General features: G+C 64.8%; 54 protein-coding genes (1 of these 54 cut by a window edge). 19 read left to right on the top strand and 35 right to left on the bottom strand.

Annotation, left to right across the window (positions count from 1 at the left end; all coding sequences use genetic code 11):
* Positions 1-660: 660 nt before the first annotated feature.
* The 9 genes from ACFPTO_RS22545 to ACFPTO_RS22505 form a co-directional block, all read right to left on the bottom strand.
* Positions 661-2,388: a YfjI family protein gene (locus tag ACFPTO_RS22545; RefSeq protein ID WP_377714886.1), complete on the bottom strand. Its 1,728-nt coding sequence runs from the start codon at positions 2,386-2,388 to the stop codon at positions 661-663.
* Positions 2,385-2,765 carry a hypothetical protein gene (locus ACFPTO_RS22540; RefSeq protein ID WP_377714884.1) on the bottom strand — a complete coding sequence of 127 codons (381 nt, stop codon included), beginning with the start codon at positions 2,763-2,765 and terminating at the stop codon, positions 2,385-2,387. The genes ACFPTO_RS22545 and ACFPTO_RS22540 overlap by 4 nt, the downstream gene beginning before the upstream one ends.
* Positions 2,755-3,060, bottom strand: coding sequence for a helix-turn-helix transcriptional regulator (locus ACFPTO_RS22535; RefSeq protein ID WP_377714882.1), 306 nt, complete (start codon positions 3,058-3,060; stop codon positions 2,755-2,757). The genes ACFPTO_RS22540 and ACFPTO_RS22535 overlap by 11 nt, the downstream gene beginning before the upstream one ends.
* Positions 3,061-3,206: 146 nt before the next feature.
* The gene (locus ACFPTO_RS22530) at positions 3,207-3,896 is read right to left on the bottom strand and encodes a hypothetical protein (protein WP_377714880.1); all 690 of its coding nucleotides are present in this window, start codon (positions 3,894-3,896) and stop codon (positions 3,207-3,209) included.
* A gap of 125 nt (positions 3,897-4,021) precedes the next feature.
* The gene (locus ACFPTO_RS22525; protein WP_377714878.1) at positions 4,022-4,786 is read right to left on the bottom strand and encodes a hypothetical protein; all 765 of its coding nucleotides are present in this window, start codon (positions 4,784-4,786) and stop codon (positions 4,022-4,024) included.
* A 98-nt stretch (positions 4,787-4,884) separates the two neighbouring features.
* Complete coding sequence (locus ACFPTO_RS22520) at positions 4,885-6,231, bottom strand: tyrosine-type recombinase/integrase (RefSeq protein ID WP_377714876.1); 1,347 nt, start codon at positions 6,229-6,231, stop codon at positions 4,885-4,887.
* 371 nt (positions 6,232-6,602) lie between these two features.
* Positions 6,603-7,001 carry a PIN domain-containing protein gene (locus ACFPTO_RS22515; RefSeq protein WP_377714874.1) on the bottom strand — a complete coding sequence of 133 codons (399 nt, stop codon included), beginning with the start codon at positions 6,999-7,001 and terminating at the stop codon, positions 6,603-6,605.
* A 17-nt stretch (positions 7,002-7,018) separates the two neighbouring features.
* On the bottom strand, positions 7,019-7,243 hold the full coding sequence (locus ACFPTO_RS22510; RefSeq protein WP_377714872.1) for an AbrB/MazE/SpoVT family DNA-binding domain-containing protein: 225 nt from the start codon (positions 7,241-7,243) through the stop codon (positions 7,019-7,021).
* Between the two features lie 181 nt (positions 7,244-7,424).
* Positions 7,425-8,369 carry a LysR substrate-binding domain-containing protein gene (locus tag ACFPTO_RS22505; protein ID WP_377714870.1) on the bottom strand — a complete coding sequence of 315 codons (945 nt, stop codon included), beginning with the start codon at positions 8,367-8,369 and terminating at the stop codon, positions 7,425-7,427.
* A gap of 161 nt (positions 8,370-8,530) precedes the next feature.
* On the opposite strand from ACFPTO_RS22505, the gene ACFPTO_RS22500 reads away from it, so the two are divergent.
* The 6 genes from ACFPTO_RS22500 to ACFPTO_RS22475 all read left to right on the top strand — a co-directional run bounded on the left by ACFPTO_RS22500 (position 8,531) and on the right by ACFPTO_RS22475 (position 14,311).
* Entirely contained in the window at positions 8,531-9,370 is an 840-nt protein-coding gene (locus ACFPTO_RS22500) for an ABC transporter permease (protein WP_377714867.1), read from the top strand.
* Positions 9,371-9,374: 4 nt separating this feature from the next.
* On the top strand, positions 9,375-10,451 hold the full coding sequence (locus ACFPTO_RS22495; protein WP_377714865.1) for an ABC transporter ATP-binding protein: 1,077 nt from the start codon (positions 9,375-9,377) through the stop codon (positions 10,449-10,451).
* 96 nt (positions 10,452-10,547) lie between these two features.
* Positions 10,548-11,636, top strand: a complete 1,089-nt coding sequence (locus ACFPTO_RS22490) for an extracellular solute-binding protein (RefSeq protein ID WP_377714863.1) — start codon at positions 10,548-10,550, stop codon at positions 11,634-11,636.
* 61 nt (positions 11,637-11,697) lie between these two features.
* Entirely contained in the window at positions 11,698-12,525 is an 828-nt protein-coding gene (locus ACFPTO_RS22485) for an ABC transporter permease (protein WP_377714910.1), read from the top strand.
* A 70-nt stretch (positions 12,526-12,595) separates the two neighbouring features.
* On the top strand, positions 12,596-13,051 hold the full coding sequence (locus ACFPTO_RS22480) for a TIGR00725 family protein (RefSeq protein WP_293033731.1): 456 nt from the start codon (positions 12,596-12,598) through the stop codon (positions 13,049-13,051).
* Positions 13,052-13,111: 60 nt separating this feature from the next.
* A complete protein-coding gene (locus tag ACFPTO_RS22475; RefSeq protein WP_377714861.1) occupies positions 13,112-14,311 on the top strand; it encodes a porin in 1,200 nt (399 codons plus the stop codon).
* Positions 14,312-14,551: 240 nt separating this feature from the next.
* On the opposite strand, the gene ACFPTO_RS22470 is transcribed toward ACFPTO_RS22475, so the two are convergent.
* The 4 genes from ACFPTO_RS22470 to ACFPTO_RS22455 form a co-directional block, all read right to left on the bottom strand.
* Positions 14,552-14,938, bottom strand: coding sequence for a hemerythrin domain-containing protein (locus tag ACFPTO_RS22470; protein ID WP_377714859.1), 387 nt, complete (start codon positions 14,936-14,938; stop codon positions 14,552-14,554).
* A 332-nt stretch (positions 14,939-15,270) separates the two neighbouring features.
* Positions 15,271-15,852 carry a YceI family protein gene (locus ACFPTO_RS22465; RefSeq protein ID WP_377714857.1) on the bottom strand — a complete coding sequence of 194 codons (582 nt, stop codon included), beginning with the start codon at positions 15,850-15,852 and terminating at the stop codon, positions 15,271-15,273.
* An 81-nt stretch (positions 15,853-15,933) separates the two neighbouring features.
* Positions 15,934-16,503, bottom strand: coding sequence for a YceI family protein (locus ACFPTO_RS22460; RefSeq protein WP_377714855.1), 570 nt, complete (start codon positions 16,501-16,503; stop codon positions 15,934-15,936).
* 42 nt (positions 16,504-16,545) lie between these two features.
* Complete coding sequence (locus tag ACFPTO_RS22455) at positions 16,546-17,118, bottom strand: cytochrome b (protein ID WP_377714908.1); 573 nt, start codon at positions 17,116-17,118, stop codon at positions 16,546-16,548.
* A 107-nt stretch (positions 17,119-17,225) separates the two neighbouring features.
* Between ACFPTO_RS22455 and ACFPTO_RS22450 the strand changes: the two genes are divergently transcribed.
* Positions 17,226-18,143, top strand: a complete 918-nt coding sequence (locus ACFPTO_RS22450) for a LysR family transcriptional regulator (protein WP_377714853.1) — start codon at positions 17,226-17,228, stop codon at positions 18,141-18,143.
* 120 nt (positions 18,144-18,263) lie between these two features.
* Here the strand turns inward: ACFPTO_RS22450 and ACFPTO_RS22445 are convergent, their stop codons facing one another.
* Positions 18,264-18,953, bottom strand: coding sequence for a ParB-like protein (locus ACFPTO_RS22445; protein ID WP_377714851.1), 690 nt, complete (start codon positions 18,951-18,953; stop codon positions 18,264-18,266).
* Positions 18,954-19,249: 296 nt separating this feature from the next.
* Here ACFPTO_RS22445 and ACFPTO_RS22440 point away from each other — a divergent pair, with 296 nt between their 5' ends.
* Complete coding sequence (locus ACFPTO_RS22440) at positions 19,250-20,062, top strand: mechanosensitive ion channel family protein (RefSeq protein WP_377714849.1); 813 nt, start codon at positions 19,250-19,252, stop codon at positions 20,060-20,062.
* Between the two features lie 159 nt (positions 20,063-20,221).
* Here ACFPTO_RS22440 and ACFPTO_RS22435 read toward each other — a convergent pair whose 3' ends face one another.
* A complete protein-coding gene (locus ACFPTO_RS22435) occupies positions 20,222-20,911 on the bottom strand; it encodes a VTT domain-containing protein (RefSeq protein WP_377714847.1) in 690 nt (229 codons plus the stop codon).
* A 145-nt stretch (positions 20,912-21,056) separates the two neighbouring features.
* Between ACFPTO_RS22435 and mutL the strand changes: the two genes are divergently transcribed.
* The 6 genes from mutL (at position 21,057) to ACFPTO_RS22405 (ending at position 29,414) form a co-directional block, all read left to right on the top strand.
* Positions 21,057-23,255: a DNA mismatch repair endonuclease MutL gene (gene mutL, locus ACFPTO_RS22430; protein ID WP_377714845.1), complete on the top strand. Its 2,199-nt coding sequence runs from the start codon at positions 21,057-21,059 to the stop codon at positions 23,253-23,255.
* Positions 23,255-24,232, top strand: coding sequence for a tRNA (adenosine(37)-N6)-dimethylallyltransferase MiaA (miaA, locus tag ACFPTO_RS22425; protein ID WP_377714906.1), 978 nt, complete (start codon positions 23,255-23,257; stop codon positions 24,230-24,232). The genes mutL and miaA overlap by 1 nt, the downstream gene beginning before the upstream one ends.
* Before the next feature lie 250 nt (positions 24,233-24,482).
* Entirely contained in the window at positions 24,483-25,892 is a 1,410-nt protein-coding gene (dalD, locus tag ACFPTO_RS22420; RefSeq protein WP_377714843.1) for a D-arabinitol 4-dehydrogenase, read from the top strand.
* A gap of 139 nt (positions 25,893-26,031) precedes the next feature.
* Positions 26,032-27,513, top strand: a complete 1,482-nt coding sequence (gene xylB / locus ACFPTO_RS22415) for a xylulokinase (RefSeq protein WP_377714841.1) — start codon at positions 26,032-26,034, stop codon at positions 27,511-27,513.
* 50 nt (positions 27,514-27,563) lie between these two features.
* Positions 27,564-28,511, top strand: a complete 948-nt coding sequence (locus ACFPTO_RS22410) for a sugar-binding transcriptional regulator (RefSeq protein WP_377714904.1) — start codon at positions 27,564-27,566, stop codon at positions 28,509-28,511.
* Positions 28,512-28,568: 57 nt separating this feature from the next.
* The gene (locus tag ACFPTO_RS22405; RefSeq protein WP_377714839.1) at positions 28,569-29,414 is read left to right on the top strand and encodes a helix-turn-helix domain-containing protein; all 846 of its coding nucleotides are present in this window, start codon (positions 28,569-28,571) and stop codon (positions 29,412-29,414) included.
* A gap of 19 nt (positions 29,415-29,433) precedes the next feature.
* Here the strand turns inward: ACFPTO_RS22405 and ACFPTO_RS22400 are convergent, their stop codons facing one another.
* The 6 genes from ACFPTO_RS22400 to ACFPTO_RS22375 form a co-directional block, all read right to left on the bottom strand.
* Positions 29,434-30,543, bottom strand: a complete 1,110-nt coding sequence (locus ACFPTO_RS22400) for an ABC transporter ATP-binding protein (protein ID WP_377714837.1) — start codon at positions 30,541-30,543, stop codon at positions 29,434-29,436.
* A 94-nt stretch (positions 30,544-30,637) separates the two neighbouring features.
* On the bottom strand, positions 30,638-31,333 hold the full coding sequence (locus ACFPTO_RS22395; RefSeq protein WP_377714836.1) for an HAD family hydrolase: 696 nt from the start codon (positions 31,331-31,333) through the stop codon (positions 30,638-30,640).
* Positions 31,330-32,220, bottom strand: a complete 891-nt coding sequence (locus ACFPTO_RS22390) for a carbohydrate ABC transporter permease (protein ID WP_377714834.1) — start codon at positions 32,218-32,220, stop codon at positions 31,330-31,332. Before ACFPTO_RS22390 ends, ACFPTO_RS22395 begins: the two co-directional genes overlap by 4 nt.
* Entirely contained in the window at positions 32,217-33,137 is a 921-nt protein-coding gene (locus ACFPTO_RS22385; RefSeq protein WP_377714902.1) for a carbohydrate ABC transporter permease, read from the bottom strand. The genes ACFPTO_RS22390 and ACFPTO_RS22385 overlap by 4 nt, the downstream gene beginning before the upstream one ends.
* A 172-nt stretch (positions 33,138-33,309) precedes the next feature.
* Positions 33,310-34,632 (bottom strand): ABC transporter substrate-binding protein, encoded by a 1,323-nt coding sequence (locus ACFPTO_RS22380; protein ID WP_377714833.1) that lies wholly within the window; start codon positions 34,630-34,632, stop codon positions 33,310-33,312.
* A 65-nt stretch (positions 34,633-34,697) separates the two neighbouring features.
* Complete coding sequence (locus ACFPTO_RS22375) at positions 34,698-35,501, bottom strand: L-iditol 2-dehydrogenase (RefSeq protein ID WP_377714831.1); 804 nt, start codon at positions 35,499-35,501, stop codon at positions 34,698-34,700.
* 343 nt (positions 35,502-35,844) lie between these two features.
* On the opposite strand from ACFPTO_RS22375, the gene ACFPTO_RS22370 reads away from it, so the two are divergent.
* From ACFPTO_RS22370 to ACFPTO_RS22360, 3 genes are read left to right on the top strand one after another with little or no spacing between them, the layout of a single operon-like run.
* On the top strand, positions 35,845-36,786 hold the full coding sequence (locus ACFPTO_RS22370; RefSeq protein ID WP_377714829.1) for a metal ABC transporter solute-binding protein: 942 nt from the start codon (positions 35,845-35,847) through the stop codon (positions 36,784-36,786).
* A gap of 52 nt (positions 36,787-36,838) precedes the next feature.
* A complete protein-coding gene (locus tag ACFPTO_RS22365; RefSeq protein ID WP_377714827.1) occupies positions 36,839-37,822 on the top strand; it encodes a metal ABC transporter ATP-binding protein in 984 nt (327 codons plus the stop codon).
* Positions 37,815-38,597, top strand: coding sequence for a metal ABC transporter permease (locus ACFPTO_RS22360; protein ID WP_377714825.1), 783 nt, complete (start codon positions 37,815-37,817; stop codon positions 38,595-38,597). Before ACFPTO_RS22365 ends, ACFPTO_RS22360 begins: the two co-directional genes overlap by 8 nt.
* A gap of 81 nt (positions 38,598-38,678) precedes the next feature.
* Here ACFPTO_RS22360 and fghA read toward each other — a convergent pair whose 3' ends face one another.
* The 8 genes from fghA to pqqA all read right to left on the bottom strand — a co-directional run bounded on the left by fghA (position 38,679) and on the right by pqqA (position 45,712).
* Positions 38,679-39,527 carry an S-formylglutathione hydrolase gene (fghA, locus tag ACFPTO_RS22355; protein ID WP_377714823.1) on the bottom strand — a complete coding sequence of 283 codons (849 nt, stop codon included), beginning with the start codon at positions 39,525-39,527 and terminating at the stop codon, positions 38,679-38,681.
* Between the two features lie 13 nt (positions 39,528-39,540).
* A complete protein-coding gene (locus ACFPTO_RS22350) occupies positions 39,541-40,647 on the bottom strand; it encodes an S-(hydroxymethyl)glutathione dehydrogenase/class III alcohol dehydrogenase (RefSeq protein WP_377714821.1) in 1,107 nt (368 codons plus the stop codon).
* A 59-nt stretch (positions 40,648-40,706) separates the two neighbouring features.
* On the bottom strand, positions 40,707-42,128 hold the full coding sequence (locus ACFPTO_RS22345; RefSeq protein WP_377714900.1) for a xylulokinase: 1,422 nt from the start codon (positions 42,126-42,128) through the stop codon (positions 40,707-40,709).
* Positions 42,129-42,363: 235 nt separating this feature from the next.
* On the bottom strand, positions 42,364-43,563 hold the full coding sequence (pqqE, locus tag ACFPTO_RS22340) for a pyrroloquinoline quinone biosynthesis protein PqqE (protein WP_377714820.1): 1,200 nt from the start codon (positions 43,561-43,563) through the stop codon (positions 42,364-42,366).
* The gene (gene pqqD / locus ACFPTO_RS22335) at positions 43,556-43,867 is read right to left on the bottom strand and encodes a pyrroloquinoline quinone biosynthesis peptide chaperone PqqD (RefSeq protein WP_377714818.1); all 312 of its coding nucleotides are present in this window, start codon (positions 43,865-43,867) and stop codon (positions 43,556-43,558) included. Before pqqD ends, pqqE begins: the two co-directional genes overlap by 8 nt.
* A complete protein-coding gene (pqqC, locus tag ACFPTO_RS22330; RefSeq protein ID WP_377714816.1) occupies positions 43,864-44,571 on the bottom strand; it encodes a pyrroloquinoline-quinone synthase PqqC in 708 nt (235 codons plus the stop codon). The genes pqqD and pqqC overlap by 4 nt, the downstream gene beginning before the upstream one ends.
* Positions 44,568-45,497 (bottom strand): pyrroloquinoline quinone biosynthesis protein PqqB, encoded by a 930-nt coding sequence (pqqB, locus tag ACFPTO_RS22325; protein WP_377714814.1) that lies wholly within the window; start codon positions 45,495-45,497, stop codon positions 44,568-44,570. Before pqqB ends, pqqC begins: the two co-directional genes overlap by 4 nt.
* Before the next feature lie 140 nt (positions 45,498-45,637).
* A complete protein-coding gene (pqqA, locus tag ACFPTO_RS22320; protein WP_087124130.1) occupies positions 45,638-45,712 on the bottom strand; it encodes a pyrroloquinoline quinone precursor peptide PqqA in 75 nt (24 codons plus the stop codon).
* Positions 45,713-46,058: 346 nt separating this feature from the next.
* Here pqqA and ACFPTO_RS22315 point away from each other — a divergent pair, with 346 nt between their 5' ends.
* Positions 46,059-46,457, top strand: coding sequence for an FKBP-type peptidyl-prolyl cis-trans isomerase (locus tag ACFPTO_RS22315; protein ID WP_296658655.1), 399 nt, complete (start codon positions 46,059-46,061; stop codon positions 46,455-46,457).
* A gap of 178 nt (positions 46,458-46,635) precedes the next feature.
* Here ACFPTO_RS22315 and ACFPTO_RS22310 read toward each other — a convergent pair whose 3' ends face one another.
* The 3 genes from ACFPTO_RS22310 to ACFPTO_RS22300 are packed head-to-tail and all read right to left on the bottom strand — an operon-like array spanning position 46,636 to position 52,684.
* A complete protein-coding gene (locus tag ACFPTO_RS22310; protein ID WP_377714811.1) occupies positions 46,636-48,171 on the bottom strand; it encodes an efflux transporter outer membrane subunit in 1,536 nt (511 codons plus the stop codon).
* A 1-nt stretch (position 48,172) separates the two neighbouring features.
* Positions 48,173-51,403, bottom strand: a complete 3,231-nt coding sequence (locus ACFPTO_RS22305; protein WP_377714809.1) for an efflux RND transporter permease subunit — start codon at positions 51,401-51,403, stop codon at positions 48,173-48,175.
* A 15-nt stretch (positions 51,404-51,418) separates the two neighbouring features.
* Positions 51,419-52,684 (bottom strand): efflux RND transporter periplasmic adaptor subunit, encoded by a 1,266-nt coding sequence (locus ACFPTO_RS22300; RefSeq protein ID WP_377714807.1) that lies wholly within the window; start codon positions 52,682-52,684, stop codon positions 51,419-51,421.
* Positions 52,685-53,144: 460 nt separating this feature from the next.
* Here ACFPTO_RS22300 and ACFPTO_RS22295 point away from each other — a divergent pair, with 460 nt between their 5' ends.
* Entirely contained in the window at positions 53,145-53,804 is a 660-nt protein-coding gene (locus ACFPTO_RS22295; protein ID WP_377714805.1) for a TetR family transcriptional regulator, read from the top strand.
* 66 nt (positions 53,805-53,870) lie between these two features.
* Here ACFPTO_RS22295 and ACFPTO_RS22290 read toward each other — a convergent pair whose 3' ends face one another.
* The 3 genes from ACFPTO_RS22290 to ACFPTO_RS22280 all read right to left on the bottom strand — a co-directional run.
* On the bottom strand, positions 53,871-54,614 hold the full coding sequence (locus ACFPTO_RS22290; protein WP_377714804.1) for a CoxG family protein: 744 nt from the start codon (positions 54,612-54,614) through the stop codon (positions 53,871-53,873).
* Positions 54,615-54,651: 37 nt separating this feature from the next.
* The gene (locus tag ACFPTO_RS22285) at positions 54,652-55,017 is read right to left on the bottom strand and encodes a DUF427 domain-containing protein (RefSeq protein WP_293039847.1); all 366 of its coding nucleotides are present in this window, start codon (positions 55,015-55,017) and stop codon (positions 54,652-54,654) included.
* Positions 55,018-55,283: 266 nt separating this feature from the next.
* A protein-coding gene (locus tag ACFPTO_RS22280) for a carboxypeptidase-like regulatory domain-containing protein (protein ID WP_377714803.1) crosses the window boundary here: on the bottom strand, positions 55,284-55,683 show its 3' portion. The gene runs 101 nt beyond the window's last position; the window shows 400 of its 501 coding nt (coding positions 102-501); the start codon falls outside the window, past its right edge; the stop codon is at positions 55,284-55,286.

Below are 55,683 nucleotides of genomic sequence, written 5' to 3'. Positions count from 1 at the left end.
CGACATGCCATTATGGCATGTCGATTTAACAAATATTTTATTTATTGAAAATTTACTAACATGGGATATTGGAATGTTGACATCACAAAACCATTCTTTCAAATTCAACACATAAGCCTACTTCCCCATGATCTATTTCACAAGCCTGTCTCTATGAAAGTTATCTAAGAAACATTATTCTCTAAAACCTATTACATAGGGGCTGCAATTTACACCAATCCACATGTGAACGAAAGACCGACAATTGAGCGATTGAACATCGAGGAATTATTGCCTTTTTGAAAATTATTTCTTCCTCCGAATATGCAACATTTCAAGAACGATAAAGCAGGAAAATTTGCGCCATGCCTTGCCGCCGGGTATTACCTCGTACACCAACCTCCCCACTGAAAAGATTTGTTCCGGACAGCAACGACAAAGGGATTTTCTGAGCAAGCTTTGAGGTAAATCTTGACCTTTCGAGGAGGAACGCCGGCGGGCATCCAACCGTTCCGCGCTCATGTTGATGCCCGTTAGACAGTCGAACTGTGAACGGCACGTAGGGCTCTTTTTAAAGAAATCACGCGCAAGCCACATAAAAAGAGCGCCCTTTCCGCCTCCGGAAGGCGAAAAAGGCGACTTTTCATTGCGCTTGTTTCGGAAATTTGTTGTCCAACCCAACTATCTGAGATTCGGCCGCAGCCACTTGTTATCGAGATCGAAAAAGAACTCGTACCTATCTCCAGCCACGCGGTACTTGATTTCGACTGACTCCGGCTTCCTCTTCGGCGGATTGGGCACCCGACTTGTCGTGCGGGATTCTGCCTCCCGAATTTGCACATTTCCCCTGGCACGCAACCAATCCAGAACGGGCCTGAAATTCTCGATCTTCTTCAATCCATAGCGTGAACAGTTGGCGCGTAGATCTTGCACGGGCACGTCACAAACCGCTCTGACGTCGTTAGGTAGATCCCCCAGAGGGCCACCATTGACGCTCTCCAGCATGTCCCTGAACTTCGTCAGCACATATCCGGCCATCTCACGCATCCTGGTTTCCTGATTGAACACCCGCCTGAATTCATTGAGATACCATTCCGCAACCGTGAAGGCTGCCTCAACCGTTGACTTCGGAATTGCCAGGCCCGTACTGGCCGGCTTGCTCATATCGCCGCATTCAAAAAAGTGAAAGAGCGCCGATAGTCGTGCGGCATGCTCAGCAACACGATTGGCAAATTCCCGCTCGTTTTCAAATTTCCCCTTCGTTGCCATTCCACGTTCAATCTCGTTGTATTTACCCTCCCAGAATTGCTGGGCATCAGGCTCGAAGTACAATGTCTTCCGGTTTTCCGCCCGATCTTCGATACTCGTATGCGAGTGAGAAAGTAGCTCTTGAACTCGCTTGTTGCAGCGGTCGAGCCATACGGTCGAGCGATCCTCCGGCCTGACGAACAGACGGCTCCCATACGCGGTCTCCGGTCTGGACAAAAGCAATCTGGACATTAACCCGATGCCCTTCGCCAGTTCCCCCTTCCGCTCCAGGAAGCGATCGAATGCGACAGGCTGCACCATCAGCGATAAGGTCAATCTCGGATCGCGGACGGAAAAGCTTTCCTGTTTCGTGCCGCCAACCACATCAACCGGGGCACCATCCCACAAGTGATCCAGACTCGCCATGTCGGATTCGCCTCTGGAATTGAGAATCCCTGCAGCTTCGTCTGAAAAAAGACCGGCAGCGGGCCAATCCTGCGCCATACATTGCTCAAGCTGGGGTATCGGGATTTTCGAGTACAAAACCCGTTGCAATCGGGGCGCACGGAGTTCAATGAATTGCCGGTTGAGTTCCGCAAGCTTTTGCTCCACCGTCCGCGCCATTTCACCAGCCTTCTGTGCAAGCTTCTCCGCATTGGCATCGCCGCCAACGGGTAGCGTTATGAATTTGCGAAGCAACTGCCCTGCAGCCTTCTCCAGTTCACGAATCTGCCGTCGCAACGTGGCTTGGCCCAGTTCATGGGCAACCATGTCTTCTTCGAACGCGGCACGCCTGGCAGCGTCGTACTCCTCAATCGGTTTGACAACCAGTTGGTCTGCCCGCGACTTGCGCGAACCCGTATCAGCTACGACCAGAAAGAAAAGCGAACACACCGATTTATAACCAGCGTCTATGCCGCGATCTATCAAGATCAGGTCCTGGCAAGCCAGGGAAACGGCAGACAACACCGCCTGCGCCGCAATGGGCACAGACAGGTTGTCGTTCTTACACATTTCGATAACTGCGCCCCTGATGGTCTGCGGCAAGGCTTCCCAAGGGTAGGTTTCGTCTTCGGAGTGAAAGTCGGGAAACGCGGGTTTGTCACTGTGCCAGGCAATTGGTTCTGCCAGCAGTGCAACGGATTTGTCGTCATCGGTCATGCACGAGCCCCCTGCGGTTTCGGCTGCGCCGGCGGGGAAAATGGTGCCAAGGCTGCTTTCAATGCGCTGTCCGGCTTGCGTTTTGTTGCCTTACGTGCCGCACGCGCGGAAGGGTCTGCGCGCCCATTTTCCTGAAAAAACTTGCCGACCTCGATACCTGTGAGCTTTGGGCCACCATGCTCGAAAATTGCGTCGGCGATCTTGTCCCATGAAAGATCCTTCTCACGAGCCATCTGGACAAACTTGACGCAGACCTGGAACTGTTCACGCTTCACGTCCTCGGCGCTTTTCACATGAGCCAGCGCAGCCAATGCTGCCTGCTCATTGAACATGGTCGGTACGGCGAGATTCCTGATGTCACGATTCTTAGCAGCCACGGCCGTCCTCCTTGCGGACGACTACGCGGGCGCGAGGGCGGTTGGCAATCCACGCATCGACCTCATGCGCGATCCAGCGGTTGCTCACGCAGCCACCCTTGGCAGAGACATTGACGGGCAAAGGAAAGCTGCTGTCATACGCGGGCTCAGAGGGGTTCATGCGGGCATACACCGAACTGCGCGACAACCCCGTACGCTGCTGGACGTCTACGCAACGCAGCAAAACCGCGAACAGCTGACTGACCGGCGCGACCGGCTTTTCCTGCTGAGCTTCTTGTGATTGATGATCTTGCATGTCCAACTCCGTTCAAACTGGGGGATTCCAGTGCGGAGCGATCATTACAAAATCAAGTCGGTAAAAATACGCGATCTACCAGCAAACAGGGGATGGTTTGCCGGCAAATGGGGGACTTTTTGTGCGCCCCGATCAATCAAGACGCGCTATTTGCCTTTGGGGAAAAGTTGCGTCGCATCTGGCATGCTCGACAACCAACCATGAATCGTCTTATCTATGTTCTCTGCGCTTAGCTCAATGCCCAAAGTTCTAGCCTGATCCTGCACCCTGGATTTAACCGACTGCACAGCATGATTTCTGGAGCGCCAGCCGTTTGGCGGCGCATTGTTCCGGGAGAAATCAAAAGCCAGATCACGAAGAGGCTGATATTTCCCCGAGCGCCCTTTCGCGCCCGCGGCAGCCATCTCGCGTTTCAAGCCGCCAGCGGCCTGCTGCAAAGCTGTTTCGAGCCCTTTTCCCGCCATCGCGATCCCGCACCAGTACCGCGCCTCTGCCAGGTATGACCAGGCCGCGTCGGGCTGTTTATTGTCCCGTGCGTGCGCCGCGCGGAAGTAATAGGTTGCCGACAGCAGAATGGGGCTAACTCGCGCGCGGGCGATCGCGTCGTTGCCCTTCGCCTTTGCCTCATCCGTTGCGTATTGCAACAAGATTTCCAGGGGCCGGTCGGTCTCCCCGCTGTCCAGTCTCGGCAGGGGCGTCAAAACCTTCTCAATGAACACCTCGCCGGGAATATCCTCCACGGCCACTGTGTAGGCGACATACAGATGCTGGACGGTCAGCACCATCAGTTCGTTCAGGCTGTACGGGTGCAGTTTCTGCGCAGTCAGGTCGCGCATGCTTACTTTCTCTTTGAATGGCGGAAGCACAATGGTAACGGGGGGTGCCCAAAACTTGGCCAGCCGCCGTTGGCTAATTCGGCCTACGCCGCGTCCTTCTTTAATTTCAGCACCATTGCAGGGTACTACTCCTTGCCGACAATACTGCCATTGCGCAACTGCCTCACCGCATCAACCGGCCAGAGCACCCGGCGGTTCGCCAGCTTGACCGGCCGAACGCCGTGGTAGCTTCCCTCACTGGAGTACCGCTTGCGAATGGATTGGGGATCAACGGCCATCACTGCTGCGAACTCGTCTGTAGAGAGGAGGTCCCGATTCTCGGGAATCGGCATCGGTACGCGCGCTGCCGACTTCCGGAGACTGGCCGGAACTTCAGATGCAGGTGTGGGCACGGCGACTGGCGTTGCCCCGGCTAACACCTCCCGCATCGAATCGACGATCGCCATCGACTGTGCGGCGTGTTCAACAATCTGTAACGGAATAAAGTCGACCTGTCCCGGCGTAGGCTTGCCGACGATGATATCAATGAAGAGCGGCAGCCAATCCGTGTCGATCTCTTCGCCTTCGAACCAGTCGATGAACTGGTGCGGCGTCATCTTCGCTGGCGTGGTTACGCCGTTTTCCTCGTCGTCACAGCACCGCTCGTCCCAGCCGCGCATGATGCGGCGCGCGCAGTGGAAACGGGAATGACCGGCGTTGGGAAGCGGTAGACCGTCAAGTCCTGTCCCACCTTGCGGCATCTCCTCGCACCCTTCAGACGCGAGAATGCCCGACATGATGAGCGCCCCTTCGAGCGGCGTCCAGGTCGCCCGGGCGAGACAGGTTTTCAGCACAGCATAAAGCTGCCTTGCGGCAGCGATGCGCTCCTGTGGTGATTGATGATCCGCCATGGCCCCGTTATTTCGTTCGATTGGTTAATGGCGACCATTTTAGCCGACGGCCTCGGCGGACTCGCAGCTCCGGGGGCTATCGGTCAGTTACTTGCTGATCACGCCGCGTCGCCCTCAAACGGAATACCTGCCTGTTCCAGCATCCAAGCCTCGATCTTGTCATGCCACACGCGCAGCAGGTCGATGGGGCGACGCCGATAGTGCTTCTCAGCGATGGCTGAAGGTTTATGCCCCTGGATCTGGGCGACGACGCCGACCGGAACTTCAATCCATTCCGATAACGTTCCGAACGAGCGCCGCAGTCCATGCAGCGTGACATGAGGAAGCTCGGCAGCCGCGAGCGCCTTGTTGTGCGCGATGCGCGGCTCTGCAATCTTGCCGTCTTCCGACGTTTTGCTGGAGAAGACCCATTCCGATGGCGACCACTCCTCACCCCGTTCCTTGAGGCGTGCAAGCTGCCGCCGGTCCGGTGGTGTCTCGTTCAGCCGTTTCAGGTTCGTCAGCAAGGTGGCGAGATACGGGGTTAGTGGAATCACCCGCCCTCCTGTTCCCTCCACCTTGTCGTCCAGAACCAGACTTCGCCAACGGAAATCAAGGTCGTCCCAACGCAGCCCCGCCCACTCTTCCCGGCGCGCCCCGGTGATCAACAATCCTTGCAGATAGGCGCTGTGAACTGGGTTGGCAACCTGGCGAACCTCGCGAAACCACACCGTCAATTGCTCGCGCTGCAACGAGTCACCCTCCTTGGCCTTCACGCGTGGGACAACATCGCGAACATCCCGGGCCTTATAAGCCTCCGTTGGGACAATATTCTTGTAGGCTGGCGTATCGTCCACCCAGCGGATGAAACCTCGAAGCAAACGAAACGAAAGCGCCGACATCGTGGGCCGCTCCCGCGATTCGGCCGCAAGCCAACTGGCAATCCGCTCGCTGGTCAGCTCCGACAGCTTCAGGGAGCGAACTGCCGCCAAAGGACCGGGTTGCGTTACCCCCTTGCCGCGTTTCTTTGGCTGGCCCCCTACATCCGCATGCTGCACGTGATCGCGATAGTGGCGCTCCCCCCAGAACGGCTTGCGACTCTCCAGGTATTCGTCCCACACTGCGCCAAATGTCGCGTCCTGCCGTTGGGCTTCCGCACGACGGGCCTCATGTGCGGCTTGCTGCTCCGCTCGCACCTCGCGCGGATCCTTGCCGTCGTCGATCACCGTTTTCAGACGGGCAGCTTCAGTGCGCGCCCGCCCAAGATCCCAAGCCCGGGCATTGCCAATCGTCATTCGGATTGTCTTGCCGAACAGGCGAGACTCGAAGATGTACGCCCGCGCGCCTGCGGCGGTCACGCGCAGCCCGAAGCCCGGCGTCTTCGCATCCCAGTAGATTGTTTGTAGCTTGCCGGGCTCGCACTCGAAGCTATCGACCCGAGCTGCCGTGAAGTTCTGTTTGCTCATTCATTTCCCGTGTAGGCACCGTGTAGGCAAATACTAGGGAAATCAGTCTGCATGAGTCAACAAGAAAATCCGTAGAATACGGCCAAGACCCTTACCCACAAAGGATTCAGAGCACATACACGGATATCAATCCACATGAGGGAATGAGATGTCGCTCGGACTTTTAATCCGTTGGTCACAGGTTCGAATCCCGTACGGCCTACCAAAAGATTCAAGGGCTTAGCTTCGGCTAGGCCCTTTTCTTTTGCTCCGCAAAAGCACACTTGCTGCGCAGATACCCTTCCTGCCTCCCCGCTTTCCGTTTCATTTTCTTCCATTGCTCCGAACTGGACCGCCGCCCGCAGCCACAGGAGCCTCTGCAATTTTCCCGTTTATTTAATCAACTGCATCCCTGCCGCCTTCGACACATTCACGTCGAAAGTCGCCGTGTACTCGCACTCGGCTGCGTACCCCGAACGCGCTATCGGGCAGTCCGCGAAATCCGCCTTCGTGGATGCCGCGAAAACGCAAAGCGCCTTTCTCACCGTGTCAACACCTTCAACGACCAGTTCCTTCGTGCCGATCATCGAGTCGATGATGTCTTTCAGCTGTTCGCGCCCGATGTCGTAGCAACGCCCGAGCACCCACACGGTCTCAACCAGTGCGATCTGCGAAACGTACCCCGGATGCTCCGCCGAAAGGGACTCCATTAGCGCGGTCGCCTTCTTCGACTGCACGGCATCGTCCTGGGCGAAGAAGCGGACCGAAACGTTCGTATCCAGTCCGATCAACGTGCAGACGCCCCTTGCTAGGCGATAGCGTGGTTCATGTTCTCGATCGACACCGGTTTCGCAGGCTTCTTTACGATGCCCTTGAGCGATGCGAGCGAGCGCGTGACGGGATAAACCTCATACCGGCCCGTCGCCTCGTTGAAGCTGAATTCGATCCGGTCGCCGGACTCCAGGCCAAGGTGGGTTCGCACATCCAAGGGGATTGTGACCTGGCCCTTCGAAGTGATGGTTGCTGCGGTCATAATGACACCTCCAATGTTTCTTACCTTATGTAAGGAACATGAAAAAGCGAGGACACGTCACTGGCGCAACGCATTGCCAATCACTCACCAGGATCAATATCGGCCACGGCCTCACGCTGCTCGCGCTCTGACACGTCAAGATATGGGGCAACGTGGTCTAACCACTGAGCCAACCGCTGCCCTAACAAACCGCCCCTTCAGCGGGCACACTCGCGTCCGCCACAGCCCCACCGTACACCGGGCACTCCTCAAGCAACCACGCACGCAGCTGGCGTAGCGCCGTACTCGTATCGAAGCGCTCGGGCGTGTAGCAGAGGAAGTGCGCGTGGCTATCCACATCGACTGGCGCATTGACAGGCTGGACAAGCGTGCCCGCCTCGAGCGGCGCAGTTATGAGGAATTCCGGCATGAGCGCCACGCCGAGTCCGGCCTGCGCGGCCTGGATCAACACTGCATACTGCTCGAATCGCGGTCCCAGGAATGCGTTCATGGGCGTGACGTCATAGGTCTGCGACCATTCGAACCAGACGGCTGCGGCCTGTTCATGCACGAGCCGCGGCGCGGCCGCGAGGTCGTCCGGCGTGCGCAGTGCATGGTGCGCCGCGAATCCGGGTGAACAGACCGGCACGAAGGTGCGTCCGGCCAGATAATCGCTGCGCACGCCTTCCCAGAGGCCATCGCCGTAGCGGATCGCCGCATCGAGTCCAACCGGGAAAAGATCGCCGTGCGCGAGATGGCGCCGGAAACTCAGCGTGACGTTCGGCACCGCCGCAAGGAATGACGGCAATCGCGGCACCAGCCACTTGCTCGTGAAGGTCGGCACGCTCGCAAGGGTAAGCAGGTCGTTGTCCTCGCGCACGCTCAGGAGCGCGAGCGAGGCATTACCGATCTCGCGGAACGGCCCCGCCACACTCGCTTGATAGACCTCCCCGGCGCGCGTCAACGACAGGTTGCGCCCCTCGCGCACGAAGAGCTTCGCGCCGAACCGCGCCTCCAGGCTGGCGATCTGGCGGCTGACCGCGCTCGGCGTGAGTCCCAGCTCGCGCGCCGCATACGAGAAATTCAAATATTTAGCGGAACTGATAAATGCACTCAGTTCCGCCAGATTCGGATACACATGCTTCATTACGTAGTATTCCTGATTCGCAAAGGTCGATGCGCCCTTTGTATGTTTTTTTCATGACGACGCCATGTCGCAACAGCACACTGGCGCCCGTCATCACGAAACCCGTTGACCGAGTCATCCGGGTTTCACGCCGTCTTACCCGCTCGTTCAGGGAATTTTCAATGCATTCCACGGCCGGCGCCATCGATATTCCCTTTCGCCGCCGCTATCGCGCGCCAGCGCCGGGCCGCGCGCTGTTGCGGGCGGTCGTCGTCCTGTTCGCGCTCTACCTCCTGCTGCCGATCGCGCTGCTCCTGATCGGCTCGACCGGCCAGAGCTGGATCAACACGCTGCTGCCAACCGGTTTCACCGGGCACTGGTACGCCGATCTCGCCACCGATACGAGCTTTCGCCGCGCGTTCGGCGTCAGCCTCACTGTCGCGCTGGCCTGCTGCGCACTCAACGCCGTGTTAGGTGTGCCGCTCGCCTACGCGCTTCATCACCGTGCCCGTGACGGGCGCGGGCTCGCCGCGCGGCTCGTCATGCTGCTGCCGATCGCCGTGCCGGCGCTCACGCTCGGTTTCGGCTATATCGCCGTGTTCGGCGGCAACGCACTGCCGTGGCTCGGCACGCTGTGGCTGATGATCGCCGCCCATGCGGTGCTGACGCTGCCCTACCTGCTCCAGACGCTTCTCGCCGACCTGCGCCATCTCGATCTCGCGAGGCTCGAAGCCTGCGCGGCCACGCTCGGCGCAACGCCGCTGCGCCAGTTCTTCACCATCGCGCTGCCGAATCTGCGCCACAGCCTGTTCGCGGGCCTCGTGATGGTCGCCGCGCTGTCGATTGGCGAGTTCCAGATTTCGAACCTGATCGCGAGCTTCCGCTACCGCAACTATCCCGTCGTGCTGCTGCAGGCGTTCTACGGCGCCTCGGGCTTCGCCTGCGCGGCGAGCGTCGTGCTGCTCGTGCTCGCCGTCGTCGCGACGCTCGTCTCGATCACCACCGTCCAACGACTGAAGTGACATCATGAGTCTCGAATTCGACACCGTCAGCTACACGTATCCGGGTACATCGCACGGCGTCGCTGACATTTCGCTCAAGGCCGCCCCCGGCGAACTGCTGGCCGTAATCGGTCAGAGCGGTTCGGGCAAATCCACGCTGCTGCGCCTCACGGCAGGATTGCTGACGGGCCACACCGGCCGCATCGTGATCGGCGGGCGGGACGTGGTCGACCAGCCGGTCTGGCAGCGCGGCGTCGGCGTGGTTTTTCAGCAGTACGCGCTGTTTCCGCACCTGAGCGTGGCCGACAACGTCGCCTACGGCCTGAAGATGCGCGGCATGGACAGCGTCAAGCGGCGCCGCCAGGCGCTCGCGATGCTCGACCGCGTGGGCCTGGCGAGCCATGCCGACCGGCGCCCGGCGCACCTGTCGGGCGGCCAGCAGCAGCGCGTCGCACTGGCCCGCGCGCTCGTGATCGAGCCGCGCGTCCTGCTGCTCGACGAGCCGCTCGCGGCGCTCGACGCCGGTATCCGCCATCAACTGCGCGACGAAATTCGCACGCTGCAGCGCGCTTGCGGCGCCACCACGCTGTTCGTCACGCACGATCAGGACGAGGCGTTGAGCATGGCCGACCGCGTCGCGATCGTCGACGGCGGACGCGTGCTGCAGGTCGGCACACCGCGCGAGCTGTACGAGGCTCCGGCTTCGGTGCGCGTCGCGCGCTTCATCGGCCATTCGACGGTCCTGAGCGGACGCGTGGTCGCCACCGACCGCATCGACGTCGGCTTCACGACGCTTTGCGCCGCGACAGGCGAGCATCGTCCGGGCGACGCCGTCGACCTGCTGCTGCGCCCCGAGCACGTGCAAGCCGATCCGCAGGACGGCTGTGCAAACCGGATCCGAGGCACGCACGGCACCGTTCGCTACTTCGGTTCGACGCATCGCTACGACTTCCTTGTGAGCGGCACGAGCGGGACGAATGGTACAAGCGGCACAGGCGGCACGGCCACGCCGCTGCTCGGCGAAGGCCCGGTCGTGGCGACGCACAGCATCGCGATCGAGCCGCGCCATCTGCGCGTGCTGCCCGCCGCGCCGCGCGAATGAACGCGCGCCCGGCCAAACCCGGTTCCGCCCGACTCGACTAACCCCCTGCGCTCGCTCGCTTCGGCAAACATCCGCCACACATTCAGGACTACTACGATGCTAGTGAAACCCACCCTGATCAGACGCATACAGACCGTCGCGCTTGCACTCGGCGCGCTGCTCGCGTGCTCGGCCCATGCTGCGCAGTCAGCGCCGCTCTATCCCGGCGAGGAAGCGCTCTACAAGAAGGCCGCCGACGAAGGCCTGGTCGTTTCGTTCGATACGGGCCCCGAGTGGGCCAACTGGAAATCACTGTTCGCCGATTTCCGCAAGCGCTATCCGTTGGTCGAGATCACCTACAACGACATCGGTTCCGCCGCGACGGTCGTCGCACTCGACAAGTCGCGCCGCCGTCCGCAGGCCGACACGGCCTATTACTTCGCCGCTTCCGCGCTCGATGCGAAATCCAGGGACGTGGTCGCGCCGTTCAAGCCGGTGAACTTCGACAAGCTGCCGCCGGTGTTCCGCGATCCGGAGGGCCGCTGGTTCACCGTGCATTCGCTGAACATCGCGTTCCTCGTCAACCGGAAGCTCGTGAAGGAGGTGCCGCAACGCTGGTCCGATCTGCTCAAGCCCGAGTACCGCAATGCCGTCGTCTACCTCGATCCGCGCTCGGCCGGACAGGGCCAGGTGGCCGTGTTCGCGGCGGCCTACGCGATGGGCGGCAGCGTCGACGATCCGAAGCCGGGTGCCGATTTCTTCGGCAAGCTGAAGACGGCGGGCAACGTGTTGCGCGTCGAGGGCACAACGCCCTACGCGAAGTTCGTGAAGGGGGAGATTCCCGTCCTGATCGGCTACGAGAATGACGGCCTGAAGGCCAGGTACAAAGATGGCATGGGCGACGCGGTCGAGGTCGTGATTCCGCAGGACGGCAGCGTGTCCGCGCCGTACGCGATGAGCCTCGTGAAGAACGCGCCGAATCCGGCTGCCGGACAGCTCTGGCTGAACTACGTGATGAGCGACGCCGGGCAAGCGCTGTTCGCACAGGGCTACGTGCGGCCGTCCGTGCCCAGCGTCACGCTCGCGCCGGAGGTCGCCGCGAAGATGCCGAACGCGCCGCAGGTGCGTCCGCTCGACGTTGCGAAGGCGGCGGCAAAAAAGGCGCAGGTCGACCAGCTCTGGTCGCAGGCGACGCTCGGCCACTGAGCGGCATGACAGTCCACAACGACCGCCACCGCCGCCGATGATGCGACGCCCAATGTCCACCATGCTCGATATCCGCGATGCCGGCCCGTTGCGCCGCTTCGGTGCGGCGCCCGCCGCCGCCCTGTTCGCGGTCGCGTTTGCGCTGCCGCTCGCGGCGCTGGTCGTCGCCGCGTTCGACGACGGCGGCGAGGCGTTCGGCGCCGTGTTCGGCGATCCGCTGGTGACCGACGCAATCGTCCGCTCGATCGCACTCGCGGCGGCTGCCAGCACGCTATCGACGGCGGTCGGCATCGCACTGGCCATCGCGCTGGCCGGTCAGTCGCCGGCGCAGCGGCGGCTCTCGCTCGCGGCGCTCGGCGTGCCGCTCGCGTTCTCGGGGCTGGTGATCGCCTACGGCTTCATCCTGGCGTTCGGCCGCGCCGGCTTCGTGACGATGCTGCTCGCGAAGCTCGGTGCCGATCCGGCGCGCGTCGGCGGCGTGATCTACACCCTCTTCGGGCTGGTGATCGCGTACGCGTACTACCTGATCCCGCGCGTCGCACTGATGCTCTATCCGGCTTTCGCGAATTTCGACCGGCTGCCGCTCGACGCGGCGGTGACGCTCGGTGCACGGCCGTGGCGCGCCTGGTTCGACGTGGCCTGGCGCGAGCTGTGGCCGTCGGTGGCGGCAGCCTGGAGCCTCGTCGCGGCAATTGCACTCGGCACCTACGGCACCGCCGTCGCACTGGCCGGTACGCAGATCAATATCCTGCCGCTCCTCGTCTACCTGAAGTTATCCGACGGACAAACCGATTTCTCGCAGGCCGCCATCCTGTCGATCGTACTGACGGCGCTCTGCACCTGTGTTCTAGCAATGGGGGAATGGATTGTCAGACCTCGGCACGACTGAACGCGCAACGCTCGTAGAGGGCGCACTCGCGGATCTCGCCGCGCGTCAACGCAGTGCGAACCGGCACGTGATGCCGGTCGGCGTGATTGGCCCGCGCGTGGCAACCGAAGAACAAACGCGCGTCGCCGAAACCATCGCGCATGCCCTCGCGCGAGCCGGGATCGCGATCGTCGGCGGCGGCAAGGGCGGCGTGATGGAAGCGGCCGCGCGCGGCGCGCATCGGGCGGGCGGCGTCGCAATCGGCTTGCTGCCGGAGGACGACGCGCAACGCGCGAATCGCTACCTCAGCGTCGCCCTGCCCACCGGGCTCGGCATCACACGCAACTCACTCATCGCACGCTCGTCGCTTTGCCTCGTGGCAGTGGGCGGCGGGCTCGGCACGCTGTCCGAAATCGCGCTCGGCCTGCAATGGGGCAAGCCGGTGTTCGCGGCCTGCGACGCTCCGCTGGTCGCGGGCGTCGAGACTTTTGCTTCGGCGGACGTGCTGCTCGTCCGCGCGGCGCGCTGGCTGACCATGCTCGCCTGATACGGGGAATCCGGCTTAACCGCAGCAAAAACCCTTGTTAATTACAAAGGACTACTTGACATGAAGAAAACCATAATTGCATCGTGCGTCCTCGGCGGCGCGGCCTTTTGCGCGCATGCGCAGAGCAGCGTCACGCTGTACGGGGTCGTCGACAACAGCCTCGTCTGGCAGAACAGCTCGACCTCTCGCGGCTCGACCTCGGGCGGACGTTCTGTGGTCCAAATGAAATCGGGCGTGTGGTCGGGCAGCCGCTTCGGCCTGAAGGGCAGCGAGGATCTCGGTGGCGGCACCAAGGCGATTTTCACGCTCGAGGCCGGTGCGAACAGCAACAACGGCACCTCGCAATGGGCGGGCGGGATGTTCACGCGGCAGGCGTGGGTGGGTCTGTCCAACGCGACCTACGGTACGCTGACGGCTGGCCGCCAGTACACCAGCTATTACACGCTTCTGTCTCCGTGGAATGGTGTCGCCCACCGGACCGGCCACTTCGGCGCGCATCCGGGGGACATCGATGGGCTCGACACCACCTATCGCACCAACAACTCGCTCGTTTATATTTCGCCCACGGTGGCCGGCCTCAAGCTCGGCGCGTCGTACGCGCTCGGCGGCGCGCCGGGCCGCTTCAACGCGGGCTCGACCTGGAGCGTGGGCCTCCAATACAAGAACGGGCCAGTCGGGCTCGCCGCGGCCTTTCAACGCATAAACAACTCGACGCTGGGCGGCGGCGAGTGGGGCAAAGAGTCCGCGACCTCGAACAACGGCTCGCAGCTGGGCGTTTCGGCACTGAACGATGGCTACAAGACCGCCCAGGGGCAGCAGCGCATCGCCGTGACCGGCGGTTATCGCTTCTCGGACGCATGGGATGTGTCGGCACAGTACTCGAACGTGCAGTACATCCCGGGCACTGGCTCGAAGTTCCGCGATACCGCCATCTTCAACACGGTGGGCACGGTATTGCATTACCGTCCGATCAAGTCCCTGGACCTGGGGGGCGGCTACAGCTATACGCGCGCCACGCGTGCGAACGGCGTATTGAGCGCCGCGCAGTATCAACAGGTGACGCTGGCGCAGTACTACTCGCTGTCGAAGCGTACCGGCGTCTACGCGGTCGAGGCGTACCAGCGTGCGAACGGTAAGACCTTGTCGTCCAAGGGCGAGAGCATTATCGCGACGGCAACGATCGGCGATGGCTTCAATAGCTCGCCGTCGTCGTCACCGAGCCAGACGGCTGTCGGCGTGGGTATCGTCCACCGCTTCTGAGGAGCGGCCGGCGACGCGGTAGGAGGGGCCGCGTCGCCGGCCATGTGACGTGCAGTTCGGGGGCGTCATCCGTCGGGAAGCCGGTGTCGCGAACCCGCGCGCGGAACATCATCGCGTAATCACGTACAGCACGCCATTTACCGCCCACCTAATCAGGATGACGAATAATTACTGAATAATTTCCGCCGCAATAAACACCTGATTCCCGTCCGCGCTTTTTCCTCGAATCTTCCTCGCCGATCAGGCGGTGCAATGCCGCTCGAAAGCCGTATACAGGCGCACCTCTTCGCGCGTCATGCGTTGGCGCAGATGCGCAATCGTGCTGCCCATCTTGCGAGCGAAGTCCATCCCGGATTCGCCCTTTTCGAGCGCATCGAAAAACGACAGTGTTTCTTTCGAAATGTCCTTCATCTCCGATGCGTACGAAACCGCCAGATCCTTCGTTTCCGTGTGAGCCTGCATTTGCGGGTACAACTTGCTGTCTTCGCGAGCCAGATGCGACACAACCAGGTTACGCGCCTGCCTCAGATTCTTTCTCCCCTCATCGGTCATACCCAGCCTTTGGCACTTTTCAAGCAGTGCGAAAATTTCCTGGTGCTCGTCTTTCAAGTGTGCAATGAGTGACATGGTCTTTTATTTAATCTAAGTTGGGTTGACAATTGTCCGCCAACGGGGAATGGGTTATCACTCACCGGAGTCGGAAGGCGTTAAACATGTAAACTTCATATATGTATGTTACGCCCGCCTTTTGATATTCCCCTGTATTCCCGCAAATATTTCGGGGTTTTCCCGACCCACATCCCGCTTTACATCCCGACCCGTCGACTACGCCCGCCTGCCCCGCTTCGCCGCTGAATGAAAAAAAAGCCCGCGCATAGCATCTGCGCGGGCTCGCTTCACAACAGGACAAAGCGCCGTCTCACGACAGCGCAACGCCCGGTCGCCGGATATCAGCCGGTTTAGTCGGCCTTGACGCCTTCCACCTGGATCTGCAGCATCGTCGCCATCTTGAAGCCGTACGAGTCACCCCAGTTCACGCCGTAGTCGGCACGGTTGAACTCGGCCTTCGCGTCTGCGCCGCACACTTCGCGCTTGAGCATCGGGTTGATGAAGCACTTGAACGAATCGATCTTCAGATTCAGCGGCTTCGTCACACCGTGCAGCGTGAACGAGCCGATCACTTCCACCGGCTTGTCGCCTACGAAGCGGATCGAGGTGCCCTTGTACGTTGCGGTCGGATACTTGTCCGTGTTGAGGAACTCGGCCCCGCGCACATGCGTGTCGAGCTTTGCGTCGCCCGTGTCGATCGACGTCGCGTCGATCGTCACGTCCACCGTGCCGGTCTTCGCCGTGCGGTCGAGCACAACCGTGCCGGAGGACTTCGTGAACTTGCCGCGCCACACCGAGACGCCGCCGAAGTGATCCGCCTCGAAGCTCGGGTAGGTATGCGAGGGGTCGAGGTTGTAGGTGGTCGGCGCCGCGAACGCGGGCGTTGCGATGGCTGCGGCGAGTGCGGCGGCTGCAAAAAGCGTGGTCTTCATGACGTGATTCCTGTTGGGGATTAACGGATATACGCGGGTATAAGCGGATATAAGCGGGATGAAACGACGCGCCGGTACGCGTCAGTGCGCGGCGGTCACGATATGAAACTTGATCTGCACGTCGTCGGCGACGATGGACGTGTCCTTCCACTCGCCCGCACCGATGCCGTACGTGAGGCGCTTGATCGGCAGCGTGCCGTCGAACACCTGGTTCGCGCCGTCCTTGCGGTACTTCACGGGAACGACGACGTCGGTGGTCTTGCCTTTGATCGTGAGCTTGCCCGCCACCGAGTACGCGCCATTCGTGGACGGGGAGATCCGCGTGGAGACGAAGGTCGCGCGCGGGAAGCGCGCGGCGTCGAACCACGACTCACCCGCGACTTCCTTGTTGTATTCGGGCGCGCCGAGGTCGAAGCTCGCAACCTCGATGTCCATCTTCGCGCTCGCCGCGGCGACGTTGGCCGGATCGAAGCGCACGTCGGCGTTGAAGCGGTTGAAGCGGCCTTCCACGGGCACGTTCATCTGTTTGAAAACCGCGGAAACGGTGGTCTTTGAAGCTTGTTCCGCAGCGCTGGCGTTCACGATGAAGCTCATGCTGAAAGCCGCCGCAAGCGCGGCTACGGAAGCGGTAAGGACGAGACGTTTGGTCATGGCAGTCGATTCGCTGGTGAAGGGCTTTGCAGGGATGGTGGGTTAGTCGCGCACGCCGCCGAACGGCAGCATGCGGGCGAGGATGTTCTGGCGGTCGAGGTGCTGGTGCTTGACGACCGCCAGCACGTGCAGCACCACAACGGCGAGCAGCGCGTAATCGAGCAGGACATGGACCGTGCGCAGCACCTCCTTCAGCGCGTTGTCGGCGCCGATCAGCGTGGGCAGCGGCCAGATGCCGAAATACACGACCTGAATGCCCGCCGCCGAGCTGTACAGATAGCCGGTCACGGGAATCGCGAGCATCAGTACATAGAGCGCCCCGTGCCCCGCATGCGCGGCGAGGCGCTCCCACGCGGGCGTGGCCGATGGCAATGCGGGCGCGGTGTGCGTCGCACGCCACAGGATGCGCACGAGCACGAGCGCGAGCACGGTCACGCCGATCCACTTGTGCCAGGAGAAGTAGCGCAGCTTGGTGGGCGTGATGCCGGGGATGTCGGTCATCACCCAGCCGAGCGCAAAACCCCAGACGATCAGCGCAGCAATCAGCCAGTGCAACAGAATCGCGACGCCACTGTAGCGGCGGGCGGGCAAAGCAGGCGAAAGAGGTTGATTCATCATGCAATAGGCTCCAGGTACGGCGAACGCGCACTGTACCAGGGGATATCTATTCAAACAATCAGATAGAATCGATCATTACCATCCACTTTTTGGATAGATTCCCGATGGATCGCTCGCCAGGCATCGAACAACTCCGGGCGCTGATCGCCGTCGCCGAAACCGGCAGCTTCTCGGCGGCGGCGCGGCGGCTCGATCGCGCGCAGTCGGTAGTGAGCTATACGATTGCGAATCTGGAGGCGCTGCTCGGCGTGCCGCTCTTCGAGCGCGGCAGGCGCAAGCCCGAGCTGACCGGAGCAGGCCGCACGATTCTTGCCGACGCGCGCCGCCTCGATCTGCTGATGCGTCAGCTCAACGCGCGGGCGGCCGGGCTGCAACGCGGGCTGGAGGGCGAAGTCTCGGTGGCGGTCGACGTGATGTTTCCGTCACAGCGGCTCGTCGAAGCGCTCCAGGCCTTCGTGGATGCGTTTCCCACGGTCGCGCTGAACCTCACGATGGAAGCGCTTGGCGGCGTGCTCAAGCTCGTGCTCGACGGCGACTGCGCGTTCGGGATCAGCGGACAGAACAACAACTGGCCGTACGTGATCGAGGCGAAGTCGATCGCCACGGTCGAACTCGTGTTCGTGGCGGCGCCCTGCCACCCGCTAGCCCGGGCGGACCAGCCGGTGCGCATCTCCGATGCGCGCGAGCACACGCAACTCGTGATCACGGACCGCAGCCGCCTCACCGAAGGACAGAGCTTCGGCGTGTACAGCAATCGCGCATGGAAGCTCGGCGATCTAAGCGCGAAGCATCGGCTGCTGCTGGCCGGGCTGGGCTGGGGATCGATGCCGGTGCATCTCGTACGTGACGACATCGAAGCCGGACGCCTCGTGCGCATCGAACTCGCCGACCAGCGCTCGGTGAGCTACGACATCTCGCTGATTCATCGCGTCGACGACGCCCCCGGGCCGGCAGGCCGATGGCTCAGCCACTATCTGTCGAGTGGTGCGCCGCCCGCAGGACAGACGCCCGACGCGATCTGATCGTCCATCGGCGCCGCGCAGCGGTGCTGTGAAGCGGCGATGCGCTGCAATGCACTGCACTGCGCTGCGCTACACACCGCGGCGCCGCGCAGCCGTCGCATGCGCGGCGCGCCTGAAGCATCACGCATTCTTTCGCTTGCCCGATCCCTTCGTCGATCCCTTCGCCGATGCCTTCACCGGCGCCGCAGCCGGAGGCACGACGCCCGACCAGCCCGGCAGATAGCGCGCATCGGGTTCGTGGGCGTGCGCGAGCGCATCGGCGAGCGCCTTGTCGAAGTCCTTGCGCACGTGCGCCTCGGGCACCTTCACGCGCAGATAGTCGGCCCACAGGAACTCGCTGAACGGCGTCGTATCCTTCGCGAATCCGCCCGCCGTCCGCAGTTCGCCCGCGAGGCTCCGATAAGGATCGTCGGCGAGTCCCGACAACTGCTTCGGCAGATCGTCGAAATCGCGGCGATTGCCCGTCGAGTCGAACGGATGCACCCACTGGTTGTGTTCCATCATGCGCCAGAAGAGGAGCGGTTCGAGCCACGACAGATCCTTGAGCACGGTGACGCGCGCGGTCTGCACGCCCTCCTTGAGCCACGCGAGGCCGAGGTGGTGATGGTCGACGACGTAGTAGCGCTCTTTCGGCCCGAGCACGGCGGGAAACCAGTGCGAATCGATGGCCGACGCACGGCCCTTCTTGTCGAGCGACGTCCAGTGCGCACGCTTGACTTCCACTTCGCGGTAACCGACGGTGATCTGCGTCGGCCTCAGATCCTCCAGTTGCACAGTGATCAGATGCAGATCGGTGTTCGGCAGTATCATGTTCGGGCCTCGTTGTCATGTGAGTGTTGCAGGCGAAACAATACCGTCGAAAGGCCACGCGCGGCGCATCGCGTGTCCGGCTTTTTTCGTACGGCGCCGACGGCAGTGCGCCCCGGGGTGGCGTCCGCCCGGCCATGCCGCAACGCCCGCGACCCGCCAGAAATGACAGAAACACGAGGAAGGACTGCGACGGCTGTGAGGACAGCCATCCCGCATCCGCCAGCTTCGCCCCCCGGTCGTATCGGCAGAATCCATCGAATCAAACCGACTCAACCACCGACTCAAGCGAGGGCATCTTGGATCTCGACACCATCCGCACGTTCATCATGACCCGGGGCATCGACTTCGGGACCAAGGTCCTTGCAGCGATCGTGCTGTGGATCGTCGGACGCTGGGCCATCAATATCGTCGCGGGCCTCCTGCGCAAGGTGCTCGCGCGCAACGAGCGCGTCGACTCGACGCTCGCGCACTACCTCAGCTCCATCCTCGCCGCACTGTTGAACCTGTTGTTGATTCTCGCCATCCTTCAGGTGTTCGGAGTGCAGACGACCTCGTTCGCAGCGCTGCTCGCCGGCCTTGGCCTCGCGATCGGCACGGCCTGGGGCGGCCTGCTCGCGCACTTCGCGGCCGGCGTGTTCATGCAGGTGCTGCGACCGTTCAAGGTGGGCGATTTCGTCACTGCGGGCGGCGTGACGGGCACGGTGAAGGAACTCGGCATCTTCGGCACGACAATCGTCTCGCCCGACAATGTCGTGAACATCGTCGGCAACAACAAGATTTTCTCGGACACGATCTCGAACTTCAGCGCCACCTCCGTGCGGCGCGTCGAACTGACCGCGAAGATCGCCAACGGCGTCGACCCGGTCGACGCGATGAAGCGCCTGCGCGCCGCAATCGAAAGGATTCCGAATGTGGTGAAGGATCCCGCGCCCGACATCGAGGTGCTGTCGTTCACGCCCGAAGGGCCGCTGCTGTGCGTGCGGCCTTACACGAGCAACGACAGTTACTGGCAGGTTTATTTCGACACGAACCGCGCCATCGTCGAGACGTTCCGCGACGCCGGGTACCCCACGCCCGAGACGCCCTCGATCATTCGCCGCGTGAATTGAAAGTGCGCTGAAACTGCGTTGAAGGCGAGCAGTCTCGAGTCACCGCAAGTCGCCTGATGTACGCATCAAAGCAAAACGGCATCGTCAGCCTGGCTGACGATGCCGTTTCCGTTGGCGCGGAGCCTGCGCCTTGCCGACCTTGCCGACCTGCCCGACGTATCAGCGGTTGCCGTTGGTGCGGCGAACGTTGTCGCCGTGCGGGTTCTTGCGCAGCTTCTTCCACACGCCGCCCACGACCACCGGCACGACCGCGGCGGCAATGCCGACCAGCACGATCACATTCAGGTACTGCTGAATGAACGGCAGATTGCCGAAGAAGTAGCCGAGCAGCACGAGCAGCAGCACCCACAGCAGCGCGCCCGCGAAATTGAAGAACTGGAAGCGCCGCATGCCCATCTGCGAGACGCCCGCAACGAACGGCGCAAACGTGCGCACGACCGGGATGAAGCGCGCGAGCACGATGGTCTTGCCGCCATGGCGCGCGTAGAAGTCGTGCGTTTTCTGCAGCGCGGCGCGGTCGAGGAAGCGCTCGATTACGGGTAGATGCGTGTTGAACACTTTGGGCCCGATGGCGCGGCCGATCAGGTAGTTGACGGTGTTGCCCACGACGGAGGCGGTGATGAGCAGCGCGATCAGGACGCTCAGATCGAGCTTGCCGGTCGCCGCAAACGCGCCGCCGATGAAGAGCAGTGAATCGCCCGGCAGGAACGGCAGAATGACCAGGCCTGTTTCGCTGAACACGATCACGAACAGCACCGCGTAGACCCACGTGCCGTAATCTCTGATGAAGGTGTCGAGAAACTTGTCGATGTGCAGGACAAGGGTGACGAAGTGCAGCAGCGTATCCAAAGGTGTCCCTCTTTGTGCGGGCGGTGCCGGAAGTAAAATTGACCGCGCAATCATACCGAAAGTGCCCGGCCATCACGAAGAATTCGCGAGAAAACCGCCGTGCGGGCCGCAGGGCGGCGAGCGCCGACTCGTTATAATTGCGCGCATGTCTTCGTATTCCGATCCCTCCGACGCCGCCAATCCGGCCCGCGACGACAGCGCCGCGCCCGCACCGTCGCACGACGCCGATGCACCAGCCAGCGCACAAGCCACCGCGCACGCAGGCACGGCGCGCGGCGCACAGCCCGCGCGCGCGATCCAGGCGCTTCCCGACCAGTTGATCAGCCAGATCGCCGCGGGCGAAGTGGTCGAGCGGCCTGCGTCGGTCGTCAAGGAACTGCTTGAGAACGCACTCGACGCGGGCGCGTCGACGTTGCGCATCCTGCTCGACGAGGGCGGCGTGAAGCGCATTTCCATCACCGACGACGGCTGCGGCATCCCCGAGCGCGAACTGCCGCTCGCGCTGATGCGCCACGCCACGAGCAAGATCCGCTCGCTCGCCGAACTCGAAAGCGTCGCGACGCTCGGGTTCCGCGGCGAGGCGCTGGCGTCGATCGCGTCGGTGGCGGAAATGTCGATCACGAGCCGCGCCGCCGACGCGCCGCACGCCGTCAAGATCGACGCCGATACGGGCACGCTCGCACCGGCAGCGGGCGGGCGCGGCACGACCATCGAGGTGCGCGAGCTGTACTTCAACACGCCCGCGCGCCGCAAGTTCCTGAAGAGCGAGCAGACCGAACTCGGCCATTGCCTCGAAATGATCCGCCGTTCGGCGCTCGCGCGGCCCGATGTGGCCATCTCCGTGCTACACAACGGCCGTGCCGTCGAGCACTGGAACACGAGCGATCCGGCCACGCGCGTCTCGAAGATCCTCGGCGAGGCGTTCGCCACCGCGCATCTGCCGCTCGACGAGCGCGCCGGGCCGCTCGCCGTCTACGGCTGCGCCGGGCTGCCGACCGCGAGCCGCAACCGCGCCGACCAGCAATATTTCTTCGTCAACGGCCGCTTCGTGCGCGACAAGCTGCTCACGCACGCGGTGCGCGCCGCCTATGAGGACGTGCTGCACGGCGATCGTTATCCGTCGTATGTGCTGTTCCTCGACCTGCCGCCCGAGGCCGTCGACGTCAATGTGCATCCGTCAAAGATCGAAGTGCGGTTCCGCGACTCGCGCTCGATCCACCAGTTCGTCTTTCATGCCGTGCAGCGCGCGCTCGCCCGGCACGCGGGCGCGTCGCCCGACACGACGTTGGGCGGCCATGCCGCGCTCGTCGAGCCACGGCCCGCGTCCGGCGCGGGTGGCGCGGCAGCGGATTCGCCGGGCCTGGGCAACGTGGCGGGCAGTTTCGGCGGATCGGGTGGATTTGGCGGATCGGGCAGATCGAGCGGATTCGGCACCGCGCGGGTAGCGAGCAGCTTCGGCGGATCGGCGTCGAGCACCGGCTTCGGCAGCGGCGCAGGCGCCAGCGCGCGCTCGTCCGGCTTCGGCTCCGGCTCCGGCTCAGGCGGACCCGGCGGTGCAGGCAGCGGCAACACCTGGCTGCGCCAGTCGCGCATGACGCAAGGCGCACTGCCGGTCGCGCAGCCGCTCGCGCTCTACGACGCGCTGTTCGGGCGCAAGGACACCGGCGCGGGCACGCCGCAGGGCTCGACCGTGCTCCAGAGCGGCGATGCCGTGTCCGACGCCGCACCGCGCGAACCGCACGCGTTCGACGCCCGCGACGATCAACCGCTCGGCTTCGCGCTCGGCCAGATCCACGGCATCTACGTGCTCGCGCAAAACGCGCGCGGCCTCGTGATCGTCGACATGCATGCCGCGCACGAACGCATCCTCTATGAGCAGTTCAAGGCCGCGCTCGCGCAACGCTCGCTCGCCGTGCAGCCGCTTTTGATTCCGCTGTCGATGAGTGCCGACCCGGTCGAAACGGGCACCGTCGAAGAGGAAAAGGCCACGCTCGAAGCGCTCGGTTTCGATCTGGCCGTGCTCTCGCCCACTTCGATCGCGATCCGCGCCGTACCCGCCCTGCTCAAGGACGCCGACCTGCCCGCACTCGCGCGCGCCGTGCTTGCGGATCTGCACGCGTTTGGCGGCTCGCGCGTGCTGACGGAGCGGCAGCACGAAATGCTCGGCACGCTCGCGTGCCATCACGCAGTGCGTGCGAACCGGCGTCTGACGCTCGACGAGATGAACGCGCTCCTGCGCCAGATGGAAGCCACCGAGCGCGCCGACCAGTGCAATCATGGCCGCCCGACGTGGTACCAGTTGACGCTCGCCGACCTCGACCGCCTCTTCATGCGCGGTCAATGATGCCCCACGTTCCATCCGACGACCGCGTGCTGCCCGTCGCCTGCCTGCTCGGCCCGACCGCGTCGGGCAAGACGGCGGCGGCGCTCGCGTACGCCGCGCAGTCGGCGGCGCGCGGGCGCGAGGTCGAGATCGTCAGCGTCGATTCGGCGCTCGTCTATCGCGGCATGGACATCGGCACTGCCAAGCCGTCCGCCGCCGAACGCGCCGCCGCGGTCCATCACCTGATCGATATCGTCGATCCCGCCGATGCGTACTCCGCCGCCAACTTCCGCGCCGACGCGCTACGCGTGACGGGCGAGATCGTCGCGCGCAATCACGTGCCGCTGCTCGTGGGCGGCACGATGCTCTACTACCGCGCGCTCACACAGGGCCTGAACGACCTGCCCGCCGCCGACCCGGAAGTCCGCGCAGCACTCGACGCCGACGCCGCCCGCGAGGGCTGGCCCGCCCTCCACGCGCGCCTCGCGGCCGTCGATCGCGCAACGGCTGCGCGCCTCGCGCCCAACGATTCGCAGCGGATCCAGCGCGCGCTCGAAGTATTCATGCTGACGGGGCAGCCGATGTCGGCGCTGCTCGCCGCCCCAGCCATGCGCATCGACGCGGCCGCGCATTACCGCTTCGTCCCGGTCGCGCTCGAACCGTCCGACCGCAGCGTGCTGCACGCGCGCATCGCACAGCGCTTCGACGCCATGCTGGCGGCGGGCTTCATCGACGAGGTGAAGGCGCTGCGCGCGCGCGGCGACCTGCACCCGGGCCTCGCCTCGATGCGCTGCGTGGGCTACCGCCAGGCGTGGGAATACCTCGACGGCGCAACGGATTACGACACCATGCGCGACAAGGGCGTATTCGCGACGCGCCAGCTCTGCAAGCGCCAGCTCACGTGGCTGCGCGCAATGCCGGAGCGGATCGTCGTGGATTGCTGCGCGGCGGATGCAACGGCGCAGGCCGTTGCGGCCGTGACCAGCGTCGCGGACTGAATGCGCCGAAGCGCGCCGCGCCCTTGTGCGCCACAACAACCGCCCGATGTGCTGCGACACGCCCGCTCGCACGCCCCGCCTTCATCGCCTCGCCGCACCGCGCCACGGAAACCCGCCGCAGCCGTCTTGACTTTCGCCTGACCGAATACGATCATTCGTTCATTGCATGAGCAATTGCTCCACGAGGAGCAGCAGCCCCAATCACAGACGCGCACGCAAGGCGCGCACTCCCGCCTCTCAGGAGACAAACATGGACAGCGAACGCAGCGGCGCCAACGTGATCCTGCACATCGGTGCCGGTTCGTTTCACCGCGCGCATCAGGCGTGGTATCTGCACAGAGTCAACCTCTCACGCGCGCCCGCCGAGCCGGCCTGGTCGCTCGTCGTCGGCAACATCCGCGCCGACATGAACGCGGTGCTCGACGCCCTTTCGGCCCAGCACGGCGTCTACACGCTCGAAACGGTCACGCCGCAGGGCGAGCGCCACTACGAGACGATCCGTTCGATCATGCGCGTCCTGCCGTGGTCGGCCGATCTCGCGGGCCTGATCGAGACGGGCGCCGATCCGGCCTGCAAGATCATCGCGTTCACGGTCACCGAAGGCGGCTACTACCTCGACGAGCACGACCGCCTCGACACCGCGAACCCCGATCTCGCCGCCGATCTGAACGGCGCGCGCACGACGATCTACGGCGCGCTCGCCGCGATTCTCGAAGCGCGCAAGGCGCGCAACGGCGGCCCGGTCACGCTGCAGTCGTGCGACAACCTGCGCAGCAACGGCAAGCGTTTTCAGGCGGGCATGCGCGAATTTCTCGAGCGGCGCGGCGCGGCAGATCTGCGCGCGTGGTTCGACGCGAACACGGCCTGCCCCGACTCGATGGTCGACCGCATCACGCCGCGCCCCACGCCCGACGTGCGCGAGCGCGTGAAAGCCGCGACGGGCATCGACGACGCCTGCCCGGTCATGGGCGAAGCGTTCATCCAGTGGGTGATCGAGGATCACTTCTGCGCGGGCCGCCCGGCATGGGAGCGCGCGGGCGCGGAACTGGTCGAATCGGTGATGCCGTACGAGGAAGCGAAGATCCGCATTCTCAACGCCACGCATAGCTGCGTCGCATGGGCGGGCACGCTGATCGGCCTCGACTACATCCACCAGGGCACGCAAGACGCCGACATCCGCGCCTTCGCACACGCATACGTGAGCGAGGACGTGATCCCATGTCTCACGCCGAGTCCGCTCGATCTCGCGAAGTACCGCGACATCGTGCTCGAACGCTTCAGCAATCCGTATATCCAGGACACGAATCAGCGCGTCGCCGCCGACGGCTTCTCGAAGATCCCCGGCTTCATCGCGCCGACGCTCGCACAGCGCATCGCGGCCGGCGCCACGCCCGCCGCGACGGCGGTGTTGCCAGCACTCTTCCTGCGCTTTCTCGAACGCTGGCACAAGGGCGCGCTGCCCTACCGCTACCAGGACGGTGTGATGGACGAAGCCGCCGCGCACCGCATGTTCGAAGCCGACGATCCGCTCGCCGTCTTCTGCGCCGACAAGCTCCTGTGGGGCCGCCTGGCGGGCAACGCGGCGCTCGAAGGCGCGCTGCGCGCCGCGCTCGTGCGCATCGATGGCTGGCTCGCAGCACGCGGCCAGTCCGCAGCCTGAGTAGCCCGAGCGAGGCGTCGATTTCGCGCCATTCGCCTCTTTAAGTACCCTGCACGGCGGCCCCCGGGTCGCCGCGCATGGCGCCGCGCGCCCGGCGCGGCTAAAGTAGCGCATCCCTTCGACGACATTGCATTCCCCCATGTACCTGGGCATCGACCTCGGCACCTCGGAAGTAAAAGTCCTGCTGCTCGCCCCGGATGGCCGCGTGATCGGCACAGCCGGTTCGCCGTTCGTGGTCACGCGGGCGCACCCGCGCTGGTCCGAGCAGAATCCCGCCGACTGGTGGAACGGCACGCGCCTGGCGCTCGCCGCGTTACGCGAGAAGCATCCCGCTGAATTCGCGCAGGTGCGCGGCATCGGCCTTTCAGGACAGATGCATGGCGCAGTGCTGCTCGACGCGCACGACAACGTGCTGCGCCCCGCGATCCTCTGGAACGACATGCGCGCCGTCGACGAGTGCGCCGAACTCACCGCGCGCGCACCGCAACTGCATCGCATCGCGGGCAATCTGGCGATGCCGGGCTTCACGGCGCCCAAGCTGCTCTGGGTCGCGCGCCACGAGCCGCGGATCTTCCACGCGACGGCATGCGTGCTGCTGCCGAAGGACTATCTGCGTCTGCGCCTGACGGGCGGCAAGGTGTCCGATCCCTCGGATGCAGCGGGCACGCTTTGGCTCGACGTCGCGAAGCGCGACTGGTCCGATGCGCTGCTCGACGCCTGCAACATGACGCGCGCGCAGATGCCCGCGCTCGCCGAAGGCAGCGCAAGCTCCGGCACGCTGTTGCCCGGCGTGGCGCGCGAATTCGGCCTGCGCGACGACGTGGTCGTCGCGGCGGGCGGCGGCGACAACGCGACGAGCGCCATCGGCATCGGCGCCACGCAGCCCGGCGACGGCTTCGTCTCGCTCGGCACCTCGGGCGTGCTGTGCGTCGTGGGCGACCGCTTCCGGCCCAATCCGGCATCGGCGGTCCATGCGTTCTGCCATGCGATTCCCGACCGCTGGCATCAGATGAGCGTCGTGCTTTCCGCGGCCAGTTGCCTGCGCTGGGCCTGCAAGCTCACCGGCACCGACGAGCCCACGCTGCTCGCCGAAGTCGCAGCGCTCGCGCCCGCGGCGCGCGACGAGGCCCCGCTCTTCCTGCCGTATCTTTCGGGCGAGCGCACGCCGCACAACGATCCGTATGCGCAAGGCGTGTTCTTCGGCATGACGCACGCGACCGACCGCGCGCTGCTCGGCTACGCGGTGCTCGAAGGCGTGACGCTCGCGCTCACCGACGGCCTCGACGCGCTCGCCGCGGCGGGCACCGAAGTGGGACCGCTCTCGATGATCGGCGGCGGCGCGCGCAGCGCGTACTGGGCGCAACTCGTGGCCGATGCCTTCAACACGCCCACGCGTCAGCACGGCGGCGGCGAGACCGGCGCGGCGCTCGGCGCGGCCCGGCTCGGCTGGCTCGCCGCGGGCGGCGACGCGCGCGACGTGCTCACGAAGCCGCCGGTGCTCGCCGAATACACGCCGGACGCCGCGCGTCACGCCGCGCTGCGCGAGCGGCTCGATGCGTACCGTGCGCTTTACCGCCACGTGCGCCCGCTCTTCGAGCGCTCGCGCAAGCGGCTCGCCTGATGTCCCGTACACTGCGGGCTAGCGCGCCCGCGTCGACGTCCACACACATCGTGCCTAAATCCACCGAAAAACTCGATCTCGCCACCCGCGCCGCATGGCTCTACTACGTGGCGGGCAATACCCAGAACGAAATCGCGGAGAAGCTGCAGGTTTCGCGGCCCGTCGCGCAGCGGCTCGTCGCGTTCGCCGTCGAGAAGAATCTGATCCGCGTGCGCGTCGATCATCAACTGGCCGACTGCCTCGCGCTCGCCGACCGGCTATCGAAGCGCTACGGCCTTTCGGTCTGCGAAGTGGTGCCGCTCGACAACGACACGCCCGACGAAATCGACCGCAAGCTCGCCGTCGCGGGCGCCCAGGTGATGGAGCGCTACCTGAACGAAGACCGGCCGATGGTCGTCGCCGTGAGCAGCGGCCGCACGCTCAAGGCCGCCGTCGATCAGATCGCGCAACTGGAGCGGCCGCAGCACCGGCTCGTGTCGATGGTCGGCGCCATCGCGCAGGACGGCTCGTCGAACCGCTACGACGTCGCGCTGCACATCTCCGAGAAGACCGGCGGCAAGCATTTTCTGCTGCCCGCGCCGCTGATTGCCGACAGCGAAGCCGAGCGCGCGCAATGGTGCAATCACCGGCTCTATCGCATCGTCGAGTCGCTGTCGGGCGAAGCGGATGTCGCGTTCGTCGGCATCGGCAACATCGGCGAGCATTGTCCGCTGCACGAGGACGGCTTCATTACCGCCGACGAAGTGCGCGAGCTGATGCAGCTCGGCGCCGTGGCGGAGATGCTCGGGCGGCCGATCGACGCGTCGGGCCGGCGCGTCGATTCGCCGACGGGCCGGCGCGTGACGAGCATCCGCCTCGACTCGCCGCCGAAGCGGCCGACCATCGGCTTCGCGGGCGGCGCACGCAAGCGCGCGGCGGTGATCGCCGCGCTCAATGGCGGCTGGCTGTCGGGCCTCGTCACCGATGAGGCATGCGCGCGCGCGGCGCTCGACGCGTGATGCACACGGGCGCAGCCTGGGTCCGTTCGATTCGTCCACCTTGAACAGGGGAACCCGATGAACGCCACCCGTCCCGATCCGAATGCGCCGCCAGGCGAACTCGGCGACTTGCTGCGCTATTGGCGCGACGTGCGTGGCATGAGTCAACTCGATCTGTCGCTCGAGGCCGGCGTCTCGCAGCGGCAGATCAGCTTCATCGAAAGCGGGCGCAGCGTGCCGGGCCGCGAGACGCTGCTGACGCTCGCACAGACGCTCGATGTGCCGCTGCGCGAGCGCAATGCGCTGCTGCTCGCCGCGGGCTACGCGCCCGTGTATTCGGAGGCGCCGTGGAACGCAGCGGAAATGCGTAGCGTGATTCACGCACTGGAACGCGTCGTCCGGCAGCATGAGCCATATCCGGCCATCGTCATGGATCGCCACTGGAACGTCCTGATGACCAACGCGGCTGCGCCGCGCTTCTTCGGCTGTTTTATCGACATGGCCGCGCGCGGAGGTCCACGCAACATGCTGCATCTGATGTTCGATCCGCGGGGCATGCGCCCCTTCCTGGACGACTGGAAAACGGTCGCGCGAAGCTTGCTGCAACGCGTGCATCGCGAATCGGTCGGGCACGCGGTCGACGCCGGAACGAAGCGTCTGCTCGACGAGCTGCTCGTTTATCCCGACGTGCCGCGCGACTGGAAGACGCATCATGGGCCGTCGGCCACGCCCACGATGCCCGTCATTCCGTTGGGTTTTGTCCGCGACGGCGCGGTGCTGCGCTATTTCTCGATGGTCACGATCGTGGGCGCGCCGCAAAACGTCGTGGCGCAGGAACTCCGGCTGGAGTGCCTCTTCCCCGCCGATGACGAAACCGAAGCACGCCACCGGCAGTTGCTCGCCGCGCATTCGGCACAGCCTTAAAGCGCCCGAAGGTGTTCCCTTACGCCGCCATTTCCTGCGCGAACCGGCGCTCGAATGCCTGTCCGCTCGCATCGAACAGATGACAATGATCGGGCGTCGCGCCGAGCAACATCTGCTCGCCGCGCTCGTGCCGCTCCAGCGGCGCGATCCGCGCAATCAACCCGTCCGGCGCAACCGGCGACTCGGCGTAGAGATACGCCGCATCGCCGAGCGACTCGACCGTCATCGAGCGCGCGCTCACGCCCCACTCGCTGGCGCCCACATGCAGATGCTCGGGCCGGATGCCCACGGTCACCGTGTCGCCTTCGCGCGCGCCGCGCGGCTCGACCGCCACTTTCTGGGTCTCGCCGGTCGCGTAGCGCACCACGATGCCGTCGCTCGCGACCTGCTGGATCGTGCCGTCGAGGAAGTTCATCTTCGGCGAGCCGATGAAACCGGCCACGAAGCGATTGGCCGGTGCGTGATAGAGACGATTCGGGCTCCCGACCTGCTCGATGTTCCCCGCCGACAGCACGACGATCTTGTCCGCGAGCGTCATCGCTTCCACCTGGTCGTGCGTCACGTAGATCATCGTCGTCTTCAGGTCGTCGTGCAGGCGCGCGAATTCGAGGCGCATCTTCACGCGCAGCGCGGCGTCGAGGTTCGAGAGCGGTTCGTCGAAGAGAAAGACTTTCGGCTTGCGCGTGATCGCGCGCCCGATCGCCACGCGCTGACGCTGCCCGCCCGAAAGCTGCCGCGGCTTGCGGTCGAGCAGATGGTCGATGTGCAGGATCTTCGCGGCGTTCTTCACCGCGGCGTCGATCTCGGGCTTCTTCGCGCCCGCGAGCTTGAGGCCGAACGCCATGTTGTCGTAGAGCGTCATATGCGGGTAAAGCGCGTACGACTGAAACACCATCGCAATGCCGCGCTTCGCGGGCGGCACGTCGTTCATGCGCGTGTCGTCGATCATGAGATCGCCGCCGCTGATGTCTTCCAGACCCGCGATCATCCGCATCAGCGTGGTCTTGCCGCAGCCGCTCGGGCCGACGAATACGACGAACTCGCCGTCCGCGATATCGAGGTTCACGTCGCGCAGCACTTCGTTGTCGTCGTAGCGCTTCAGCACGTTTCTCAGGGTCACGCTGGCCATGATGTGTCTCCGTTCATTGCGGCGCGGTCGCGTCTTTCACGCCGCCCGCCGCTGTTCATTACCGCCGTTCAATGCGGCTTAAGCCGTGCTTCGCTCAATGCGAGGCCGCTTGCGCCGCTTGCACCTTTCGCGTCCAGTACGCCACCCGTGCGGGCAGCGTGTTCATGTCGTCGAAAACCTCGATCGCGCCCACTTCGTGCAGCGCCTGCGCATGCGCATCGCCCACATGCGTGCCGCCGACAAAACCGAGCACCGTCATGCCCGCCGCACGCGCGGCGCTCACGCCCGCCACGCTGTCCTCGATGACGAGGCAAGCCGCAGGCGCCACGTCCATGCCTTGCGCCGCCGCGAGATAGACGTCGGGCGCGGGCTTCGGCTTCGCGACCTTGTCGGCGCAATAAATGCGCTCGCCGAAAAACCGCGCAAGGCCGTTTCGCGCCAGCACGGCGCGCACGATCGCCGTATAGCTGTTGCTTGCGCACGCTTTCAGCAGGGCGACGCCTTCGAGCGCGGCCAGCACGCCCGGGAACAGCGGCGCGTCCTGCGCTTCGCGCTCGACAGCCGCGCCGATCGCCGCGACGTCGTGCGCCGCGAGGCTGCGGTCGAGCGCTTCGCACGCGCCGCCCAGCACGCGCTCGATTCGTTGACCGAGCAACGGCATCACGACCGGCTCGACCGCGACGCCGGGCCAGCGCGCTTCGAGTTCGCGCACCAGCACGCGCGCGGCCACCGCTTCGCTGTCGATCAGCACGCCATCGCAGTCGCAGATCAATGCTGCGATCGACGTCATTTGACGGCCCCGAACGTGAGTCCGCGCACCAGTTGCTTCTGCGACAGCCAGCCGATGATCAGCACCGGCGCCACGGCAAGCAGCGACGCCGCCGAAAGCTTCGCCCAGAACAACCCTTCGGGGCTCGAATACGACGCGATAAACACCGTGAGCGGCGCGGCGTTCGAACTCGACAGGTTGATGCTCCAGAACGCCTCGTTCCACGACAGAATCACGAGCAGCAGCGCGGTCGAGGCGAGGCCCGGCACGGCCATCGGCATCAGCAGATAGACGATTTCCTGCCACGTCGCCGCGCCGTCCATGCGGCCCGCTTCGAGAATGTCGCGCGGAATCTCGTTGAAGTAGGTGTACGCCATCCATACCGCAATCGGCAGGTTGATGAGCGTGTAGACGATGATGAGGCCGCTCACCGTGTCGAGCAGTCCGCCGTTCTTCCACAGCAGATAGATCGGCACGAGCACGCCGACCGACGGCATCATCTTCGTCGACAGCATCCACAACAGCACCTTCTGCGTGCGGTCGGTCGGGAAGAACGCCATGCCGTAGGCGGCCGGTACGGCGAGAATCAGGCACACGATCGTCACGCCCACCGAAATCACGATCGAATTCCATGCGAACGCAAAGTAGTTGCTGCGCGCGAACACCTCACGGAAGCTGTCGAGCGTCGGCATGAAGAAGAGCGACGTCACATACGCCTGCTGCTCGGTCTTGAATGCCGTGATCGTCATCCAGAAGATCGGGAAGAACAGCAGGAGCGCGATGATCCATGCGAGGACCCCGGGCAGCACGCGGCCGACGAACTGCAACGGCGACGAACGGTTGACCGCGTCCGGCGAGGCGTGAGGAGCCTTCGGTGCGCGCGAAGGCGTAGCGGCAAGCTGGCTCATTTTTCGTACTCCCCTTTGAGGTTGCGCGCGAGCATACGCACGAGGAAGAACGACACGATGTTCGCGAGCACCACGGCGAGAATGCCGCCGGCGGACGCGATGCCCACATCGAACTGCTGCAGGCCCATCGAGTAGATCAGGTAAGTGAGGTTGGTGGTCGCGTTACCGGGACCGCCGCCGGTGGTCGTGTAGATCTCGGCGAAGATCGACAGCAGGAAAATGGTTTCCATCATCACAACCACGGCGATGGCGCGGCGCAGATGCGGCAGCGTGATGTAGACGAACATGGAGATCGCGCCCGCGCCGTCGATGCGCGCGGCTTCCTTCTGTTCCTGGTCGAGCGACTGGATCGCCGTGAACAGAATCAGAAACGCGAACGGCAGCCACTGCCACGCGACGATCATGATGACCGCCGTGAGCGGATAGACCGCGAACCAGTCGATCGGCGTGAGCCCCACCGCGCGCATCGCGACGGCGACGAGGCCGTACACCGGATGCAGGATCATGTTCTTCCAGATCAGCGCGGAAACCGTCGGCATCACGAAGAACGGCGCGATGGCGAAAAGACGCGCGATGCCCTGGCCGTAGAACTTGCGGTCAAACAGCACGGCCATCAGCACGCCACCGACCACCGTGATCACGAGCACTGCGCCGATCAGTTCCAGCGTGTGGACGATCGACGGCACGAACGACGGATCGGTCGCCAGGAAGCGATAGTTATCGAAGCCCGCGAAGCCCTTGAGATCGGGATTGAGCAGGTTGTAGCGCGTGAACGAATACCAGATCGTCATCGCGAGCGGGATCGTCATCCACAGGAGCAGCACCGCGACGGACGGCGCGACCAGCCAGCGCGAGCCCTGGCGACGCGTGTCTTGCCGCGGCGTGCCCGGGCTGCTGCTGCGATGGAATACCGGCATGGGGAGATGGAGATGACGCATGATGGTGACCACCCTTCAGTGTTGCGCGCCGCTGGCTGGGCGGCGCCGTTACCCGTCATTGGCCGTCATTGGCCGCTGTTGGCCGCTGAGGCCCGCGCCGCGCCGCCTGCCCGTAAGCGAGGCGGCGCGTCGCGCGACAGCATGCGTGGCGTTATTTCTGATATCCGGCCTGCTGCACCGCACGGTCGGCAGCCGCGTTGCCCGCCGTGAGCGCCTGATCGACGCTCATCTGTCCGGCAAGCGCGCCGGAAATGTTTTGCCCGGCAACGGTGCCGAACGACTGGAACTCAGGAATGCCGACGAACTGAATCCCGGTGTACGGCACGGGCTTGAGGGTCGGACGGGTCGGATCGGCGGTCTTGATCGCGTTCAGCACGAACCCCGAGAACGGCGCGGCGGCCTTGTATTCCGGACGCGCATACGTCGACAGGCGCGTGCCCGGCGGCACCGAGGCCCAGCCCTGGTCCTTCGCGACCATTTCGATGTATTCCTTCGAGGTCGCCCATTCGATGAACTTCTTCGCGGCGTCCTGCGACTTCGAGGACTTCGGAATCGCGAGCGCCCACGACCACAGCCAGTGCGAGCCGTTCGGCGTGACCTCGGTCGGCGCGGCGGCGAAGCCGATCTTGTCGGCCACCTGCGACTGCTGCTTGTTGAAGAGGATGCCCGCGGCGACCGTCGCGTCGATCCACATCGCGCACTTGCCGGACGACATCAGCGTGAGGTTTTCGTTGAACCCGTTCGAGCTGGCTCCCGGAGGGCCGTCCTTCTTCAGCAGGTCGACGTAGAAGTTGACCGCCTTCTTCCACTCGGGCGTGGTGAGTTGCGAATGCCACTTCTCGTCGAACCAGCGCCCGCCGAACGTGTTCGCGACCGTCGTCACGTACGCCATGTTCTCGCCCCAGCCCGCCTTGCCGCGCAGGCAGATGCCATAGGTGCCCGCCGACTTGTCGGTGAGCTTGTCGGCGAACTGCCGGATCTGGTCGTAGGTCGGCTGGTCGGGCATCTTGAGGCCCTTCTGCTGGAACAGGTCCTTGCGATAGAACGTCATCGAGCTTTCGACGTAGAACGGCAGCGCGAACAGCGTGCCGTTGTACGAGAGACCGTCACGCGCGGTCTTCACGACGTCTTCGATATCGTAGCTGGCAGGCAGATTCGTCATCGGGATGATCCAGCCGCGCTTGCCCCACTGCGGCGCTTCGAACGTGCCGATCATCATCACGTCGAACTGGCCGCTGTTGGTCGTGATGTCGGTGGTCGCGCGCTGGCGCAACACGTTCTCTTCGAGGATCACCCAGTTCAGCTTGATGGACGGATTGGCTTTCTCGAAGGCCGGAGAGAGGCGCTTGAGCTCGATCATGTCCGGGTTGTTCAACATGGCGATCGTCACGGTCTGCGCATGTGCGGCGCTCGCGGCGGCGGCGATGGCACCGGCGCCGAGCACGCGTAACGCGGTCCTGAAGGCTGTATTCATCGTTTGTCTCCGTTCGTTGTTTGTTACGTTATGTCGATGGGTGCACGATGGGTGCGGCTTCTCCGTCAACTCATCCAGTTGCCGCCGTCGACATTGAGCGTCTGGGCGGTGATGTAATCGGCATCCGCGGACGCGAGAAAGAGCGCCGCGCCGGTGAGATCGTCGGGCAAACCCATGCGTCCGAGCGGCACGGCCTCGCCCACGAGCCGCTTCTTTTCGCCGGGCTGCCGGTGTTCGTAGCGCGCGAAGAGCGCATCGACCTGATCCCACATCGGCGTGTCGACGACCCCAGGCGCGATGCCGTTCACGTTGATCCCGTGCGGCGCGAGCGCGAGCGCCGCCGATTGCGTATAGCTCAGCACGGCGGCCTTCGTGGCGCAGTAGTGCGAAACGAGTGCTTCGCCGCGGCGTCCCGCCTGCGACGACATATTGATGATCTTGCCGCCCTCGCCCTGCTCGACCATGCGGCGCGCGACGGCCTGCATCAGGAAGAACATGCCCTTCACGTTGACGGAGAAGAGGCGGTCGTAGATGTCCCAGGATTCGTCGAGGAGCGGGCGCATGTCGAAAAGCGCTGCATTATTGAAGAGGATGTCGATGCGGCCGAACCGGTCGACCGCCGTGTTCACGATGCGCTCGATGTCTTCGCGGCGCGTGACGTCGGCGCTGAGCGCCAGCACGTGATCCGGGTGATCGGCCGCGAGCTGCGGCGCGATGGCGCTGGCCGGCTTCACGTCGACGAGCACGCAGCGCGCGCCTTCGTCCAGATAGCGGCGCGCAACCGCCTCGCCGATCCCGCTCGCCGCGCCGGTCAGCACGGCAACTTTGTCCTGCAGACGTCCAGCCGCCCGATTCGCGGTATGTGCCACTGCGCTGTCTCCCAATTTGTTTGTGCCGTCGTGCGGAACGTCGGCTCTCTGAACGAACGCTCCGAATGCGAGCATTTGCTCTATCGGTGATCGAATGATCGGACACGCACACGGGCATGTCAAGGCGGACAAACGCGATTTACGGAGATTTCGATGGTGCGCCGCGCAAGGTGTGCGCAGCCGTCAGCCGGGTCACTGCCTGGCTTGCTGCCTGCTTGCTGCCTGCTTGCTGCCTGCTTGCTGCCCGGTTGGCTCGTCAAAGATTGCGATACGTTATATCATTTCGCCTTCGTTTCGCCACCAGCCCGTTCCCGCCGCTCGCTTCGTCATCCAGGACAGCACCATGATCGCACCCAACGCGTTACGCCATCTCGTTGCGCGTCACCTCACGCGGGCCGCCGCACGCCTTGCGCTGACGCTGGCCGCCACGCTGGCCGCGGTGTTCGGCTTCGCGCATGCCGCGCTCGCCGCCGACGCCGCGATTCCGGTCGTCGCCGCCGAGAACTTCTATGGCGACGTGGTCAGGCAGCTCGGCGGCGCGCGCGTGGACGTGACGAGCATCCTCAGCAACCCCGACCAGGATCCGCACCTCTTCGAAGCGAGCCCGAAGACGGCGCGCGCGCTGCAGCGAGCGCGCATCGTCGTCTACAACGGCGCCGACTACGACCCGTGGATGACGAAGCTGCTCGGCGCGACCCAGGGCGGTGAGCGCACGATCATCGTCGCCGCGAATCTGGTCGGCAAGAAGCCCGGCGACAATCCGCACCTGTGGTACGAGCCGCACACGATGCCCGCGGTGGCCCGAGCGGTGAGCGCCGCGCTCGTCGCGGCGGACCCCGCGCACAAGAGCGTGTACGATGCGAACCTGGCGGCGTTCCTCGCCTCGCTCAAGCCGATCGAGGCGAAGGTCGCGGCGCTGCGCACGCGCTATCACGGCGTGCCGGTGACGGCGACGGAACCGGTGTTCGGCTACATGTCGGATGCGCTCGGGCTCGACATGCGCAACCTGCGCTTCCAGCTGGCGACGATGAACGACACCGAAGCGAGCGCTTCGGACATCGCAGCCTTCGAGCGCGATCTGCGCGAGCGGCGCGTGCACGTGCTGATCTACAACAGCCAGGCGACCGAAGCGCTTACGCGCCGCATGCTCGCGCTGGCAAAAGATTCGAAGGTGCCGAGCGTGAGCGTCACGGAAACACAACCGGCAGGCGTGACGTTCCAGCAATGGATGCTCGTGCAGCTGGATGCGCTGGACCATGCGCTGGCTGCGTCCGCCAACCACTAATGCAACTCGATCGAATCACTTCGAGTAACAGCAGTCCGCAAGGAAGAACCCGATGACAACGGCTGGGCCCTCGCCCCGCGATCACGCGGCGCCCCACGGCGCGCACCGGCATGCGACGCCCGTGCTCACGGTCGCGGGCGTCACGCTCGCGCTCGGCGAGCGCACGATCCTGCGCGAGGCGAATTTCGCGGTGAACCAGGGTGAGTTCATCGGCGTGCTCGGGCCGAACGGCGCGGGCAAGACCACGCTGATGCGCGCGATCCTCGGCCTCGTGCCCACCGCGCGCGGCACGATCCGCGTGTTGGGCGAAAACGTGGCTCGCGGCAATCCGTCGATCGGCTACATGCCGCAGACGCGCACCGCGCTCGCGAGCCGCCGCGTGCGCGGGCGCGACTTCGTCGCGATGGCCGCCGACGGCCACCGCTGGGGCCTGCCGCGCACCGACGCCGCCACGCACGCCGATGTCGCCCGCGTACTCGACCTGGTCGGCGCGTCGAAGCTGGCCGACCGGCCGCTCTCGGAGCTTTCCGGCGGCGAGCGCCAGCGCCTCCTGCTCGCGCAATGCCTGCTCGGCGACCCGAAGCTGCTGTTGCTCGACGAGCCGCTCATCAGCCTCGACCCCAACCATCAGCGCGGCGTGGTGGAACTCGTGCGGCGCGTGCAGCGCGAACTCGGCATCGCGGTGCTGTTCTCCGCGCACGAACTCAATCCGCTCCTGAACGCACTCGACCGCGTGCTCTATCTCGGCAACGGCGTGGCCGCGCTCGGCAGCGTCGACGAAGTGATCACCGGGCCCGTGCTCTCGCGCCTGTACGGCTCGCCGATCGAAGTCATGCGCATGAAAGGCCGCATCTTCGTGATGTCCGGCGACGTCGAAGTCGAGAAGCACGATCACGGCCACGAGCACGATCACGCGCACGAGCATTCGGACGAACACGCTCACGAACACACCGACGAACACGCACACACCAACACACACGCCGCCCATGCGCATCCGCACGGCAGCGGCGCACACGACCATACGCACGATGCTTGAATACGATTTCATGGTGAACGCCTTCGCGGCGTCGGGCATCGTCGCGGTGCTCGCGGGCGTGGTCGGCTATTTTCTGGTGATGCGCGGACAGACCTTCGCGGGTCACGCGCTGTCGCACGTCGGCTTCACGGGCGCGACCGGCGCCGTGCTGCTCGGCGTCTCGCCGATGTGGGGCATGGTCGGCTTCACGCTCGCCGCGGGCGTTTCGATGGGCGCCCTCGGCGAAAAGCTCGCGGGCCGCGACGTCGCCATCGGCGTGACGCTTTCGCTCGCGCTCGGCTTCGGGCTCTTGTTCCTGCACTTCTTCACGTCGTACGCGACCCAAGTCACCGCGCTGCTCTTCGGCAACGTGCTCGGCGTGAGCCGCGACACGCTCGGCGTGCTGGCCGCGCTCGCGGGCGCGAGCCTCGTCGCGCTCGCCGCGATCATGCGCCCGCTCCTGTTCGCTTCGTTGCAGCCCGAACTCGCCGAGGCCAAAGGCGTGTCGCTGCGGCTCGTCTCGGTCCTGTTCCTCGCCATCGCGGCGCTCGCCGTGGCGGCTTGCACGCAGATCGTCGGCGTGCTGCTCGTGTTCACGCTGATGGTCGGGCCCGCCGCCGCCGCGCAGAACCTCACGACGCGCCTGTCGAGCGGCCTCGTGCTCGCCGCGGTGCTCGCGCTCGCGCAGGCGTGGATCGGCGTGACGCTCGCGTTCTATACCGACTGGCCGACGAGTTTCTGGATCACCTTGCTCGCGGCGCTCGTTTATGGCGCGAGCCTGATCGGGCGGCGTTGAGTTTTTGCGCCCATAAAAAAACGGCGTTGCACCGCAAGGCGCAACGCCGTTTTGCCATCGGCGCGACCGGTTTCGAACCGGCTAATGCTTCATCAACACCCGCGCATGATGCGCGATGTGATCCTCGATGAAAGTCTGGATGAAGAAGTACCCGTGATCGTAGCCCTCGTGACGGCGCAGCATCAGCGGCTGCCCGGCTGCACGGCACGCGGCTTCGAACACATCCGGGTTCAACTGCTCAGCGAGAAACTGGTCGGCCAGGCCCTGATCGACCAGAATGCCCGCCTCGAACCTGCGCGTTGCGTGCGCAACGAGTTCGCTCGCGTCGTAACGCTTCCACGCTTCGCGGTCGTCGCCCAGATAGCCGCGGAGCGCCTTCTCGCCCCACGGACAGCGCGTGGGCGCGGCAATCGGCGCGAACGCCGACACCGACCGGTAAATCTCCGGGTTGCGTAACGCGAGCATCAACGCGCCGTGCCCGCCCATCGAATGGCCGAAGATGCCGAGCCGATCGCCCGCGATGGGCAAATGCGTCGTCACCGCCTCGCGCAGTTCGTCGCGCACGTACGAGTACATGCGCCAGTTGGCCGACCACGGCTCGCGCGTCGCATCGACGTAAAAGCCCGCCCCCACGCCGAAGTCCCACGCATCCGCTTCACCGGGCACGTTCGCGCCGCGCGGACTCGTATCGGGCGCGATCAGCGCGATGCCGTGCTGCGCCGCGAAGCGCTGCGCGCCCGCCTTGATCGGAAACGTCTCTTCGGTGCAGGTCAGGCCCGCCAGGTAGAACAGCCCCGGCACCCTGCGCGCGTGCGCCTGCGCGGGCAGAAACACCGAAAAGCGCATCGGCAGCCCGATCGTCGCCGAATCGTGCCGGTAGATGCGCTGCACGCCGCCGTGGCAGGCATGCTCCTCGATCAGGTTCAGCATCGCTCGCCTCCGCTCAGTACAGCACCACGGAGCGGATCGACTCGCCGCGCTTCATGAGGTCGAAGCCCTCGTTGATGCGATCGAGCGGGAGCGTGTGCGTGATGAGATCGTCGATGTTGATCTTGCCTTCCATGTACCAGTCGACGATCTTCGGCACGTCCGTGCGCCCGCGCGCGCCGCCGAACGCCGAGCCCTTCCACTGGCGGCCCGTCACGAGCTGGAACGGCCGCGTGCTGATCTCCTCGCCCGCCGCCGCGACGCCGATGATGAACGACTGTCCCCAGCCCTTGTGCGTGCATTCGAGCGCCTCGCGCATGAGCTTCACGTTGCCGACGCATTCGAACGAGTAGTCGGCGCCGCCATCGGTCAGTTGCACGATGCGGTCGACGACGTTCTCCACTTCGTTCGGGTTGATGAAGTGCGTCATGCCGAACTTCTTCGCGAGTTCGACGCGCTTCGGGTTGATGTCGATGCCGATGATTTTGTCCGCACCGACCATTTTGGCGCCCTGGATCACGTTCAGGCCGATGCCGCCAAGGCCGAACACGACGACGTTCGCGCCCGCCTCGACTTTCGCCGAATACACGACAGCGCCCACGCCCGTCGTCACGCCGCAGCCGATATAGCAGACCTTGTCGAACGGTGCATCCTCGCGGATCTTCGCTACGGCGATTTCCGGCACGACGATGTAGTTGGAAAACGTCGACGTGCCCATGTAGTGAAAGAGCGGTTTGCCGTCGAGCGAGAAGCGCGAGGTCGCATCGGGCATCAGGCCCTTGCCCTGGGTCGCACGGATCTTCTGGCACAGGTTCGTCTTGCGCGAGAGGCAGAACTTGCACTCGCGGCATTCGGGCGTATAGAGCGGAATGACGTGATCGCCCTTTTTCACCGTGCCGACGCCCGGACCCACATCGACGACGATGCCCGCGCCCTCATGGCCGAGAATCGCCGGGAAGATGCCTTCCGGGTCCGCGCCCGAGAGCGTGTAGTAGTCGGTGTGGCAAATGCCCGTCGCCTTCACTTCGATCAGCACCTCGCCTGCGCGCGGGCCGTCGAGGTCGACTTCTTCGATCGTCAGCGGAGCGCCCGCTTTCCACGCGACGGCAGCTTTCGTTTTCATCTTCCATGCTCCTGTAAATCGGTGATTCGGTGATTCGGATGCTGCAATGGGTCTTCGGCTCACGGCGCGGCGGCAAACCAGCTGCGCACGCGGCCGTAAAGATCTAAAAAGCGCGCGTAACGCGCTTCGAGCGCGCTGTCCTCACGCGGGGACGCCACGCGTGTCGCGCGAGGCGCCAGCGCCGCGAGATCGCTTTCGCGCCAGTGTCCGCACGCGAGGCCGCCCAAAAGCGCCGCGCCGCGCGCAGCAGCGTTCGGGCAATCGACGGCATCGAGTTCGGCGCCGAGCGCATCGGCAAGCAGTTGCCGCCAGCGCGCGTCGACCGAACCGCCGCCCGCGAGCTTGAGGCGGGTGATCGGCAAGCCGCATGCGCGTTGCGCGTCGAGCCCGGCGCGTAACGCGAATGCGACGCCTTCGAACGCCGCGCGTATGAGCGTGCCGCGCGTATCGCCGAGTCCCGCGCCGAGCCAGCCGCCGCGCGCCGCAGGATCGAGCCACGGCGAGCGTTCGCCGCTCAGATACGGCAGGAACGCGAGCGTCGCCGAAGGCGCCGCGCCAAAGGCTTCGTCATAGGCAAGCTTCCAATCGTAAGACAACCAGCCGCGCGCTGCTTCGAGCGCTACACCGACGTTCTGCATCGCAGCCATCGTGTACCAGCCGCCAAGCGCCTGCCGATAGCGATGCAGGCCGCGCCGCACGGGCGGTTGGGCGCGCGCGGTCACGAGAATCTGGCCGCCTGTGCCCGTGGTGAGCAGCGCGTCGCCTTCGGGCGCGAGGCCGCTGCCGAGGGCCGCACACGGCGTGTCGCCCGCGCCCGTCGCGAGCGGAATGCCGGCGGTGAGGCCGAGCGCACGCGCGGCATCGGCGCCAAGCGTGCCGCTCGCTTCGGCTGATGCCGCAAGCGGCGCGAACCAGCGCGAAGGCAAGCCGAGGCGCTCGATCAGCGCGTGGTCCCACGCGCTATCGGGCGCGGCGAGCGCGGTCGCGCAGGCGTCGGATGGATCGGCGGCAATCGCGCCGCCGAGCGCCACGCGCAGCCAGTCCTTCGGCTGCAAGGCCCAGCGTACAGCGTGCGCCGTCCTGGGCTCGTGCTGCAGCGTCCAGCGCAGCAGCGGCCCGGCCATGCCAGGCGCGACCGGATTGGGCTGCGGTTCCGGCCACGCGTCGAGCAGCGCATGCGCGCGCGTGTCCGGCCAGAGCATCGCGGGACGCAGCGCGCGGCCCGCTTCGTCGGCGAGCACGACGCCATGCATCTGCCCCGAGAAGCCGATTGCACGCACGGCCGCGCGCTCGCCCGCATCGAGACGCGCGCAGGCTGCGCACAACGCGTCCCACCAGCGTGCGACAGGAATCTCGGCCCAGCCGGGCTGCGGTGTATCGAGCGCATAGGCGGCGCTGGCCGAGGCGCACTCGACACCCGCTTCATCGACGATCGCGACCTTGAGCGAACCGGTGCCTAGATCGATGCCGAGAAACCGCATGGGTGAAGGGTTCATGGAAGACGTGTGACGTAGCGATGGGGCAGTGGCGATGATAGCGGCACGCGGCACCGCGTCACGCGATCAGTCAAGCGTGGCTATTACTCGCGTGTCGCCGCTCGAACGCCGTCTACGTGCTCGACGCACAGACTTATCGGACGCTCGAGCAGATCGGCAACTTGCCGCTCGCGTGGGGCATCGTCACCTGGCCGCACAGTGTGGGGTCGATCGAATCGCGCTAACGCTCGCGCCCGGCCTCACGGCCATCGCCCGCATCGTCCGCATCGCCGGGTGCGCACGCCGCAAGCCGCCTTGAACTGGCGTCGTTGCGAAAGAGGATCGGGTGTTCGGATTCGCGCTCGCGCGCTTCGGCGGCGCGCACGATCTGCACGACTTGCTCGTGCATCGGCGACTTGTCACAAACGGGATCGGCATTGGCCGCATCGCCGGTCAGCAGGAACGCCTGGCAACGGCAACCGCCTAGATCGACGGTCTTTTCGCTGCAACTGCGGCACGGTTCCTTCATCCAGTCGAACCCGCGAAAGCGATTGAAGGCGGGGCTGTCGTACCAGATCTCGCGCAGCGGAACCTCGGTGACGTTCGGAAACACCAGTCCCGGCAGGCTCCGCGCCGTGTGGCACGGCAACGCGACGCCGTCCGGTGCGACGCCGAGGAACACCGCGCCCCAGCCGTTCATGCAGCGCTTCGGTCGGCGCTCGAAATAGTCCGGCACGACAAAGAATATCTTGCAGCGCGAACCAATCGATTGACGATAACGCTCGACCGTCGCCTCTGCCGCTTCGAGTTGCTCGCGCGTCGGCAGCAAATGCGCGCGATTGATCTGCGCCCAGCCGTAGTACTGCGTGTTCGCGAGTTCCAGATATTCGGCGCCCATCGCGAGCGCCATGTCGATGATCTTGTCGACGTGCGGAAGGTTGTAGCGGTGCAGCACGCAGTTGAGCACCATCGGAAAGCCGTGCTGCTTGATTGAATCCGCAACACGCTTCTTCAGGTCGAAGGTGCGCGTGTGGCTCAGGAAGTCATTGAGTTCCTGCGTCGAGTCCTGAAACGAAAGCTGAATGTGATCGAGCCCGGCCTGCTTCAGCGCGTCGAGCCGCGCATCGGTCAAGCCGACGCCGGACGTGAGCAGGTTCGTGTAGAAACCCAGCGCGCGTGCCTCGGCCACGAGCGTTTCGAGGTCGTCGCGCAGCAACGGCTCGCCGCCGGAAAAGCCAAGCTGCGCGGCGCCGAGTTCGCGCGCCTGCCGCAGTACGTCGATCCATTGCGCCGTATCGAGTTCGCGATGATGCCGCGTGTAATCGACCGGGTTGTAGCAGAACACGCAATGCAGCGGACAGCGGTAGGTCAGTTCCGCCAGCAGCCACAGCGGCGGCGCCACGTCATGAGCGGGTGCGCTCGCAGTAACCGGATCATTCATCGCGCGTCTCCAGCCAGCCGTGCGCAAGCGCATCGGCAATGAATGCATGCACCTGCGCCGCGATGCCGGTCGTCGCGAATGCCTGTTCGAGGTCTGCCACCAGTGCATCGAGATCGCGCGAGCCGTCACAACGCTTGAGAATCTCCCCTGCGCTCTGGTTGAGCTTGACCATGCCCTCGGGGTAGAGCAGCACGTAAGCCTGCTGCGCGGGCTCCCACTGCAGACGGAACAGGCGCGCCAGCGCCGGGCGATACGCGTTCGGGAGCGCTGCCGCGGCGCGCTCAGCGTGAATGGGTTCGTTCATTGCGCAAAGACCTTCTCAATCGAATCGAGCATGGACCACAGTACGTCGAGTTTAAACTGAAGCACGTCGAGTGCACGCTCCTGCTGCTCGCGCCGCACGAAGTGATCGAGCGTGATCGCGAGTGCCTCTTCGACATCGCGCTGTGCGAGTGGAATGCGCGACCGGAAGTACGCGAGGCCCGCCGGTTCGATCCACGGGTAATGAGTGGGCCAGGTGGCGAGCCGGTCGCGATGGATTTGCGGCGCGAACATTTCCGTCAACGACGAACAGACCGCTTCCTGCCACGGCGCACGGCGCGCGAAATTCACATACGCGTCCACCGCGAAACGCACGCCGGGCGTGACGTGCCGCAGCGACCAGAGTTCATCGCGGCTCAGGCCGACCGCATCGGCAAGACGTGCCCATGCTTCAATGCCGCCGGGTTCGGCGTCGTTGCCGTCGTGGTCGAGTATGCGTTTGACCCAGAGGCGGCGCACTTCGCGCTCGGGACAGTTCGACAGAATCGCCGCGTCTTTCAGCGGGATATTGATCTGGTAATAAAACCGGTTTGCAACCCATCCACGGATCTGCGCCGGGGAGCAACCGCCGTTATTCATCAGCACATTGAACGGATGATGAATGTGGTACGCGCTGCCCTTGGCCCGCAATTGCGCTTCGAACCCGGCGCGCGTCCATGCCGGTGCCTCGTCGCTCGCGCCGGTCATAGCTCGAATGTCATGCCGTCGTAGGCGACTTCGATGCCACGCGCATCGAGCGCGCGGCGCTCAGGTCCGTCTTCCACGAGGATCGGATTGGTGTTGTTGATATGAACCAGCACCTTGCGCACACCCGCGCGAACGATCGAATCGAGGATGTCGAGCATGCCGTCCTCACCACCCGTACTGCATTGCGGCAGATGCCCCATGTCCATCGCGGTGTGTTTCGACAGGCCGAGCCGGATCATCTCGTCGTGGGTCCACATCGTGCCGTCGACCAGCAGCAGATCCACGCTTCGCATGACGTCGAGAAGCGCGCCATCGATCTCGCCGAGCCCCGGCGCATAGAACGCACGCTTGCCCGTTGCGCGGTTGGTCAGCACGAGCCCCAGGTTATCGCCGCGCTCGGGCGACTGGCGGTGCGGCGAATACGGCGGCGCCTTGCTCGTGAGCGGCAGCGCGTCGATCTGTACGCCCGGCAGCGCGTCGAGCGCGAGCGGCGTGCCGTCGAGCGCAATCCGGCGATGCTCGATGCCGCAGTAGTGGGAGAGGATCGGACCGATCGGAAAGCCCGTGCAGAGGTCCTGCCAAACCGCATCCGTCGTGTAGAGCGGAAGCGGCGTGCTGCGCTCGCGCAGCATCAACAGGCCGGTGACGTGATCGATTTGCGCATCGATCGTGAGCACGGCAGCGATGCCGGTGTCGCGTATCTGACGCGCCGGTTGGAGTTCGGGGTTCGCGGCGATCTGCGCGAGCACGTCGGGCGACGCGTTGACGAGCAGCCAGTCGTCGCCGTTGGATGTCACCGCAATCGACGACTGCGTGCGGCGCGAGGCCTTGATCGTGCCGCGCCTCACGCCGTCGCAACGCGGGCAGTTGCAGTTCCATTGAGGAAAGCCGCCACCGGCCGATGAGCCAAGCACCTTGATCTTCATGCGGTTCCATTCGATGGATGATGCGCGCGCGATGAATGCGCTGCACAAAGTTCACGGCGGATTGACGGTGGGTTCACGACGGCGGTGACGGGATGGGTGCGAAGGGTCGTCAAGCGCCCAGCACAGCGGCGCGAGCGAGCCTAGCGCGTGGCGATATACATCGTGATTTCAAAGCCGAATCGCATATCGGTATAGGCGGGGGTCGTCCATTGCATGTTAGTGACTCCGTTGTACGCATAACAAGGAAGAGATATGTCGCCGCATACGGAAACGCGCTGCGCGGCAACAATTCTCATGGTAGTCGATATCCAGGACATCGCAATATCCGCTGGAAAACCGCCCCTGCGTGGCCTGCCGTAAAGAGCGTCGGCGCTACGACAAAAGCATGCCGCGCGGCTCTTGTTGTCGCATCGATGCGCCTGTGAGCACGAAGCACACGCGCTCGCGCAGGCTGCGCTGACCCGCAGGCGCCCCGCTTCGCTCGCTTTGTCCGGCGCACCCTCAACCGGGACCCAGCGCGTATCCCGATATAATGCACGAGCCATTTCACGAGGACATCGCATGAAATCCCTGATTGCCTTACTCGCCGCCGCCACCGTTGCATCGACCGCGTTCGCCGCCAACTCCATCGAGAAGTTGCCGTCGGGCGTTGTTGTCGAGCACCTCAAGGAAGGCACCGGCCCGCATCCGACCGCTGACGACGTCGTGCGCGTCAACTATCGCGGCACGCTCGCGAACGGCACCGAATTCGACAGCTCCGCCAAGCATGGCGGCCCCGCGGTCTTCCCGCTCGGACAAGTCATTCCGTGCTGGACGCAAGGCGTGCAGAAAATGCGGGTTGGCGGCAAGGCGAAGCTGACCTGCCCGGCGGCAACCGCTTATGGCGACCGCGCCGTTGGCCCGATCCCCGCGAACAGCAACCTCACGTTCGAAGTCGAACTGATCGGCATCGGCCAGTAATCGAAACGCGAAAGCGCTGAACCGCACGAATCACGCACATCACGCACATCACGCACATCACGCACATCACGCACATCACGCACATCGCGCACATCGCGCACATCGCGCACGATGAAAAAAATACGCCACGGTCTCCCGTGGCGTATTTGCATGAAGCGCCATCGGCTGGCGCAGCGGCTTAACCCGCCTTCGCAGCCGAAGCCGCAACCGGCGCGCTGGCCGCACCGTTGTTGGCAGATTCGTCGGCCGGTGCATCGGCCGGACGCGGCGTCTCGCCCGCATGCTCGATCCAGCCGCCGCCCAGCGCGCGATACAGATCGACCAGATTCGTCAGGCGTGCAAGGCGCGTCTGGATCAGCGTCTGCTGCGACGAATACAGGTCGGTCTGAGCAGTCAGCACCGGCAGATAGCTGTCCACGCCGTTCTTGTAGCGCAGGTCCGAAAGATCCAGACGCCGCTGGTTCGCGAACGTATTGCGCTCGAGCGCCGCGATCTGCTGATCGTAGGTGCCGCGCGCGGCGAGCCCGTCCGCGACCTCGCGGAACGCCGACTGAATCGCCTTCTCGTAGTTCGCAATCTCGATGCGCTTCTCGACGTTCGCGAGTTTGAGATTCGCAATGTTCGCGCCGCCCTCGAAAATCGGCATCGTGATCTGCGGCGCGAAGCTCCATGCCGCCGTGCCCGCCTTGAACAGTCCGCCCAGCGACAGGCTCTCCGTGCCCAGCGCGGCAGTCAGCGAGATCTTCGGGAAGAACGCTGCGCGCGCCGCGCCGATGTTCGCGTTCGCGGCAAGCAGCTGCTGCTCCGCTTCCATGATGTCCGGCCGGCGCGTGAGCAGGTCGGACGGAAGGCCCGCCGGAATGTCGGTCAGCAGATCCTGCGAGCCGAGCGACTGACCTTGTTTCAGGTCGGCCGGCAGCGGCTCGCCGATCAGCAGCACGAGCGCGTTCTCGGCCTGCGCCCGCGCGCGCATCTGCGCCTGCAGATTCGCCTGCGCGGTCTCGACCACCGTCTGCGCCTGGCGCAGATCGAGTTCGGTTCCCGTGCCGTTGTCGAACTGGACCTTCGTGATGTTGTACGAGTCCTGCGCGGTCTTCAGCGTGTTCTGCGTGATCGTGAGCAGATCGTCGTCGGCCAGCATCGTCAGATACTGGTCCGCCACCTGCGATACGAGCGAGATCTCCGCCGCCTTGCGCGCCTCGGCCGTCGCCAGATACTGCGCGAGCGCCTGGTCCTTCAGGCTGCGGATACGCCCCCAGAAGTCGATTTCCCAGGACGCCTGCAAGCCGACGTTATAGATGCTCACCGGATTGCGCGGCGAAGTCTGCAAATCGCGCGGCACCCGCGTGCGCGATTCCGTACCCGTAGCATCGATTGACGGGAAAAGCTCCGCACGCGTGATCTGATACTGCGCGCGCACGGCCTCGACGTTGAGCACCGACACGCGCAGATCGCGGTTGTTCTTCAGCGCGATCTCGACGAGCTGCTGCAGGCGCTGATCCACGAAGAAGTCGCGCCAGCCGATGTCGGTCGCCGCGGCGCCGTTGGCGCTGCGGCCGTTCGGGACGCCGCCGGGCTGCCCCGGCTGCGTCGCATACACGCCGCCCTCGGGATAAGTCTGCGAGACCGGCGCCGCGGGCCGGTGATACCACGGCGCCATCGTGCAACCCGCGAGAAGCGCGGCGGCCACTGCCATTACCGATAGTTTATGCATCTCAGTGTCCTTCCTTGCCCGGGCCGTTACCGCCTGCGCCGCCGCTGCCGTCGCCACCGTTCTCATCGTCGTGGTCGTGCGCGTGGTGCTCTTCGTAGTGCTGGAGCGCAACGTCGGCGTCTTCCTTCTCGCCCGCGAACTTCGCACGGATCACGACGAAGAACATCGGGATCATGAAGATCGCGAGGAACGTGGCGGTCAACATCCCGCCGATCACGCCCGTGCCGATCGCGTGCTGGCTCGCCGAGCCCGCGCCGTTACTGATCGCGAGCGGCAGCACGCCGAGCACGAACGCCATCGACGTCATCAGGATCGGGCGCAGCCGCAAGCGCGATGCTTCGAGCGCCGCCTCGATCGGCCCCATCTTGCCGTCGGCCTGGAGATCGCGCGCGAATTCCACGATCAGAATCGCGTTCTTCGCCGAGAGACCCACGGTGGTCAACAGACCCACCTGGAAGAACACGTCGTTTTCCAGGCCGCGCAGCGTCACCGCGAGCAGCGCGCCGAGCACGCCGAGCGGCACCACCATGATGACCGCGAACGGAATCGACCAGCTCTCGTACAGCGCCGCGAGACACAGGAACACGACGAGGATCGAGATGCCGTAGAGGATCGGCGCCTGCGAGCCCGACTGGCGTTCCTGGAACGACAGGCCGGTCCATTCGTAGCCGATGCCGGCCGGCAGCTTCGCCGCGATCTTCTCCATGGCCGTCATCGCCTGGCCCGTCGACTTGCCCGGAGCCGCCTGACCCTGGATTTCCATCGACGAAATACCGTTGAAGCGCTCGAGCTTCGGCGAGCCGAACGTCCACTGCCCCGCCCCGAACGCGCCGAACGGCACCATCCCGCCCGTCGCGTTGCGCACGTACCAGAGGTCCATGTCTTCCGGCGTCATGCGGAACGGCGCGTCAGACTGAACGAACACTTTCTTGATCCGGCCATCGGTATCGAGGAAGTTGTTCACGTATTGCGACGCCCATGCAATCGAGAACGTCTGGTCGATCGCGGCCGCCGTTACGCCGAGCGCCTGCGCCTTTTCGCGGTCCACATTGACCTTGAACTGCGGCGTGTCGTTCAGGCCGTTCGGGCGCACGAGCGCGAGCGTCGGGTCCTTCGCAGCCATGCCGAGCAGCATGTTGCGCGCTGCCATCAGCTTGTCGTGGCCGAGGCCGCCGCGATCCTGCAGTTCGAAGTCGAAGCCCGCCGCCGTGCCGAGTTCGGGAATCGACGGCGGATTCACCGGAATCACCATCGCGTCCTTGTACGACGCGTAGCGCGCGAACATGCGGCCCACGAGCGCCTGGATTTTCTGATCCGGATGCTGGCGTTCCTTGTAGTCCTTCAGCCGCACGAACACGAGACCCGAGTTCTGGCCGCGGCCCGCGAAGCTGAAGCCGTTCACCGTGAACACCGACTCGACGATGTTCTTCTCGTCGTCGAGCAGGTAATGCTGGATGTTGGCGAGCGTGCGCGCCGTGGTTTCCTGCGTCGAGCCCGAGGGCGTCTGCACGATCACGAACATCGTGCCCTGGTCCTCATCGGGCAGGAACGACTTCGGCAGACGCACGAACAGCATGCCGACCGCGACGATCACCGCGATATAGATGATGAGCCAGCGCCCCGAGCGCTTGATCACGTGGTGCACGCCGCTGTGGTACTTGTCGCGGCTTTTCTCGAAGGTGCGGTTGAACCAGCCGAAGAAGCCGGTCTTCGCTTCGTGATGCCCCTTCGGGATCGGCTTGAGAATCGTCGCGCACAGTGCGGGCGTGAGAATCAGCGCGACCAGCACGGAGAGCACCATCGCCGCCACGATCGTCAGCGAGAACTGCCGGTAAATGGCGCCGACGGAGCCGCCCGAGAACGCCACCGGCACGAACACCGCCGAGAGCACGAGCGCGACGCCGACCAGCGCGCCGGTAATCTGGCCCATCGCCTTGCGGGTCGCCTCGCGTGGCGGTAGCCCCTCCTCCGCCATCACGCGCTCGACGTTCTCCACGACCACGATCGCGTCGTCCACGAGCAGGCCGATTGCGAGCACGAGGCCGAACATCGATAGCGTGTTGATCGAGAAGCCCACCGCCGCCATGATCGCGAACGTGCCGAGCAGCACGACCGGCACCGCGATGGTCGGAATCAGCGTCGCGCGCAGATTCTGCAGGAACAGGTACATCACGAGGAACACCAGCACGATGCCTTCCAGCAGCGTCTTGATCACTTCCTCGATCGACAGGCGCACGAACGGCGTCGTGTCGTACGGGTACTTCACGACGAGACCGTGCGGGAAGTACTTCGACAGGTCGTCGATCTTCTGGCGCACAAGCTTCGCGGTCTGCAGCGCGTTCGCGCCCGTGGCGAGCTGGATGCCGAGACCGGCCGTCGGCGCGCCGTTGTACTTCGTGTCGAAGTTATACGTTTCGCCGCCGAGCGAGATGCGCGCCACGTCCTTCAGGCGCACCTGCGAGCCGTCCTGGTTCACCTTCAGCAGGATGTTGCCGAAGTCTTCCGGCGTGCGCAGCAGCGTCGATTCGGTGATCGTTGCCTGAAACGACTGGCCCGCCACCGCCGGCGTGCCGCCGAGCTGGCCGCCCGCGATCTGCACGTTCTGCGCGCTGATCGCACTCGACACGTCGACCGGCGTGAGGCCGTAGTTGGTCAGGCGGGTCGGATCGAGCCAGATGCGCATCGCGTACTGCGAGCCGAACAGCGTGACCGTACCCACGCCGTCGATCCGGCTGATCGGGTCCTGAATGTTCGACGCCACGTAGTTCGCGAGGTCGTACTTCGTCATGCCGCCGTCTTCGGACACGAACGCGAGCACGAGCAGGAAGCTGCTGCTCGACTTCGTGACCTTGATGCCGAGCTGCTGCACCACCTGCGGCAGGATCGGCGTGGCGAGCTGCAGCTTGTTTTGCACCTGCACCTGCGCGATGTCGGGATTGACGCCCGCAGCGAAGGTCAGCGTGATCGTGGCCGTGCCCGAGTCGTCGCTCGTCGAGGAGAGATACAACAGGTGGTCGAGGCCGCTCATCTGCTGCTCGATCACCTGCGTGACCGTGTCTTCCACCGTCTTCGCGGACGCGCCCGGATAGGTTGCGCTGATCTGGATGGACGGCGGCGCAATGGTCGGATATTGCGCCACCGGCAGCGTGAACACCGACGCCACGCCCGCCAGCATCAGGATGATGGCGATCACCCACGCGAAAATCGGGCGATCGATAAAGAACTTTGCCATGAAGCGGATTCCCTGTTATTGCGCGGCGGAAGCAGCGGGGGCAGCGGAAGCCGGTTGCGCGCCCGATGCGGCGGGTGCGGCGGGTGCGGCGGCGTTCGAGCCCGGCGCCATGTCCGCCGAAGGCGCACCCGGCGGCGGCGGCGGCGGCAGTTGCGCCGCAATCGCCTTCACGCTCGCGCCCGGACGCACCTTTTCGGTGCCCTGCACGATCACGCGGTCGCCCGCATTCAGGCCGTCCTGGACGACCCAGTCCTGACCCTGCGTGCCGCCCGTCTGGATCGGCGTCAGCACGACCTTGTCGTCCTTGCCGACGACGAGCACCGTCGCCTGGCCCTTCTGGTCGTGCTGCACGCCGACCTGCGGCACGAGAAACGCATTGGCGTTCACGCCTTCGACGATGCGCGCGCGCACGAACATGCCCGGCAGCAGCACGCGGTCGGGGTTGTGGAAGATCGCGCGGATCGTCACCGAGCCGGTGGTCTGGTCGACCGTGATGTCGGAGAACTGCAGCTTGCCGTCTTCCTTGTAGGTGCGGCCGTCTTCCAGCACGAGCGTCACCTTGGCGGCGTTCGGGCCGTTCGCCTTCAGGCGGCCTTCCTGGATCTCGCGGCGCAGCTTGAGGCCGTCGAGGCTCGACTGCGTGAGATCGACGTACATGGGATCGAACGTCTGCACGGTGGACATCAGCGTGGCCTGGCTCGCCTGCACGTAGGCGCCCGGCGTGACCTGCGAGATGCCGACCTGGCCCGTGATGGGCGAGACGACGTCTGTATAGCCGAGGTTGATCTGCGCGGTATCGACGGCGGCCTTGCCGGCATCGACATCGGCCTTCGCCTGGCCCTGGGCCGCGACCGCGTTGTCGTAGTCCTGCTTCGACACGGCGTTCGCGGCGACCAGCACCTTGTAGCGCGCGACGAGGGCATTCTGCGTGGCGAGGTTGGCCTGCGCCTTGGCGAGCGCCGCGCGCGCGTTATTGAGCGCGGCGATGTACGGCGCGGGATCGATCTTGTAGAGCCGCTGGCCCGCCTTCACGATCGCGCCTTCGGTGAATTCGCGGCGCAGCACGATGCCGTCGACCCGTGCGCGCACCTGCGCGACGAGGAAGGCGCTGGTGCGGCCCGGCAATTCGCTGACGACCTGCACGGCGCTCGGCTGGACCGTGACGACGCCCACTTCGGGCGTTTGCGGCGGAGGCGCCGACTGCTTTTGCCCGCACGCTGCAAGCACGATGGCAGCCGTCGCGATACTGATTAGGCGGAATGGAACCCGTTCGACGCGCATGGAGCGACCTCTGTCTATCTGTCTATCTGTCTATTACTGACGAAAAAAGCATGCTGCACCCCGCTCGAGGCAGGACGGCGACGCACGCCAGCATGTGGCAATACTTGACGGATACCCCTGACTGCTTTCAAATGCAGCGCCGGTTACCGCCCCCATCCGGACAGCAAAGCGGGGCTGTACAGCGGCGATGCCGACATGACGGCATCGCGCATCGGGATCTTCACGGCCACCTGAACCAGTGACGGATATTAACCGGACGTCACCACTCGAGGCTCAGGGATGGCGGGGTGCTATTATAGATACATTCGCGAATGCATGTAAAAAGCGAACATACCTCCCCAGGGGCAAGCGTCAACACGATTTGCTCACTACACTCGCTTTGTGTGGTCGAAGTCAGGTCGCGAACGTTATAGGTCGCCCGATTCGCTCTTCCTGCAATCCATTAAAAGAACGCTGAAACATGGTCCGACGTACGAAAGAGGAAGCGCTGGAGACGCGTAGCCGGATCCTCGACGCTGCCGAGCAGGTCTTTTTCGAGAAAGGTGTCTCGCGCACGTCTCTTGCCGACATCGCCAAGGCTGCCGGCGTCACGCGCGGCGCGATCTACTGGCACTTCACGAACAAGGGCGACGTCTTTACGGCGATGTTCGACCGCGTGGTACTGCCGCTCGACGAGCTGAAGGCGGCCACGACCGATCCCTCGGAGCCCGATCCGCTCGGGCGTATCCGCGACCTGTGCGTACTGTGCCTGCGCAACACCGCAACCGACACGCGCCGCCGCCGCGTGTTCGAAATCCTGTTTCTGAAATGCGAGTTCGTGGAAGAAATGGGGCCCGTGATGGCGCGCCATCAGTCGACCATGCGTGAGGGGCTGGAGCGGATCCGGGACGGCCTGCGCAATGCGATATCGAAGTGCCAGCTTCCGGCGGACCTGGACGTCGAGCGCGCGGCGCGCGTGCTGCACTCGTTCATCACGGGCGCGCTGCGCGACATGGCGATCCTGCCCGATATCTTCGATGTCGCGACGAGCGCCGACCAGCACGTCGACGCAATGCTCGACACACTGCGCTACAGCCAGGTATTGAGAACCGGAACACCTGCGAAGAAAGAGCCCACCTGAGCGGTTCGGCCGCAGAACGCAGAAGCACGGCGGGGCGCGCACGCCCCGCTGTTTTTGCGACCGTCTTCAGCCGCCCGTGAAGCGCCGCGCCACATAGAGCAGCAGCGCGACGAAGAAAATCAGCGCGGCCCACGCCCACGTCGGCATGGCGTGCGGCGCACTCTCATGGTGCAGCGTGCTTGCCGCACGGCCGCTCAGCGTGCCGCCATATTGCTGCGGGAGCAAATGCGCGCGCCGCGCAACGCCCGCAAGGCTGATCGGCCGCAGGAATACGTGCGTGCGGCGCGGCGCCTGCCCTGCCACGCGATTCGGCCCCGTGCCGTGCTTCGCTTCGACGACAGCGCAGAATTCGGTGAAAAAATCGTCGGCGACTTCGTGGAGCGCGTTTTCCAGCTGGCGCGCCGGCAACTCGGCCAGCGGACCGGTGAGCGTCGCCCACACCGAATAGTCGATGCGCGTGCTCGTGCCCTTGCAGATGCCCGCCGGGCCGCCCGGCTCATCGTCGGCGCGCAGCGCCACGTCGATCTGGCCGCGCAGCGAGCCGATGCCGTCGGCGCGCGCACGAAAGCTCAGTACGCGGCGCGGCGTGAGCGGCACCTGGGCGGCGTCGGCTGCAAGGTGAGCGCGCACTTCGTAACGCGCGCGCAACGGCCCGAGCGGCACGGTGAGCGTCAAGGCGTACTCGCCCGGCCCGAGACGCCGCAACGAATCACAGTGCTCCATGCTCGCTCGCACGAGCGCGCTGTCCTGCAGCGCCCCCCAGACGACAGAGGGCGCAAGCGGAATGCGTAAGGCGTCGTTCAGTTCCATGGCCGCTCCCACGATAGCGCCCGGTAGATCGGCCCGGTCAGGATGTCTGATCGATCCGGTCTACGCGCGAAGCGTAAAACGCCACAAAGTTCTTGATGCCTTCGACGCCGGCGAGCGGCGCCTCGTAGCTCCACGCAACATCTTCGACACGCGTGTCCTCCGTGCGCAGATGGAAATACGACGCCTCGCCCTTGTACGGGCAACGCGTCGTATGCGTGGAACGTTCCAGTCGCGCCATGTTCACGTCGGCGCGCGGGAAATAGAAAACATCCGGGTAACCGGTTTCGGAGAGCGTCAGTGCCGAAAGCGTGTCGGCAATGGTGATGCCGCCGTGAATCACGCGCACGCGATGACGGTTGGCAACGATATCGATGCGATGTTCGGCGTCTGGATTGACCGCCATATCCGGCTCCCTGAATGGTCGCGGCAGTGCCCGCCTGCGCTGTGCACGGCCTTGGGGCCTACGCCGCGCCTGCCTTCGTACGCGGCTCCCCGCTCTTGCTCTTACTCTTGCTTTCGGCCCCGCTCCTGCTTTTGCTCCTGAGCGGGCGGCGGCACGCGCCGCGACCCGCTCATGGCTTCATTATCGGCGAAACTTCGCCGCCTTGTACGAACTTCGATGCGGAGCGTGCGGGCCCGCACGCCCCGCCCGGCGGGGCTGCCGGGTATTCACCAGGTGAACGAGGCGCGCGCGGTGCCGCTCGAACCGACCGTAACCGCGCTCGTTTTCGCGACGCCCGAGTAGCTCGCGTGGACCGAATACCGGCCCGGCGGCACCTTCACGAGCATGTACGGCCCGAGCGACGTGGTATCGAGCACGTTCGTGCCGTGTGCGTCCGCGATCTTCACATGGATGTCGGCGAGATAGTTGCCGCCGGTGCCGGTGAAGCGCAGTGACAGCGGCCAGCGGTGGGCCGCCTGCCGCAGCGCCATCGATTCGTCCTGGCCGACACCGCCCGACACGTACGAGACCGCGCCCTGTTGCTGGATTTGCGGCATGCCGGTGCCGTTGGCGTTGCCCGCGCTCGTGTTGTCGGTGGTCGAGCCGCCGACAGTGCCTCCCGTACTG

It is taken from the genome of Paraburkholderia denitrificans (genome assembly GCF_042655705.1).
GTDB lineage: Bacteria > Pseudomonadota > Gammaproteobacteria > Burkholderiales > Burkholderiaceae > Paraburkholderia > Paraburkholderia denitrificans.
This window is presented reverse-complemented; position numbering and strand designations above follow the sequence as displayed.

What these genes read in the sequence shown, in the direction of transcription:
- ACFPTO_RS22545 (WP_377714886.1), bottom strand. Translation starts at nt 2,388, where the DNA reads ATGACCGATGACGACAAATCCGTTGCACTGCTGGCAGAACCAATTGCC.
- ACFPTO_RS22535 (WP_377714882.1), bottom strand. Translation starts at nt 3,060, where the DNA reads ATGCAAGATCATCAATCACAAGAAGCTCAGCAGGAAAAGCCGGTCGCG.
- ACFPTO_RS22530 (WP_377714880.1), bottom strand. Translation starts at nt 3,896, where the DNA reads ATGCGCGACCTGACTGCGCAGAAACTGCACCCGTACAGCCTGAACGAA.
- ACFPTO_RS22525 (WP_377714878.1), bottom strand. Translation starts at nt 4,786, where the DNA reads ATGGCGGATCATCAATCACCACAGGAGCGCATCGCTGCCGCAAGGCAG.
- ACFPTO_RS22520 (WP_377714876.1), bottom strand. Translation starts at nt 6,231, where the DNA reads ATGAGCAAACAGAACTTCACGGCAGCTCGGGTCGATAGCTTCGAGTGC.
- ACFPTO_RS22510 (WP_377714872.1), bottom strand. Translation starts at nt 7,243, where the DNA reads ATGACCGCAGCAACCATCACTTCGAAGGGCCAGGTCACAATCCCCTTG.
- ACFPTO_RS22505 (WP_377714870.1), bottom strand. Translation starts at nt 8,369, where the DNA reads ATGAAGCATGTGTATCCGAATCTGGCGGAACTGAGTGCATTTATCAGT.
- ACFPTO_RS22500 (WP_377714867.1), top strand. Translation starts at nt 8,531, where the DNA reads ATGCATTCCACGGCCGGCGCCATCGATATTCCCTTTCGCCGCCGCTAT.
- ACFPTO_RS22495 (WP_377714865.1), top strand. Translation starts at nt 9,375, where the DNA reads ATGAGTCTCGAATTCGACACCGTCAGCTACACGTATCCGGGTACATCG.
- ACFPTO_RS22490 (WP_377714863.1), top strand. Translation starts at nt 10,548, where the DNA reads ATGCTAGTGAAACCCACCCTGATCAGACGCATACAGACCGTCGCGCTT.
- ACFPTO_RS22485 (WP_377714910.1), top strand. Translation starts at nt 11,698, where the DNA reads ATGCTCGATATCCGCGATGCCGGCCCGTTGCGCCGCTTCGGTGCGGCG.
- ACFPTO_RS22480 (WP_293033731.1), top strand. Translation starts at nt 12,596, where the DNA reads ATGCCGGTCGGCGTGATTGGCCCGCGCGTGGCAACCGAAGAACAAACG.
- ACFPTO_RS22475 (WP_377714861.1), top strand. Translation starts at nt 13,112, where the DNA reads ATGAAGAAAACCATAATTGCATCGTGCGTCCTCGGCGGCGCGGCCTTT.
- ACFPTO_RS22470 (WP_377714859.1), bottom strand. Translation starts at nt 14,938, where the DNA reads ATGTCACTCATTGCACACTTGAAAGACGAGCACCAGGAAATTTTCGCA.
- ACFPTO_RS22465 (WP_377714857.1), bottom strand. Translation starts at nt 15,852, where the DNA reads ATGAAGACCACGCTTTTTGCAGCCGCCGCACTCGCCGCAGCCATCGCA.
- ACFPTO_RS22460 (WP_377714855.1), bottom strand. Translation starts at nt 16,503, where the DNA reads ATGACCAAACGTCTCGTCCTTACCGCTTCCGTAGCCGCGCTTGCGGCG.
- ACFPTO_RS22455 (WP_377714908.1), bottom strand. Translation starts at nt 17,118, where the DNA reads ATGAATCAACCTCTTTCGCCTGCTTTGCCCGCCCGCCGCTACAGTGGC.
- ACFPTO_RS22450 (WP_377714853.1), top strand. Translation starts at nt 17,226, where the DNA reads ATGGATCGCTCGCCAGGCATCGAACAACTCCGGGCGCTGATCGCCGTC.
- ACFPTO_RS22445 (WP_377714851.1), bottom strand. Translation starts at nt 18,953, where the DNA reads ATGATACTGCCGAACACCGATCTGCATCTGATCACTGTGCAACTGGAG.
- mutL (WP_377714845.1), top strand. Translation starts at nt 21,057, where the DNA reads ATGTCTTCGTATTCCGATCCCTCCGACGCCGCCAATCCGGCCCGCGAC.
- miaA (WP_377714906.1), top strand. Translation starts at nt 23,255, where the DNA reads ATGCCCCACGTTCCATCCGACGACCGCGTGCTGCCCGTCGCCTGCCTG.
- dalD (WP_377714843.1), top strand. Translation starts at nt 24,483, where the DNA reads ATGGACAGCGAACGCAGCGGCGCCAACGTGATCCTGCACATCGGTGCC.
- xylB (WP_377714841.1), top strand. Translation starts at nt 26,032, where the DNA reads ATGTACCTGGGCATCGACCTCGGCACCTCGGAAGTAAAAGTCCTGCTG.
- ACFPTO_RS22405 (WP_377714839.1), top strand. Translation starts at nt 28,569, where the DNA reads ATGAACGCCACCCGTCCCGATCCGAATGCGCCGCCAGGCGAACTCGGC.
- ACFPTO_RS22400 (WP_377714837.1), bottom strand. Translation starts at nt 30,543, where the DNA reads ATGGCCAGCGTGACCCTGAGAAACGTGCTGAAGCGCTACGACGACAAC.
- ACFPTO_RS22395 (WP_377714836.1), bottom strand. Translation starts at nt 31,333, where the DNA reads ATGACGTCGATCGCAGCATTGATCTGCGACTGCGATGGCGTGCTGATC.
- ACFPTO_RS22390 (WP_377714834.1), bottom strand. Translation starts at nt 32,220, where the DNA reads ATGAGCCAGCTTGCCGCTACGCCTTCGCGCGCACCGAAGGCTCCTCAC.
- ACFPTO_RS22385 (WP_377714902.1), bottom strand. Translation starts at nt 33,137, where the DNA reads ATGCCGGTATTCCATCGCAGCAGCAGCCCGGGCACGCCGCGGCAAGAC.
- ACFPTO_RS22380 (WP_377714833.1), bottom strand. Translation starts at nt 34,632, where the DNA reads ATGAATACAGCCTTCAGGACCGCGTTACGCGTGCTCGGCGCCGGTGCC.
- ACFPTO_RS22370 (WP_377714829.1), top strand. Translation starts at nt 35,845, where the DNA reads ATGATCGCACCCAACGCGTTACGCCATCTCGTTGCGCGTCACCTCACG.
- ACFPTO_RS22365 (WP_377714827.1), top strand. Translation starts at nt 36,839, where the DNA reads ATGACAACGGCTGGGCCCTCGCCCCGCGATCACGCGGCGCCCCACGGC.
- ACFPTO_RS22360 (WP_377714825.1), top strand. Translation starts at nt 37,815, where the DNA reads ATGCTTGAATACGATTTCATGGTGAACGCCTTCGCGGCGTCGGGCATC.
- fghA (WP_377714823.1), bottom strand. Translation starts at nt 39,527, where the DNA reads ATGCTGAACCTGATCGAGGAGCATGCCTGCCACGGCGGCGTGCAGCGC.
- ACFPTO_RS22350 (WP_377714821.1), bottom strand. Translation starts at nt 40,647, where the DNA reads ATGAAAACGAAAGCTGCCGTCGCGTGGAAAGCGGGCGCTCCGCTGACG.
- ACFPTO_RS22345 (WP_377714900.1), bottom strand. Translation starts at nt 42,128, where the DNA reads ATGCGGTTTCTCGGCATCGATCTAGGCACCGGTTCGCTCAAGGTCGCG.
- pqqE (WP_377714820.1), bottom strand. Translation starts at nt 43,563, where the DNA reads ATGAATGATCCGGTTACTGCGAGCGCACCCGCTCATGACGTGGCGCCG.
- pqqD (WP_377714818.1), bottom strand. Translation starts at nt 43,867, where the DNA reads ATGAACGAACCCATTCACGCTGAGCGCGCCGCGGCAGCGCTCCCGAAC.
- pqqC (WP_377714816.1), bottom strand. Translation starts at nt 44,571, where the DNA reads ATGACCGGCGCGAGCGACGAGGCACCGGCATGGACGCGCGCCGGGTTC.
- pqqB (WP_377714814.1), bottom strand. Translation starts at nt 45,497, where the DNA reads ATGAAGATCAAGGTGCTTGGCTCATCGGCCGGTGGCGGCTTTCCTCAA.
- ACFPTO_RS22315 (WP_296658655.1), top strand. Translation starts at nt 46,059, where the DNA reads ATGAAATCCCTGATTGCCTTACTCGCCGCCGCCACCGTTGCATCGACC.
- ACFPTO_RS22310 (WP_377714811.1), bottom strand. Translation starts at nt 48,171, where the DNA reads ATGCATAAACTATCGGTAATGGCAGTGGCCGCCGCGCTTCTCGCGGGT.
- ACFPTO_RS22305 (WP_377714809.1), bottom strand. Translation starts at nt 51,403, where the DNA reads ATGGCAAAGTTCTTTATCGATCGCCCGATTTTCGCGTGGGTGATCGCC.
- ACFPTO_RS22300 (WP_377714807.1), bottom strand. Translation starts at nt 52,684, where the DNA reads ATGCGCGTCGAACGGGTTCCATTCCGCCTAATCAGTATCGCGACGGCT.
- ACFPTO_RS22295 (WP_377714805.1), top strand. Translation starts at nt 53,145, where the DNA reads ATGGTCCGACGTACGAAAGAGGAAGCGCTGGAGACGCGTAGCCGGATC.
- ACFPTO_RS22290 (WP_377714804.1), bottom strand. Translation starts at nt 54,614, where the DNA reads ATGGAACTGAACGACGCCTTACGCATTCCGCTTGCGCCCTCTGTCGTC.
- ACFPTO_RS22285 (WP_293039847.1), bottom strand. Translation starts at nt 55,017, where the DNA reads ATGGCGGTCAATCCAGACGCCGAACATCGCATCGATATCGTTGCCAAC.